The sequence below is a fragment of the Nocardioides sp. genome, assembly GCF_044226305.1.
Taxonomy (GTDB): domain Bacteria; phylum Actinomycetota; class Actinomycetes; order Propionibacteriales; family Nocardioidaceae; genus Nocardioides.
Window position 1 is genome coordinate 1 of sequence record NZ_JBGAHF010000012.1, and the last position, 56,351, is coordinate 56,351.

Sequence of the window (56,351 nt, forward strand, 5' to 3'; positions counted from 1 at the left end):
TGGCGGTGGTGGAGGTGGTGGTGGCGGGGGCAGAGGAGTCGTCCGTTGGCGAGGTCGGTGGGGCCGCCGTTGGACCATTCGAGGTCGTGGTGGGCGTGGCAGCGCCACGGTGGTGCGTCGCAGCCGGGGTGGGTGCAGCCGCGGTCGCGGAGGGCGAGGGCGAGGTGCTGGGCGGCGGTGAAGAGGCGGGTCTGGTGGCCGAGGTCGAGGACCTCGGAGCGGGTGCCGAGGACGGCGGGGATGATCGCGGCCTGACAGGCGAGCCGGCGGGCTTCGCCGGGTGAGATCCGGTGGCCGGTGTCGAGGATGACCCCGGCGGTCTCGAGCTGCCCGACCAGGGTCTCGTAGGAGAGGGTGACCACGACGGTGGCGTTGGCGCCGCCCGTCTTCGGCAGGCTCGTGGCGGGGAGGCGTTCGAGGAGCTCGCAGAACGCCCGGCCGAGCCGCTCCGGCGTCGGCCGTTGAGGTGGTCCCGCGCCTTCGGTGGCGGCGCGGTGGTTCGGGGCGGCGAAGGCCGTGACGGCCTTGAGGAACATCGCGCCGTGCAGGTGCGGGAGGACGAAGGACCCGACCAGGCGGCCGTGGTCGTCGAACCGGGCCTTGAGCCGGCACGCCGCCAACGCGTCGGCCTCCTCGCGTTCGAGCAGGGCGGCTTCGTGGGCGTCGACCAGGTCGGGGGCGATCACCTCGAGGAGTCGGCGGCCCAGGATCCGCAGCGCGCCGGCGTGGTGGTCGCGGGCGAGCCCCACCAGGTGGTCCTCGGCCTGTGCGGTGAGCTCGGGTCCGACAGTGTCGGGGAGCTCGTCGACGGCGTGCACGACCACCCGCGCCTGGTCGAGGCTGAGCCGTCCGGTGGCGAGGGCATCGGCGGTGTGGGGGTGCGCCTCCAGCGCCTGGGCCAGCTTCACCTGGCTCTTGGCGGCCCGAGGGGTCTGCCGGGTGGTGTGGGCCCAGGCGGCGGTGGCGTCCCGGGTGTCGACCGACTCGGCATGCGCGGCGACGCGGAGCTTGAGTGCGGCGACCTGGGCTTCGAGGCGGGTCAGCTCGACGAGTGTCGTGTGCGCCTGGTCGGCGTCGAGGGACCACACCGAGGCGTCGGCCACCGAGTCCGCCACCGACCGCATCTGGACGGTCGCGGCGGTGACCCGGTGCCGGGGTGTGGCCATCGCTGTCATAGATCAATGACAGCACTGACCACCGACAGTCAGGGCCGAGAATCCCCTGTGTGCACAGGGGATCCGGTCACGATCGGGTCACGATCCACGAGGCTTCTCCACCGCCCGGACCGGTCCTGTGGACGGTGTCTCGGATCGCTGCCCGCACCCGGGAGACAGCCCCGACCCGAAGTCCGCCGTACCCGCTTTGCTGCCTGTCGGTCGCAACCCGAGACGACCGGCAACCCGCGGCGAACACCCCGACCATCGCCGGGATCAGCGGACAACGGCCGCAGCGTGACCGCCGGACGTGCCGTCGTCGTCCTGGCCGCCGGCGGCGTCGGCGAGGGACACCAGCAGCCCGCCGAGCAGGAACCCGACGAGGACGGCGACCAGGACCCCGGTCGGGAAGGACGGGATGAACCGCCGCGCGCCCGTGACCGACGAGGCACCGTGGTGGTACTCGTGGGTGAGCGCGTGCCCCTTGCCGCGGCGCAGGAGGTGCAGGTTGACGGGGTAGGCCGCGACGAACGCGGCGGCCAGCGAGATCGCCATGCCGATCCAGAAGACGGCGTTGACCAGGCCGGCGTCCATGGCGCCCGGCACCAGGGCCATCACCAGGTTGTCGACGACCTCCATGGTCGCGATGGACAGCGTGTCGGCGGCGACGACGACGCCCAGCGCCGCGCCGACGGAGAGGCCGGCCCGGAGCAGTGGCAGCGAGGACAGGGTGAAGCCGAAGACGAAGGCCAAGGCGATCGAGAGCGCGATCGTCGAGCCGGTGGCGAGCCCGGCAGCGGTCCCGATCACCAGGCCGGAGATCTCACCGATCGCGCAGCCGGTCAGGCAGTGCAGGGTCGCGGACGCGGCCATCGCGCGGATCCCGCCGGGCGCGTGACCGTCCTGGTGGTCCTGGTGGGAGTGGTGCGTGGTCTCGGACATGGCGTACCTCGATGGTGCGGGGGCTGGTGCTCGACCCAACATATACCCCCCGGGGGTATATTTCGCAACGAGAACCTCGTTCCGCCGCCCCCGGACTCCCGGTGCGGCACCCTGGGGTGGTGCCCACTCCTCGTGCTTTCGCCACCGCCGCGTACGGCGCCCTCGTCCTGGCCGACACCGCGCTCGCCGGTCGTGCCGGGGAGCGGCCGGCCCGGCGGGTCACGAAGCCGCTGCTGATGCCGACCCTGGCGGCCGGGCTGCTCGCGGCGCGACCGCAGGGACCCGGCGTCAGGCGGACGCTGGCCGCCGAGGCGTTCTCCTGGGGCGGCGACGTCGCCCTCCTCGGCGAGGGCCGCGGCTCGTTCCTTGCCGGCCTGGGCTCCTTCTTCGGCGCGCACGTCGCCTATGTCTCCGCCTTCCGCGCCCGGTCCGGCTCACCGCTGGCCGGCACCCGCGGTCGGCGCCGGTGGCTCGCTGCGGGTGGTGCTGCCGCCGCCGGCATGGGGCTGGCCGCCGCCCGCGAGGACCGGGCGCTCGCGGCCCCGGTGACGGCCTACGCGCTCGCCCTCACGCTCATGGCGACCGCCGCCGCGGCGGTCGACGACGACCGCGGCCGCGACCTCACGCTCGCCGGCGCCGCGCTCTTCCTGCTCTCCGACACCCTGCTCGGGGCGCGGAAGTTCCTGCTCCACGACGGCGCACCCGCCCTCGAGGCGGCGGTGATGGCGACCTACACCGCGGGCCAGTGGTGCATCGCCGCCGGCGTGGCGTCGGGGCCTCAGCCCTCCTGAGTCGGCCAGCCGGTGTACTGCTCGGCGAGGTAGGTGCGGCCGGCGCGGGTGCCGACGACGTTGTCGAGCTCGCCGAGCTGGCGCCGCAGGTCGAACGGCCCCGCGCCCGGCGCGGTGTGCAGCAGCTGGGTCATCCACCACGAGAAGTTCTGGGCCCGCCACACCCGCCGCAGCGCGCGCGGCTGGTAGTCGTCGAGCGCCGCTGAGCCTGCCGGTCCGAGGGCCTGCTCGAGGACGTCGGCCAGCACGGTCACGTCGTGCAGGGCGAGGTTGAGGCCGCGCGCGCCCGTGGGCGGGACGGTGTGCGCGGCGTCCCCGGCCAGCAGCATCGATCCCCACCGCATCGGCTCCTGGACGAAAGAGCGGAAGCGGAGCACGGTCCGCTCCAGGACCGGCCCCTCCTGCAGGCGGTACCCGTCGGCACCGGCCACCCGGGCCTGCAGGGTGGCCCAGATCCGGTCGTCGGACCAGGCGTCGGGGTCGGTGTCGGGATCGCACTGGAAGTACATCCGCTGCACGGTCTCGGTGCGCTGGCTGATCAGCGCGAACCCCTGCTCGGAGTGGGCGTAGACCAGCTCGGGGGCGCTCTTGGGCGCCTCGGCCATGATGCCGAACCAGACGAACGGGTACTCCTTCGCGTGCTGGACGCGGCGGTCCGCCGGCACCAGCTCGCGGCACCGGCTCCGGGAGCCGTCGGCACCGACGACGTACCGGGCGCGGACCTCGTGCCGGGTGCCGTCGGGCGCGGTCCACCGCATCCGCGGTGCGTCGGTCTCGATGTCGAGCACCTCGGTGTCGGCGACCCCGAAGTGGACGGTGCCCCCGTCGCGGGCCCGGGCGTCGGCGAGGTCCCGGAACACGGCGGTCTGCGGGTAGAGCCAGACGGACGCACCGACGAGCTCCCGGAAGTCGATGCGGTGACCACGGCCCCCGAAGCGGAGCTCGACCCCCGCGTGCTCGTCGCCCTCGCGCAGGATGCGGTCGGACACACCGGACTCGACCAGGGTCCGCGCGGCGCCCGCCTCGAGGATCCCGGCGCGATGGGTCGTCTCGATCTCGTGCCGCGTGCGGGTGTCGACGGCCACGGTGTCGATCCCGGCGCGCCCGAGGAGGTGCGCCAGCAGCAGTCCGGCCGGGCCGGCCCCGACGACGGCGACCGACACCTCGTGGACGGTGTCGACGGGGGTGGCGGGCGCGCGGTCGCGGTCGGGATCCCCGGGCGCGGCGGCTGTCGGGTCGACGCTCATCGGTGGACCTCCTGGGTGGGGTCCCCCATGACACCACCGGGACCGGGCCGAGGGCCGGCAGTCCTTCCGCCAGGCGGAAGCCGCCCCGGCGGCCGATTCGTGAGAAGACCCGCGCGGTCCGCGATCTGCTGACAGCGTTTCCTCGGGCCGGCGCACCGCCGGCCACCGAGGAGGGACCCGGTGACCGCACTGCTCACGATCGGCGTCGCGCTCGCGGCGTACAGCGTGCTCTCCGGCCTGCTGGACCACCGAGGCGTCACCTCGGCCATGGCCTTCGTCCTGATCGGCCTGGCGGTGGGCTCGGCCGGGACCGGCTGGCTCGACGTCCCGCTCGAGAGCGCGGCGGCCGAGCACGCGGCCGAGCTGGCCCTGGCCTTCCTGCTGTTCACCGACTCGGCGCGGATCGACCTGCTGTCGCTGCGCCGCAGCCTGGCCTGGCCCTCCCGCCTCCTGCTCGTCGGGCTGCCGCTGACCATGGTGCTCGGCCTGGCGGCCGGCTGGCTGCTGTTCCCCGGGATCCCGCTCGCCAGCGCCTTCGTGCTCGCCACGATGCTCTGCTCGACCGACGCCGCCCTGGGCCAGCGGGTGGTCGAGGACCCCGCGGTCCCGGCCCGGGTGCGCCAGGCGCTGGACGTCGAGAGCGGGCTGAACGACGGGCTCGCGGTCCCGTTCTTCCTGGTCGCGGTGGACCTCGCCATGGCCACGCTGCACGGCGGCATCGGCAGCGCGGTCCTGAGCAACATCGCCTCGCAGATCGGCTGGGGGCTCGTGGCCGGCGTCGGCGTCGGCGCGGCGGGCGGGCTGCTGCTGCGCGTCGCCGACCAGCGCGGCTGGATCCAGTCGCAGTGGCGGCAGCTGTGCGTGCTCGCGGTCGCCACCGCGGCGTTCGCTGCGGCCGACACCCTCGGCGGCAGCGGCTTCATCGCGGCCTTCGTCGGCGGCATCGCCTACGGGGTGGCGTCGCGGCAGAGCGGCCTGCGCGCGACGTACCTCGCCGAGGAGGTCGGCAGCATCCTGGCGGCCGTCACCTGGATGGGGTTCGGCGCGCTCGCGGTCAGCGAGGTCTGGTCCGACATCACCTGGCAGGTGGTGGTCTACGCGGTGCTGAGCCTGACCGTCGTCCGGATGGTCCCGGTCGCGCTCGCCCTCGCCGGCTCCGGTGCCCGCTGGCCGACGGTCGTCTTCATGGGCTGGTTCGGCCCCCGCGGGCTCGCCTCGGTGGTGTTCGGGCTGCTCGCCCTGGAGGCCGGGGTGCCGGACCTCGACCCGCTGCTCACCACGGTCGTCGTCACCGTCGGCCTCAGCGTGTTCCTGCACGGATTGAGCGCGACGCCGCTCGTCGGCGCCTACCAGCGGTGGTACGCCGGCCACCCCGCTCCGACGCCGGGCGGGCCCGGTGCCCCGGCGACCGCCGAGGGTCGACCCACCGCCGTGACCCGGCCCCGCCGGAGACCGGGCCCGGGCGAGGGCCTCCCGGGCAGCGCGGACTGACGATCGCCGGGACGTCGGCCCGGACTCAGGCGCCGAGCCGCCAGGGGAGCCGGCGGCCCAGCACCTCCTCGAGGCGCTCGACCTCGGGACGGTAGTCGGCGCCGAGCGCGCGGCGGTCGGCCTCCGGCACGGTGATCGCCCACCGTGGCGACCGCCGTTCGCTCTCGGGCAGCCGCTCCATCTCGCGCCGCTGCTCCGGGCTCGCGTGGCGCAGCCGCATCTCGAAGTCGCTGAGCCGGACGTTGCGCTGCACCGAGGTGTCGCGCGGCTCGAACGCGGGGTCGACCCCGACGTGCTCGAAGGTGCGCCGCAGCGCCTGCGGCTTCGCCTCGTCGAGGGCGATGTCCTCCTCGTAGACGAGGACCAGGAACCGCTCCAGCGGGTAGTGGACCAGCCAGGCGTCGAGCTGGGTGGCGTAGCGCCCGAAGTCGCGCAGTCCCGGCCGCTCCCGCAGCGCGTCCGCGAAGGACACGTCCGGCGACAGCCGCCCGGCCTTGATGTTGTGGAAGTAGGCGCTGACCGCCCGGTCCACGGGGTCGCGCAGGCAGAGGACGAGCGCCAGGTCGGGGTACGCCGCCGCGACCCGCTCGGCCGAGCCCAGGAAGGCGGTCCCGGTGTCGGTGCCGACGGTGCGCCAGTAGTTCGGCGTGAACTCGCCGACCGCCCGGGTCTCGGGGCCGACCACGAACTGCGCCTCGTACCAGGCCAGTCCGCGCTCGTAGGCGGCCCGCTGGTCGAAGAAGTGCAGCTCCTTCTTGCGGCCGGTGCCGACCTGCGGGTGCTGGGAGACGGCACTCGCGAGCCAGGTGGTGCCGCACTTCTGGGCGCCGATGCACAGGAACGTCGGTGCCGGCATGCGAGGAACCCTAGCGAGCACTCAGGCCGGTCGGTCCCGCGCCTCGAGCACGGCGAGGTCGCGCTCGGCGTACTCGCGGTGCAGCCACTCCTCGTTGAGGATCGCGCCGAGGGCGCGCCGCACGAGGTAGCTCTCGGGGGCGGGGTAGCCGGGCTCGGTGACCGGCTCGGTCATCTCGTCGAGCCGCTCGTCCGTGAGGTCGGCCAGCACCTCGCGGACGACCGCGAACCGGGACTCGCGGACGGCGAGGATCTCGTCGAGCGAGGGTCGCGCGTCCGGGTCGCGGGGCACGCCGGGCACGTCGTCCTCCATCTCCGTGTGCGACAGCCCGAGCGGGTGGTACGGCGCGGGGTCGCCGAGCAGCACCCGGAGCACCCACGCGTCCGTGGCCATCACGAGGTGACGCAGCGTCTCGATGAACGACCACTCGTCGCGCACCCGCTCGTGGAGCAGCGCCTCGGGGAGCGTCCGGGCGTGGGCGATGGTCGCGTCCCAGCGGCGCTGGACCGTCGCCCACCCGGTGCGGAACTCGTCGGCGGTCCGCGCCCGGACCAGGATCCGGTCGGGGTCGCGCCGGTCGAGCTCGGCCTCCACCAGGGGGCCGATGTCCACACCGTTCACGGTGACACCCTCGACGGCCCCGTCGATGTCGACGTTCTCGAGCCACGCGCCGCGCACGACGACGTCCTTGAAGTAGACGTTGCGGAACCACGCGCCCGAGAGGTCGACCTCCTCGAACCGCGACCCGCTCAGGTCCTTGCGGTAGAAGTCCTCAGCCATGCCGGCAGCCTGCCACGGGCCGCCGACCTCCCTCAGGGCCGCCACTCGGCGTCGTCGTGGGCGAACACCACCCGGCGCGGGTCGAAGGCCAGCAGCCGGGCCATCCAGGCCGGGGCGGCGGCGTCCCGGTCGGCGGCCAGGTCGGCGGCCCAGTCCGCGGCGTGCTCGTGGGACTGCCCGGCCAGCACCACCGACCCGTCCGCGCACTCGACGACGAGCGACTGGTGGCCGTCGACGTGGCCGGGGGTCGGGACGACGTGCAGGCCGGGCAGCGGCTCGGCCTCGCCGTCGAGCAGCTCGTAGGCGCGGCCCTCCACGAGGTGGTCGAAGGTGTACCCGCCGCCGCGGGCGGTGGCGAGCTCGGTGCGCTGGCACAGGACCGGGGTGCTGCCCAGCAGGGGGTTGCCGCCGCAGTGGTCGAAGTGCAGGTGGCAGTTGGCGACCAGCACCAGGTCGTCGAGGCGGACGCCGAGGCGCCCGAGCGCGTCGCGGAGGTCGGTGCGCCGCGGGCGGTACCACGCCTCGGTCTCCTCGTCCCCGCGGCCCATCCCGGTGTCGAGGAGCACGAGCCCGGCGTCGTGGCGCACCAGGTAGCCGTTGACCACCTCGCCGCGCGGCGCCCCGCCGGTCTCCTCGGTCGGCCGGGTGAAGGTGCCGAGCGGCACCCGCACGACGTCACCGACGCGCACGCCACTCCTCGGCGAGCAGGGCGTAGCCGTAGCCGTCGAGCCACCGCCCGGAGCGGTGCAGCGACTCGCGCACGTTGTGCTCCTCGCGGCGCATCCCGAGCCGCTCCATCAGCCGCCAGGACGGGACGTTGTCGGCGAAGCACAACGCGATCACCCGGCGCAGGCCGAGGTCCTCGAAGCAGAGCCGGACCACCTCGCCCACGGCCTCGGTCGCGAAGCCCTGCCCGGCGTGGTCGGGCGCGATCACCCAGCCCAGCTCGGCCTGGGTGCCCTTCGCCTGCTCGGCGACCTCGGCCTGTGCCCACGGGTCGCTGATGCGCAGCATCAGGTCGCCGACCACGGCACCGCCCTGCTCCACCACGAGGGTGCTGGCCAGCCGGTCGGGGTCGACGAACATCGCGGCGTACGCGTCGCGGTCGTCGTAGCGGTGGGTGAGCCACTCGGTGACCTCGGGCAGCCGGCGGAAGGCCCACGTCGCGTCGGCGTCGGCCGGCTCGGCCGGCCGGATCGTGAGGCGCGCGGTGCGCAGCGGCCAGGGGAGGGCGGTCAGGTCCTGGGGCATCGGCCCATCCTGCCGCTCACGCGGAGGCCGGCCGTGGCACCGCCCCGAAGACCATCTGCCCGAACCAGGCGGGCACCTGCCGGCGTACGGCGGACGGGCCGTCGACGGTGACCGCGCCGGCGCGGAGCGCGTCGGACCAGCTGCGGTCGGCGCGCCAGATGGCGGTCATCGTCGGCAGCGTGGTCACGACCGTGGCCGCCACGTCGAAGCCGGGGTCGTAGTCGCAGATGTCGACGTCGGCCCCGGCCACGCAGATCCACCAGCGCGCGGTGGACGACGGCTGGTCGGTGAAGCGGAACGCGACCACGGTGCGCTCGGCGTCGGGCCACCGGTCGACCGGCACGGTGCGGCGGATGTCCCACAGCAGCAGGTGCGGGTCGAGGTCGTCCTCGCCGAGGTCGCCGATCCACCGGATGCCCCAGGCGCCGAGGCCCTCCACCACCGGCCGGAGCTCCTCGCCGCACGCCGTCAGGTGGTAGCTGGTCCGGCCGTCCGCGACCTCGCGCCGGACCACGCCGGCGCGCTCGAGCGTGCGCAGCCGCTTGGAGAGCAGCGCCGGCGACATCTTCGGGTTGCCGCGCCGCAGCTCGTTGAAGTGGGTGCTGCCCGCGAGCAGCTCCCGCACGACGAGCAGCGTCCAGCGCTCGTCGAGCACCTCCATCGCCTTCGCGACCGGGCAGAACTGGCCGTAGGTGGACATGGACCCAGTAGACGCCCGAGCCCCGGCGGATACCAGTACAGATCGTGAACTGGAGCGGCCGTCGCTCCCGCCGGACCCTGGGACGCATGACCACCACCCAGACACCCCAGGACACCCCGACCACTCCGCCGACGCCCCTGTGGGCGCTCGGCGACTACCACGCCGTCGCCACCGACCTGATCGGCCCGCTCGGGCACCGCCTGGTCGAGGCCACCGGCATCGACGGCGGACAGCGGGTCCTCGACGTCGCGGCCGGGACCGGCAACGCGTCCGTCCCCGCCGCACGCGCCGGCGCCGACGTCGTCGCCTCCGACGTGACCGCCGAGCTGCTCGAGGTCGGCCGCCGGAGCGCACCGGACCTCGACATCGACTGGCGCCAGGACGACGCGCAGGCGCTGCCGTACGACGACGGCTCCTTCGACGCGGTGATCTCCTGCGTCGGCGCGATGTTCGCCCCGCGGCACCAGGACGCGGCCGACGAGCTGGTGCGCGTCCTGCGCCCCGGCGGCCGGGTCGGCCTCATCAGCTGGACCCCGCAGGGCTTCATCGGGCAGATGTTCGCGACCATGAAGCCGTACGCGCCCGCTCCGCCTCCCGGTGCCCAGCCGCCGCCGCTGTGGGGGGACGAGGGGCACGTGCTGTCGCTGCTCGGCGACCGGGTCACCGACGTCGAGGCGTCCCGCGAGCACCTGCCGGTGGAGCTGTTCCGGAGCGGTGCGGAGTTCCGGGACTTCTTCAAGACCGTCTACGGGCCGACGATCGCGGTCTACCGCTCGATCGCCGACGACCCCGCGCGGGTGGCCGAGCTGGACGCGGCGCTCGCCGAGCTCGGGGACGGCCCCGACGCGCGGGAGTGGGAGTACCTGCTCCTGACCGCCACCCGGGCCTGATCTGCCGTCGATCGACGTCGGACGGCTCCTCGCGCGGCCCGGTGAGGGTGTTCTCGTGACGCTCGACGGGCGTCAGCGCGCGACGTACACCTTGCGCAGCGCCTCGGTGACGGTCCAGGTCGTGCGCTCGCCGGCCCGGAGGCGTACGGCGACGCCCGGTGCGAGCGCGACGGCCTCGCCGTCGGCGAAGGTGACGGTCCCGCGGCCGGCGAGGACGACGAAGACCTCGTCGACCTCGGTGTCCTGCTCGGTCCCCGGCGCCATCTCCCACACACCGACCTCGACGTCGGCGAGCCCGGCGAGCGGCAGCGTCCGGTCCGGGCCGAGCTCCGCGGCGAGGACGTCGGTGGCGAGCACCCGCCCGCTCACGAGTCGAACCCCAGGCCGGCCGCGTCGAGCGTCCGGAGGAAGGCGTTGCGCCGGCCCTGCCGGTGGTCGGCGCGGTCCAGCGACCGGCGGGTCAGCTCGATGCCCACGTCGGCCACCGGTGAGGGCGGGAACGGCAGCGGCATCCGCCGGACCATGTCCAGGCGGGTGCGCTCGGTGTCGAGCCCGGAGAGCCGGTCGAGCATCACCTCGGCCGCGAACCGGGTCGCGCCGACCCCGAGCCCGGTGAAGCCCGCGGCGTAGGCGATCCGCCCCCGGCCCGTGAGGCCGTGGAAGGCGGCGAACCGCGTCGAGGTGTCGATGGCGCCGGCCCAGCGGTGGCTGAACCGCACGTCCTCCAGCTGCGGGAACACCGTGAGGAAGTGTGCCGCGAGCCGGCGGAAGGACGCCGGCCGCTCCTCGTGCGCGCCGCGGACGGTGCGCTTCGGGATCGCGTCGTACCCACCCCAGAGGATCCGGTCGTCGGCCGTGAGCCGCGAGTAGTGGAACTGGTTGGCGAGGTCGCCGAGCCCCTGCCGGTGGCGCCAGCCGATCGAGGCCAGCTGGTCGCGGGTGAGGGGCTCGGTCATCAGCACGTAGTCGTAGACCGGCACGGTCATCGGCCGGGCCCGTCGCACCAGGGCCGGGAAGACGTTGGTCCCGAGCGCCACCCGGTCGCTGGTCACGGCGCCGCCGTCGGTGCGCACCACGACCGGGCCGCGCGTGGGGAGGTCGAGGTCGGTCACCCGCGTGTGCTCGTGGATCTCGACCCCGAGCGACGCCGCCGCCGTGGCGAGCCCGCGCGCCAGCCGGCCGGGGTGCACCAGGGCGCAGTCCTCGCGGTCCCAGTCGCCGGCGAGGAACACCGGGCTGGCGATCTCCCGCTGCACCGCGTCCCGGTCGAGGAAGCCCGGGGAGTCCCGCAGCCACGCGACCTGGTGCTCCTCCACGGCGACCGAGAGCATGCCGGTGCGTTCCAGCTGCGCGTCGATGCCGAGGTCGCGGACGTCGGCCTCGAGGGCGTCGAGGTTCGCGCGGCCGAGCCGCTCCAGGTCGTCGTACTCGTCGGGCCAGCGGCGCCGTCCGTTCTCCTCGCCGTGGGTCAGGCTGGCCTCGCAGAAGCCGCCGTTGCGCCCGGAGGCCGCCCAGCCGACGGTGTTCGCCTCGAGGAGGACGACGCGGGCGCCGGGGTTGCGCCGCTTCGCGAGCACCGCGGTCCACAGTCCGCAGTAGCCACCGCCGACCACGGTGAGGTCGGCCGTGGTGTCCGCGGTCAGGTGCGGGTACGACGCCCCGGGGGCGTCCTCGAGCCAGTGGATCGCGTGCCGGCTCGGCGCCAGGGCCGCGTCGACCAGGTCGGCCGGCGGGGCGAGGCGCTCGTAGACGGTGCTGTGGCTAGGCGGAGGCATGCTGGTCGCCGGCCTTGAGCGCGTCGTCGAGGATCGCGAGTCCCTCGCGGGCCTCCTCGTCGCTCATCGTGCACGGCGGCACCAGGTGGATCCGGTTGGTGTTGGCGAACGGCAGCACGCCGGCCGCCTTGCACGCCGCGACGACCTCGGCCAGCCCGGCCGGGGGCAGCATCGCCCGGGAGTCCTGGTCGGTGACCAGGTCGAGCGCCCAGAACGCCCCGACGCCGCGGACCTCGCCGACGCACGCGTGCCGGGCCGCGATCTCCGCCAGGCCGGGCCCGAGCACCTCACGGCCGAGCCGGTCGGCGTTCTCGACGATCCCCTCGTCGCGCATCGTGTTGATCGTCGCCACGGCGGCCGCGGTCGCCAGCGGGTGCCCGGAGTAGGTGAGGCCGCCGGGGTAGGGCCGGTGCGCGAACGACTCGGCGATCGGGTCGCTGATGACGACGCCGCCCAGCGGGACGTAGCCCGAGTTCACGCCCTTCGCGAACGTGATCAGGTCGGGCACGACGTCGTAGCGGTCGAGCGCCAGCCAGGAGCCGGCGCGGCCGAAGCCGGCCATCACCTCGTCGAGCACCAGCACGATGCCGTACCGGTCGCAGAGCTCGCGGACGCCGGGCAGGTAGCCCGGCGGCGGGGCGAAGATGCCGGCGGTGCCGGGGATGGTCTCGAGCAGGATCGCCGCGATGGTCTCGGGACCCTCGGCCTCGATCGTCCGGGCGAGGTGGGCGAGCGCGCGCTCGCACTCCTCCTCCTCGGTCGTCGCGTGGAACTCCGAGCGGTAGAGGAACGGGCCGAAGAAGTGCACGGTGCCGGTGGTCGCGGTGTCGTTGGCCCAGCGCCGCGGGTCACCGGTCATGTTGATCGCGGTCTGGGTGCCACCGTGGTACGAGCGGTAGGTCGTCATCACCTTGAAGCGGCCGGTGTGGAGCCGGGCCATCCGGACCGCGTGCTCGTTGGCGTCGGCGCCGCCGTTGGTGAAGAAGACCTTCTCGAACCCGTCCGGCGCTAGCTCGCTGATCAGCCGCGCGGCCTCGGCGCGCTGGTCGTTGGCGAACTGCGGCGCGACGGTGCACAGCCGGTCGGCCTGCTCCTTGATCGCGGCGACCACGCGCGGGTGCTGGTGGCCGATGTTGGTGAAGACCAGCTGGCTGGAGAAGTCCAGGTAGCGGCGGTCCTCGTCGTCCCACACGTAGGAGCCGCGGGCCGCGGTGATCACCATCGGGCTGATCTCGGCCTGGGCGGACCAGGAGTGGAAGACGTGCTTGCGGTCCAGCTCGTAGGTGGTGGTCATCGGGGGTCCTCTCGGGTGGAGCGGGGGAGTTTCATCGGCCGGCCGACAAATCTGGGGCCAGCGGGTGGTGACGACCTTGCCCCGGGTGAAGAAGTGCACGCCCTCGGTGCCGTGCGCGTGGGTGTCGCCGAAGAGCGAGGCCTTCCAGCCGCCGAAGGAGTAGTAGGCCATCGGCACGGGGATCGGGACGTTGACGCCGATCATCCCGACCTGCACGTCGGTCTCGAAGGCGCGGGCGGCGCCGCCGTTGCTGGTGAAGATCGCGGTGCCGTTGCCGTACCGGTTGGCGTTCACCAGGTCGAGCGCCTCCTGGTAGGTGCCGGCGCGGACCACGTTGAGCACCGGCCCGAAGATCTCGTCGGTGTAGACGCTCATGTCCGGCGTGACGTGGTCGAAGAGCGTCGGGCCCAGCCAGAACCCGTCCGCCTCCCCGTCGGCGTCCACGGCGCGGCCGTCGACCACGAGGGTCGCGCCCTCGCGCTCGCCGGCGTCGACGTACGACGCCACCTTGTCGCGGTGCACCTTCGTGACCAGCGGGCCCATGTCGGTCCCGCGCGTGCCGTCGCCGATCCTCAGCGTCGAGGTGCGCTCGACGATCTTGCGCACCAGCTCGTCGCCGGTGTCGCCGACGGCGACGACGACGCTGATCGCCATGCAGCGCTCACCGGCCGAGCCGTAGCCGGCGCTGACCGCCGCGTCCGCCGCCAGGTCGAGGTCGGCGTCGGGGAGGACCACCATGTGGTTCTTGGCGCCGCCGAGGGCCTGGACCCGCTTGCCGGCGCGGCTGGCGCGCTCGTAGACGTACTCGGCGATCGGGGTGGAGCCGACGAAGCTGATCGAGGCGACGTCCGGGTGGTCGAGCAGCCCGTCGACGGCGACCTTGTCGCCCTGGAGCACGGTGAAGACGCCGTCGGGGAGCCCGGCCTCCTGCCACAGCTCCGCCATCCAGATCGACGCCGACGGGTCCTTCTCGCTGGGCTTGAGGACGACCGCGTTGCCGGCCGCGATCGCGATCGGGAAGAACCACATCGGGACCATCGCGGGGAAGTTGAACGGGCTGATGATGCCCACCACGCCGAGCGGCTGACGGATGCTCTTCACGTCGACGCCGGTGGAGACCTGCGGGGAGTTGCCGCCCTTGAGCAGGTGCGGGATGCCGCACGCGAACTCGACGACCTCCTGGCCCCGCGCCACCTCGCCGAGCGCGTCGGAGTGCACCTTGCCGTGCTCGGCGGTGATGATCGCGGCCAGCTCCTCCTTGCGCTCGTTGAGCAGCTCGCGGAAGCGGAAGACCACCTGGGCGCGCGCGCTGACCGACGTGGCCGCCCAGCCGTCCGCGGCCTTGCGGGCCGACGCGACCGCCGCCTCGATCTCCTCGGGGCCGGCGAAGGCGACCTGGCCGGTCACCCGGCCCGTCGCCGGGTTGGTCACGTCGCCCACCCGGTCGCTCGACCCGGGGTGGACCCGGCCGTCGATCCAGTGGCCGATGGTCTGCACGCTCGTCTCCATGCTCGCCATCCTGGTGGCGCGAGGACCGGGAGCCGAGGGACGTGCTGTCGCCGGATAGCCCTGCTGTGGGACAGTACGTCGCATGCCGGTCACCGTGCGCGAGGCGCTCGCCCTCCCGGTGCTGGCCGCGGGCGACCCGGTCGTGCTCAGCGGCGAGACCGGCCTGGACACGGTCCTGCGCTGGGTGCACGTCTCCGAGGTCCGCGACATCGGGTCCGTGCTCTCCGGTGACGAGCTGGTGCTCACGACCGGGCTCGGGATGGCCGCCTCGCCGGCGGCCGCCGAGGACTTCGTGCGCCAGCTCGTCGCGGTGGGGGCCGCCGGGCTGGTGATCGAGCTCGGGGCGGCGTACCCCTCGGTCCCCGAGCCCGCCCTGCGCCGGGCCCGGGCGGCGGGCTTCCCGCTCGTGGTGCTCAACCGCAAGGTCCGGTTCGTCGACGTCACCGAGAACGTGCACCGGGCGATCGTGGCGGAGCAGTTCGAGGAGGTGCGGTTCGCCGGCGACGTGCACCAGACCTTCACCGAGCTCGGCCTGGCCCGGGCGCCGATGTCCCGGCTGGTCGAGGCGGCGGCCGACCTCGCCGGCTGCTCGGTCGTGCTCGAGGACCTGGCCCGGCGGGTGCTGGTCCCCGCGGCCCGGGGGGAGTCGGTCGACCGCCTGCTCACCGACTGGGAGCGCCGCTCGCGGCTGACGCCGTACCTGCGGACGACGGGAGTGGGCGGCCCGGAGGGCTGGCTGACCACGCCGGTCGGCATCCAGGGCGGCGCGTGGGGGCGGCTGGTCGTCACTGGCGGGCGCGACGAGGCCCGGGCCCGGCTGGTCGCCGAGCGCGCGGCGCAGGCGCTCGAGCTCGGCCGGATGATGGAGCGCGACGACACCGCCCTCCAGCTGCGGGTGCACGGCGGCTTCCTCCTCGACCTGCTCGACGGCCGGGTCGGCAGCGAGGCCGTCGCCGCGGCCCGGCTGCGTGCGCTCGGCGTCCCGGCCTCGGCGTCGTACGTCGGTGCGGTGGCCCGGCTGCGGGCCGAGGCGCCGGTCGACCGCCTGGTGCCGGCGCTCGGCGAGGTGCCCGGGCTGGTGGGCGTGCTGGACGCCGTCCACGTCGGGCTGCTCGTGCCGGCGGCGACCGACCTGGACGCCGCCGCCCGCGCCCTTGCCGCGGTCGAGCCCGACGCGGTGCTCGCGGCGGGCCACCCGGTCACCGGGGTGCTCCCGACCGCCGCGTCGCTGCGCTCGGCGCGCGCCGTCGCGGACGTCGCGGTGACCCTGCCGGCCGTCGACGGGTGCGTGCGGCAGTCCGACATCCGGCTCCCCGGGCTGCTGATGTCGCTGCGCGAGGACGCCCGGCTCCAGGAGTTCGCCGAGGCCGAGCTCGGGGCGCTCCTCGAGCACGAGGCGCGGCACGGCAGCGGCCTGGTCGACCTGCTGCGCCAGTTCCTCGCGGTCGGCGGCAACAAGACCGAGCTGGCCCGGGTCGCGCACCGCAACCGCACCTCGCTCTACCCGGCCCTGCGCCGGCTCGAGGAGCTGGTCGGCCACCCCCTCGACGACGCGACCTCGCGGCTCTCGCTCGGGGTCGCGCTGCTGGCCTACGACCAGTCCCGCCGGCTCTGACCGGGTGTGTCCCTCGTGGCGACGCCAGTCACCGGATCTGCCGAGTTGCGGATGTCGCAACGCAGCGGTGGGTGAGCCACCTTTCAAGCGTTGGGTTTGGTGGAACACTCACCGCTGCCCCGTGTCGGCGCCGACCGCCGGTGAGCTGTCCACCGATCTACTCCGCGAGAAGGTGGAGTCGGACGCGACCAGCACCGTGCCGAGGCCGATCATCATCACGCCGCCGGCGACGCCGAGGTTGTCGAGGCGGTGCGGCCGGCGGGCGAACCAGTCGCGGGCCCGGCTGGCCGCGAGCGCCCAGACGGAGTCCGAGCAGGCGGCCATCACGCCGAAGACGACACCGAGCAGCGCCAGCTGGGCGCCGGCGTGGCCGGCCGGCTCGTTGACGAACTGCGGCAGGAACGCCACGAAGAACACGATCGTCTTCGGGTTCGTCAGCCCGACGGTGAACCCGATGCGCAGCGACCGCAGGGCCGGCGCTCGGGTCACGGTGAGGTGGTCGACGGCGGTGAGCGCGGCCCGGGCGTCGGCGCGGTGCCGGATCGCCTGCACGCCGAGCCAGACGACGTACGCCGCCCCGCAGACCTTCAGCGCGAGGTAGGCCTGGGTGCTCGCGGCGACCACGGCCCCCAGGCCGACGGCGACCAGCAGCACCTGGGCCGTGACGCCGAGGGCGTTGCCGACCACGGAGAGCAGGGCGTCACGGCGCCCGACCGTGAGCGCGCGGCCGATCGTGAACAGCAGGCTCGGCCCCGGCACCTGGATGAAGAGGGCGCTCGCGATCAGGAACGCGAGCCACTGGCTGGTCGTCGGCACGGAGTCATTGTGCGGGAAACGGCGTTGCCACGCGCGCGCATTGTCGGTTGGCTCACCTGGTGACCGACGACCTCCGCGAGCTCCGCGACCTCGCCCGGGCCTGCCTCGACGCCGACGGCGGGCTGCCGCTGCTCGTCGACGACGGCCTGCTCCGCGCCCGGCTGCTGTCCGGCGATACGCGCCAGGTGCGCGCCGAGGACGGCGCCCTGGTCGCCGCGGCGGCCGTGACCGTCCGCGCGGACGGCGCCGCCACCTCGGGCCTCGTGCACCCGGGCCACCGCGGCCGCGGCCACGGCCGGGAGCTGCTCGGCTGGGCGGTCGACCGCGCGGGCGCCGTCCCCCTCACCGTCACCTGCGAGGACGTCAACCCGGCCGCCGAGCGGCTCTACGCCCGCTTCGGCCTGACCCGGGTGTTCGCCGAGGCCGTGATGCGCCACCCGCTGGGGTCGGTGCCGGACGTGCCGCCCCCGGCCGGCGTCACCCTGGTGCCAGTCACCGACGCGCACCCGGCCGACCTGTTCGCGGCGTACGCCGCCTCCTTCCGCGACCGTCCCGGGTTCCCCGACCCGGCCGAGGCGGAGTGGCTCGAGGAGCTCGACGAGGACGACGAGTGGCGCCGCGACGTCTCGGCGGTCGCTCTCGACGAGCACGGCGAGCCGGTCGGCTTCGTCAACGTGCTCGGGAGCTGGATCGACCAGGTCGGCGTCGTCCCCACCTGGCGCGGCCGTGGCCTCGGTGCCCACCTCGTCGTGCGCGCGCTCGCGGCGCTCGAGGGCGAGGCCTGGCTGACGGTCAACGAGGACAACCCCGCCCAGGACCTCTACGCCGCCCTCGGCTTCGAGCGGTACGGCGGCCGCGGCCGCTGGCGCTGACCAGGCTCAGCGCAGCGCCCGCACGCGCACCACGACCAGGTCCTGCCGGGTCGCGTCCGCCACCGACCGCACGGCGACCGGGACCTGCGCCCGGCTCCCCGGCCGGGCCGACGCCCGCCGCGTGACCGTGACCGTGAAGTCCCACGACTGCCCGGGCTCGAGCACCGGCGTGCGCCGAGCCACCGGGAGCTGGATCGTCACCCCGAAGCCCGGCACGCTCCGCGGACGGGTCACCACGAACCGGTCGGCCTCGGCGCCCGCGTTGACGATCCGCACCCGCGCGCGGACCGACGACCCCGTGCGGGCCAGGTCAGCACGCACGTGCTGGCGCCCGTCGGTCGACCACCGGTCGACGCCGGCCCACCCCGACCGACCGACCCTGAGCTGCGCGTCCGGCTGGTGCAGCGGCTGCACGGTGTAGTGCCGGGTCACCGTCGTGGTGTTGCCGGTGCCGTCGGTCGCGGTGGCGGTCCACGTGTGCCGGCCGGGCGTGCCGTCCAGCTCGGGCGCCTCGCAGGTCTGGAGCGTCGAACCACCGCGGTCCGTGCACGCGACGTCCGGCGTCGGCAGCGCCCCCTCGACGTACGACGCCTGGTCGGTCGGCTCGGCGACGGTCACCTCGGGCGCCTGCGCGTCGGGCACGTCGGCCTTGACCGCGCGGTAGGTGAAGTACTTCGGGCCGTTCGCGACCTTCAGGTCCCACACCAGGTCGCCGTCCGCGTCGACCTCGCTGGCCACCGCCTGGGTCGCGGACGCCCACCCGACGACCGTGCTCCCGCTCGCGAGCCGCTGGGCGGACCCGGCGAAGATCGCGTACCGGGTCGGGTCCTGGTAGTGCCAGACCTGGTGGGCGGTCCCGGCGACCGGGTCGATCGCCCACTCGTCGATGCGGGTGGGGAGCCGTGCGACGGCGGGTCCTTCGGGGTCGGCGGGGTCGACGCAGAGCCGGCCCGGGTTCCAGGCGCTGTTGTCGAAGATCAGGATGTGCCCGTTCGCCAGCTGGTAGGCCGTGTGCTGGGCGCAGGGGCCGCTGTCCGGCTGACCCTCCGCGTCGGTGAAGGCGAAGTCGCTGTGCCGGCCGCCGAGGCGCCAGACGACGTCGCCCGCCGCGAAGCCGTCGTGGGCCGTCCGCGCCACCTCGTACACCGAGCTGAGGTGGCGGAACGAGAGGAGGAGGTCGCCGTCCGGCAGCACCTGCATCGAGTTGAGGTGGGCGTAGTCGGCGTCCTCCTTCGCGGGTGTCGCGGGATCGTCGACGAGCATCGTCTCGGCTGCCGGGTCGAGGTGGTCGCCGCTGTCCCACTCCCACGCGAGCGTCCCGTCGGCGCGGACCTGCTGCACGACCGCGTCGGTGTACCCGGTGGTCGGGTCACGCTCGTAGGCCGCCAGGTAGACGCTGCCGTCGGGCATCTCCACGGCGTCGTGCGCGTCGGTGTTCGTCAGGCCGACGGTGTGCCGGCGCGAGACCTCCTGGAACGCGCTGTCGAGCTCGACGAGGTCGAAGCCGGTCATCCCCTCCGCGGTCGTGGGTCGGAACACGGTGTAGTGGCCGTCCCCGATCGGCTTGAGGTCGAGCGCGGCGGCGCTCTGCTCGACCATCAGCGGGACGCCGTTGGCGTCGACTGCGGTCTCGAAGGCGGGCGAGGGCTGGGTCCACAGGGCCAGCGTGAGCAGGACCGCACCGGGCGAGGGGTCCTCGTCGGGGAGCGAGGTGTCCCGCTGGAGCTCCGGGAAACCGGCCGGCAGGTAGACCAGGGAGTACGCCGTCGTGCCGGCGGCGTCCGTGACGATGACCGACACCTCGTCGCCGCTCTCGAGGCCGCTGACGGTGCGGCTGCCGTCCGGGGCCGGCGCCCCGTCGACCAGCACGGTCCCGGCCGGGTCGGTGGTGCTTGCATCGACGGTGACGGTCCCGCCCGTGGCCTCGGTGGTCGTCAGCCCGTAGCGGGTGGTGCCCGGGTCGAAGGCCGGGTACATCGTGACCCCCTCGGCGGTGACGGTGATGTCGCGGACCGGTGCCTCGTCGCGGTGGTGCGCCCCGGCGGTCGCCAGGGCGGGTGCCGGTCCGGTCGCGAGACCGGCAGCGGTCACCAGGGCGACCGACACGACGAGGACGGTGAGGGGTCGGCGCATCCTCGGAGGCTACGTCCCACCCGTCGTCCGGACGGGAGTCAGTGCGATCGACTGTCACCTTTGTCGGAACAAAGGTGGTTTATGCTGACAAGCATGACCCTCACCGAGCGCGAGCGCGAGGTCGTCGCGCTGCTGCGACGGGACCCGCTCATCGGGTCGGCGGCGATCGCCGAGGCGCTGGGGACCACGCGGGCGGCGGTCAACGTGCACCTGTCGAACCTCGGCAAGAAGGGGGTCGTCCTCGGCCGCGGCTACGTGCTCGCCGAGGAGCCCTCGGTCGTGGTCGTCGGCGGCGCGAACATGGACGTCAAGGCCCGCAGCACCCGCGCGGCCGTGCCGGCGACCAGCAACCCCGGTGCCGCGACGATGGCCGCCGGCGGCGTCGGCCGCAACATCGCCGAGAACCTCGCCCGGCTCGGCACCCGGACCCACCTGGTGGCCGCGATCGGCAGCGACGCCCTCGGGGACCAGGTGCTCGCCGCGACCTCCGGTGCCGGGGTCCACGTCGAGCACGTACGCCGGAGCGCGCGCGCGACCGGCACCTACACCGCCGTCCTCGACGCCGACGGCGAGCTCGTCGTCGCGGTCGCCGACATGGCCGCCACCGACGAGCTCGCCCCGGAGCAGGTGGACGCGGCCCGCGACCTGCTCGGCGCGGCCGAGCTCGTCGTCCTCGACGGCAACCTGGCGACCGCCACCCTCGGCCTCGCCCTGGACCTCGCCACCGCGGCGGGCACCCGGGTCGTCCTCGAGCCGGTCAGCGTGCCGAAGGCCGCGGCGCTCGCCCCGCTCGTGACCGCCGAGCGACCGCTGTTCGCGATCACCCCCAACCGGGACGAGCTGGCCGCGCTCACCGACCTGCCCACGCGCACGGAACGCCAGGTCCGGCGGGCGGTCGCCGCCCTCCACGACCGGGGCGTCGCGCTGGTCTGGGTGCGGCTGGGCGCCTCCGGCTCGCTGCTCAGCACGCCGCACGGGACGACCGACCTCGCCGCCGTGCCCGCGGAGGTCACCGACGTGACCGGTGCCGGCGACGCCATGCTCGCCGCCTTCTGCCACGCACTGCTCGCCGGTGCCGACCCGACCGACGCGGCGGCGTACGGCCACGCCGCCGCCGCGCTGACCGTGGCCAGCCCGCACACCGTCCGGCCCGACCTCACCGACCGACTCGTCAGGAGCCTGCTGTGAACCACCCGATGCTCACGCTCACCGACGAGGTCGCCGCCGCCCTGCGCGACGGCCGGCCGGTCGTCGCGCTGGAGAGCACGATCATCAGCCACGGGATGCCCTACCCGCAGAACGTCGAGATGGCCACCGAGGTCGAGGGCATCATCCGCGAGCACGGCGCGGTGCCGGCGACGATCGCGGTCCTCGACGGCCGGCCGCGGATCGGTCTGGACGCCCCCGACCTCGAGCTGCTCGCCAGCCACGAGGACGTCACCAAGGTCAGCGTCCGCGACCTGCCCGTCGTGGTGGCCCGCGGCTCCCACGGCGCCACGACGGTCGCCGCGACGATGCGGCTCGCCGCACTGGCCGGCATCCGGGTCTTCGTGACGGGCGGGCTCGGCGGCGTCCACCGCGGCGCCCAGCAGACCTTCGACGTCTCCGCCGACCTCACCGAGCTCGGGCAGACGTCGGTGGCCGTGGTGTCCGCCGGGGTGAAGTCGATCCTCGACATCGGCCTGACCCTCGAGACCCTCGAGACGCTCGGCGTCCCCGTGGTCGCCGTCGGCAGCGACGAGTTCCCGTCGTTCTACTCGCGCAGCAGCGGGTACGCCGCCCCGAACCGGGTCGACAGCGCCGCCGAGGTCGCAGCCCTGATGCGGGCGAAGTGGGACCTCGGGCTGGCCGGCGGCGTCGTCGTCGCCAACCCGATCCCCGCCGCGGACGAGATCCCCGCGGACGAGATCGGCGTGATCATCGACCAGGCGCTCGCCGACATGGAGCGGCTCGGCATCCACGGCAAGGACGCGACGCCCTACCTGCTCGGCCGGATCGTCGAGATCACCGGTGGCGCGTCGCTGACCGCCAACATCGCGCTCGTGCGCCACAACGCCCGGCTCGGTGCCGCGATCGCACGGGAGTACGCGGCGCCGGCCTGACGTCCCGCGGGAGGTCAGGCGACCCGGTCGCCCGGGCAGCCAGCCCGTCTGACGTCCGAGGTATCTGACGGCGCTCCGGGCCCTCCTCGGCGATCGTGACGAACCGGACCGCGCCCCACGACCGCACCTCCTCCCGACCGCTCCGCCCGGACGGTCGGCCCGACCGGGCCATCCACGCCGCCCGGTCGGCCCGGCAGGCGCTCCAGCGCGCCGGCGGGGTCCGGCCCGGCCGCTGACCCGGCCCCGTTGGACAAATCAGACAATCTGTCTCATCGTGGGCGGCGTGTACCGACCCGGCACGCCGACCACCTGGGCCAGCCCGTGGGCGATGTACGCCGACCTCCGCGACCACGACCCGGTCCACCACGTCGAGCGGAGCGGTGGCCGCGACCACTGGGTCCTCTCCCGGCACGCGGACGTGCTCGCGGCCGCGGTCGACACCGCGACGTACTCCTCCGCGCAGGGCCTCACGGTCGAGTACGACGAGCTGGAGACCATCGGCCTCGCCGACAACCGGCCGCTGGTGATGCTCGACCCGCCCGACCACACCGCGTTCCGCCGGCTGGTGGCCCGGGGGTTCACCCCGCGCCAGGTCAGCACCCTCGAGCCGGTCGTCCGGGCGTTCGTGGTCGAGCGGCTCGAGCGGCTGCGCGACGAGGGTGGCGGTGACGTCGTCGAGGCGCTGTTCAAGCCGCTGCCCAGCATGGTCGTCGCCCACTACCTCGGCGTGCCCGAGGACGGTCGCGCGCGCTTCGACGACTGGACCGCCGCGATCGTGTCGGCCAGCTCCGCCGGCGAGGTCAGCGCCGCGGCCGACGCCCTGACCGAGATGACGGGCTACTTCGCCGAGCTGGTCGAGCGGCGCCGCACCGAGCCGGGCGACGACACCGTCTCGCACCTCGTCGCCGCCGGCGTGGGTGACGACGACCGCGGGCTGCTCTCGATCCTGGCCTACGTCTTCACGGTCGTCACCGGCGGCAACGACACGACGACCGGCATGCTCGGCGGCTCGGTGCAGCTGCTCGAGGCCGACCGCGACCAGCGCGCCGTCCTGCTGGCCGACCCCACCCTGGTCGGCGACGCGGTCGAGGAGCTGCTCCGCCTGACCTCCCCGGTGCAGGGCCTGGCCCGGACGACGACCCGCGACGTCGAGCTGCACGGCCGGACGGTCCCGGCCGGCCGCCGGGTGCTACTGCTCTACGGCGCCGCGAACCGCGACCCGCGGCGCTACGGCCCGGACGCCGACGAGCTCGACGTGCGCCGCCGGCCGACCCAGATCCTCACCTTCAGCCAGGGCAGCCACCACTGCCTGGGCGCAGCGGCCGCGCGGCTCCAGGCCCGGGTCGCGCTCGAGGAGCTGCTGGCCCGGTGCCCCGACTTCGCGGTCGACCTCGACGGGGTGACCTGGGCGCCGGGGCCCTACGTGCGGCGCCCGACCTGCGTGCCGTTCCGGGCGGCCGGATGAGGTCCACCGACCAGGCGACCGCGATCCTCGACGCGGCGGCCGGGCTGTTCGCCGAGCGGGGCATCGCCGCGGTCGGGATGGGCGAGGTGGCCCGCGCCGCCGGCTGCTCGCGCGCGACGCTCTACCGCCACTTCGCCGACCGGCACGACCTGCACCGTGCGTTCGTGCACCGCGAGGCGCGCCGGATCGGTGCGCTCGTGGCGGCCGGGACGAGCGACGTCGGCGAGGCCGTGCTGGCCGCCGTGCGACACGTCCGGGAGGCCCCCGAGCTGCTCGCGTGGTTCGGGGCGACGGACGCCGGGACGACCGCCGAGCTCGCCCAGTCCGACGAGGTGCTCGAGGCGCTCGGCCTCACGGCCGCCGGCGACCCGGCCGCCGCCCGCTGGCTGGTCCGGGTGATCGTCTCGCTGCTCGTCGTCCCGGGTCGCGACGCCGACGAGGAGCGCGAGATCGTCGAGAGGTTCGTCCTCCCGGGTCTCCGGCTGCCCCGGTAGGGCAGGCTGGGCGCGTGCACTACGTCGGCGTCGACCTCGCGTGGGGCGAGCGGCAGCGCACCGGGCTCGCCGTGCTCGACGACGGCGGACGCCTCGTGCACCTCTCCTCGGTCCGCACCGACGAGGAGATCCGCGACGCGCTCGCGCCGTACGTCGAGGGCCCGTGCCTGGCCGGCATCGACGCCCCCCTGGTCGTCACGAACCCGACCGGCTCGCGGCCGGCGGAGCAGCAGCTCAACCGCGACTTCCGGATCTTCGAGGCCGGGGCGCACCCGTCGAACACCGGCAAGCCGGAGTTCGCCGACGGCACCCGCGGTGCCCGGATCTGCCGGCTGCTGCGGCTCGACATGGACCCGCGCTCCGGACGCGAGCGCCGGGCGATCGAGGTCTACCCGCACCCCGCGACGGTGGTGCTGTTCGGGCTGCGCAAGACGCTGAAGTACAAGAACAAGACCGGCCGGGCGCTGGACTCGATGCGCGCCGAGCTGCTCGTCCTCATGGACCACCTGGAGCGGATCGTCGTGACCGGTCCGTCCTGGGCCGCGCTGCGGTCCGACGTCGAGCACGCCGCCCGCAAGAGCGACCTGGGCCGGGCCGAGGACCAGGTCGACGCGGTCGTCTGCGCGTACGTCGCGCTCTTCGCGGACCGCTGGCCGGAGCGGGTCACGACGTACGGCGACCTCGAGAGCGGCTACATCGTCACCCCGACCCTGCAGCCCGCGCACGTCGTCGCCCGGCAGGCCGTCGAGGAGTACCAGCACCGGTACCCGGCGCTGGTCGCCGCGGCGGAGCGGCAGGTGGCGCTGGTGACGACCGTGCTCGACGAGGCCGGCATCAACTACCTCTCGGTCACCGGGCGCGCCAAGAGCGTCGAGTCGTTCGCGACCAAGGCCGCCCGGGTCGCCGACGGGGTCCCGGTCTACGCCGACCCGCTGCGCGAGATCACCGACCAGGTCGGCGTCCGCGTGATCACCTACGTCCGCAGCGACGTGGCCGCGGTCGCCGAGGTGCTCGGCGCCCAGCTGCGGGTGCTGGACGACCGCGACCTCGGCGAGGAGACCGCCAGCGAGGGCCGGTTCGGCTACGCCAGCCGGCACCTCCTCGTCGAGCGCGAGGACGGCGGCGTCGTGCAGGTGCAGGTGCGCACGGTGCTCCAGCACGCGTGGGCCGAGTTCGAGCACGACATCCGCTACAAGGGCACGGTCCCCGAGGAGCACGCCCGCGACTTCGACCGGCGGTTCACGCTGGCCGCCGGGCTGCTCGAGCTCGCGGACCAGGAGTTCACGACGATCCGGGAGCGGCTGCGCGGTGGGTCGGTCGAGGAGGCCGACGCCAGCGTCGACGGGATCAGCCCGCGCGAGCTCGCGGCGTACCTCGCCGGTCAGTACGCCGACGCGGCCTGGTCCCGTCCGGACCACTACGAGTGGATCGCCGGCCTGCTCGGCGAGCTCGGCCTCACCACGCTCGCCGCGCTCGGGGAGGTGCTCGCCGGCGTCGACGCCGACCAGATCGTCGAGCGGATGGACTACCGCTACCCGCCCGGGGCGGTGCGCCGCCTCGACGACGCGCTGCTCTCGGCGTACGGCGAGCGGTACGTCGAGCTGCCGGGCAACGCGCACCGCAGGGCGCTGCTGCGTGCCCGGATCGGGCGCATGACCGGGTGACCCGTGCGAGGATCCGCCCATGGCAACGGGGAGGAGACTGGCGCTGTGCGCCGTCTCGGCGGTGGCACTGGTCGCGGGAGCACTCGGCACGACGAGCGGAGCGAGCGCCGCCGACGACCCGCCGGGCTTCACCCTCCGCCCCGGCACCAACCAGGTCTACGTGCTCGACGCGACCCCGGGTGACGAGCTCGAGCTGCTCGACGGCGACGGCGCCGTCGTCGAGACCGGCACCGTCGACGTCCAGGGCAGCCTCGCCTGGCGCCGGCTGAGCGTCGGCCCCTACACCGTCCGGGTGGCGGGCGACCCCGCCAGCGAGTCCGACCCGGTCACCGTCACCGGCTTCCGCAGCCCGCCGCCGCCCCAGTCGTTCTACGACGCCCAGACGATCGACGAGGGCTTCCACTACATCACCACCCGCGACGGCACGACGCTGTCGGCGAACGTCTCCTTGCCCTCCGGCGACGGCCCGTTCCCGACCGTCGTGGAGTACTCCGGGTACGGCCCGAGCAACCCGGCCGACACCACCTTCGCCCAGCTGTTCAACACCCTCGGCTTCGCCTACGTCGGCGTGAACATCCGCGGCACCGGCTGCTCCGGCGGCTCGTTCCTCAACTTCGAGCCGGTGCAGAGCCTCGACGGGTACGACGCCGTCGAGGCGATCGCCGCGCAGCCGTGGGTGAAGTTCCACGAGGTCGGCATGGTGGGCATCTCCTACCCCGGCATCTCCCAGCTGTACGTCGCCCGCACCCGGCCGCCGCACCTGGCCGCGATCACGCCGCTGTCGGTCATCGACGACACCTTCCGCGGGACGCTCTACCCCGGGGGCGTGCTCAACACCGGCTTCGCCGTCCCGTGGGCCGCGGAGCGGGCGACCCAGTCGGCGCCGTACGGGCAGGCCTGGACCAAGACGCGCGCGGACAACGGGGACACCGAGTGCGCCGACAACCAGCTCCTCCGGCTGCAGAACCCGGACCCGCTCCAGCTCATCCAGGACAACCCGTTCTACGACCCGGTCATCGCCGACCAGGTCAACCCGAGCCTCTTCGTGAAGAAGATCGACGTCCCGGTCTTCATCGCGGGCGCCTGGCAGGACGAGCAGACCGGGGGCCACTTCCCGGCGCTGCTCGACGACTTCACCGGGTCGCCGCACGTCTACGCGACGATGAGCAACGGGTCGCACACCGAGTCGCTCTCGCTCGGGGTCTTCGGCCGGTACGCCGACTTCCTCGACCTGTACGTCGGCCGGCGGGTGCCGGGCGACGCGAAGAAGCTCGTCGCGCCGATCCTCGCGCAGTCGATCACCGGCGTGGGTGGCCTCAGCCTGCCACCGGGCATCGACTACACCGGCATGACCTACCGGCAGGCGCTACGGACCTACCAGTCGCAGGACCCGGTCCGGATCGGCTTCGAGGAGGGCGCCGCCGCCGGGCAGCCGGCCGGCTCGCCGCTGCCCCGGTTCGTGCGGACCTTCGACTCCTGGCCGGTCCCGCAGGCGAAGCCGACCGCGTGGTACCTGACGCCCGGCGGCGGGCTGCGCACCTCGCCGTCGCGCCTGCGGGCCGGCGACGTCGAGCAGCGCAGCTACCTCGCCGACCCCACCGCACTGCCGGACACCGACTACACCGGGCCGGGCAACGACATCTGGAAGGCCAGCCCGACCTACGACTGGCGCCAGATCCCGGACGGCAAGGGCCTGGGCTGGATCAGCCCGCCGCTCGCGAAGGACGTGGTGGCGGTCGGCACCGGCTCGGTCGACCTGTGGGTGAAGACCCCGGAGGCCGACACCGACCTCGAGGTCACCCTCAGCGAGGTGCGCCCCGACGGCACCGAGGTCTACGTGCAGTCCGGCTGGCTCCGAGCCAGCCACCGCAAGCTCGACCTGGACGAGTCGACCCCGATCTCGCCGGTGCACACGGACCTCGAGGCCGACGCCGCACCCCTGCCGGCAGGGAAGTTCACCAAGCTGCGGGTCGAGCTGTTCCCGTTCGCGCAGGCCTTCCGCGCCGGCTCCCGGCTGCGGGTGACCGTCGACGCGCCCGGCGGCGCCCGGCCGCTGTGGGCCTTCGACACGATCGCCCACGGCGAGCAGGTCACCGTCGCCGCGGACATGGTGCACCGCTCGCGGATCGTGCTCGCCGTCGTACCCGGGGTGAAGGTGCCGGCGACGGCCCCGCCGTGCTCGTCGCTGCGCAGCCAGCCCTGCCGCACCTACCCCGGCTGACGGTTGGATCTCGACCTCTGACGGTTGAGTCGGGAGTTCCGAACAGTCGAGCCATGTCCTGAAGTCCCGACTCGACCGTCACAAGTCCCGACTCGACCGTCAGGGGGCGGCGGCGCGCAGCTTCTCCAGCAGCGGGCCGGCGGCCTCCTCGAGGAACCGGTCCTGGCCCTCGTCGCCGACCTGGACGATCGCGACGTCGGTGAAGCCGGCCTTCCAGTACGCCGACACCGACTCGACGATCGCGTCCAGGTCGGGTCCGCACGGGATCGAGCCGGCCACGTCCTCGGGGCGCACGAACTGGGTCGCGCCGGAGAAGCCGGCGGGCGTCGGCAGGTCGGCGTTGACCTGCCAGCCGCCGCCGAACCAGCGGAACTGCTCGTGCGCGCGCTTCACGGCGGTGTCCTCGTCGGGGTCCCAGCAGATCGGGACCTGCCCGATCGCCCGGGCACCGTCGCCGATCCGCGGGGCGCCCTCGACGGCGTTCCAGCCCTCGACGAGCGAGGCCTTCGGCTCGACCCCGACCAGGTGGTCGCCGAGCGGTGCGAGCGCCTCGATGGCGCGCTCGCCGGCGACCGCCAGGCCGAGGTCGACGCCCTGCTCCGGGACGTCCCAGACCCGGGCGGAGTCGACCTGGAAGTACTCGCCGCGGTAGTCGACCAGCTCGCCGGTGTGCAGCGCGCGGATGATGGCGACCGCCTCGCGGAGCATCTCCTGACGGTCCTGGATCGCCGGCCAGCCCTCGCCGACGACGTGCTCGTTCAGGTTCTCCCCGCTGCCCAGCCCGACGGTGAACCGGCCCTCGGCGAGGATCTGCAGGGTCGCGGACTTCTGCGCCACGACCGCCGGGTGGTAGCGCATCGTCGGGCAGGTCACGTAGGTCATCAGGCCGACCCGCGAGGTCGCCTGGGCGACGGCACCCAGCACGGTCCAGGCGTACGGCGCGTGCCCCTGCTCGGTCAGCCAGGGGGAGTAGTGGTCGCTGGAGACCTCGAAGTCGAAGCCGACCTCCTCCGCGGCCACGGCGTACCGGACCAGCTCGCGCGGCCCGCTCTGCTCGGTCATCAGGGTGTAGCCGAAGTTCGTCATGGAGCCCGAGTACCCACTCGCGGTGGACGCAGACGGTGGCTACCGTCGGTGCCATGACCCCAGCGGACGTGTACATCGACTTCTTCGAGCGGGTGCTGGAGAACGGCGTCGCCGTGGTCGGCGGTCTGGACGAGGACGAGCTCGCCCACCGGCCCGCGCCGGACGCGAACTCGATCGCCTGGCTCGTCTGGCACGCGGCCCGCGTGCAGGACGCCCAGCTCGCCGACGTGGCCGGCACCGAGCAGGTCTGGTTCAGCGAGGGCTGGGTGGACCGGTTCGGGCTCGACCTCGACCCGCAGGACCACGGCTACGGCCACACCAGCGAGCAGGTCGGCAAGGTGCGCGCGAGCGGCGAGCTGCTCGCCGACTACCTCCGCGCCTGCCACGCGGCCAGCGTCGCCTACCTGCGCACGGTCACCGAGGCCGACCTCGACCGCATCGTCGACGAGCGCTGGGACCCGCCGGTGAGCCTGGGCGTGCGGCTGGTGAGCATCGCCGACGACGACGCCCAGCACGTCGGGCAGGCGGCCTACCTGCGCGGCCTGCTCGGTCGCTAGGCCGTACGCCGTCAGTCGGTGGCGAGCTGCCGGTTGATCCGGTAGCGCACGAACGACGGGACGGCGAGCGCCGCGACGACCGTCCCGACGATCACGAGCACGCCACCGCCCGCTGCGGCCGCCGCCGTGCCGACCGCGGCGGCCGCCGCGCCGTGCACGACGTCGGCGACCCGGGGCCCGCCGGCGACCACCACGATGAACACGCCCTGGAGCCGGCCGCGGACCGAGTCGGCGGCGGCGCTCTGGAGCATGCTGGTGCGGAACGCTGCGGAGGCCATGTCCGCCGCGCCGCCGACCGTCAGCATCAGCAGGGCGACGAGCAGCATCGTGTGCTGCCAGGAGGCGGACCCACGGTCGGCGAGGCCGACCGCGATGCCGAACCCCGTCATCGCCGCGCCCCACACGAGGATGCAGACGATGACGGCGAGCCCCTGCCGGTCGACGCGGGAGACCCAGCCGGAGAACACGCCGCCGACGACCGCCCCCGCCGGGATCGCCGCGAACAGCAGCGCGAAGACCAGGCCGCCGCTGTCGGGGCCGCCGAAGGACAGGTGCGCGATCTCCGGGAACAGCGCGCGGGGCATGCCGAAGACCATCGCGATCAGGTCGACGACGAAGGACATCAGCAGCACGGGGTGTCCTCGGAGGTAGGAGAACCCCTCGACCACCGAGCGCAGGCCCGGCGTCGTCGTGACGCCCTCGACCGGCAGCCGCGGCAGCCGGACGACGGCGCTCATCGTGGCGAACAGCGTGACCGCGTCGATCAGGTAGAGCCACCCGAACCCGAGCACGGGGATCAGCACCCCGGCGATGAGCGGACCGCCGATGGCGCCGGCCTGGAAGACCGTCATGTTCAGGGAGTTGGCGGCCGGGAGCAGCTCGGGCTCGAGCAGACGCGGCAGCACCGCACTCCGGGTCGGCTGGTTGACGGCGAAGAACGCCTGCTGCACCGAGAAGAGGCCCAGCAGCAGCCACACGTTCGTGTTGCCCGCCGCGGCCTGGACCCAGAACAGCACGCTGGTGGCGATCAGGCCGGTCGTCGTGACCAGCAGGATCGTGCGCCGGTCGAAGACGTCGGCCAGCGCGCCGCCCCACAGCCCGAACACGACCAGCGGGACCAGCCCGAACAGCCCGGTGAGGCCGACGTACGCCGAGGAGCCGGTGACGGCGTAGATCTGCGCCGGGACCGCCACGACCGTGAGCTGTGCCCCGACCACCGTGACGATGTTGGCGGTCCACAGCCGCCGGAAGTTGTCGTTGCGCAGCGGCCGGGTGTCGGCCACCATCCCCCGGAGTCTGCGCACGGTCCCCGAACCTAGCTCCGGCCGCCGTTGTTCCCCCGGTCGGTACCGTCGAGGTGTGACCGAGACAGCACCCGGACCCGTCGAGTCGGTGTGGGACTACCCGCGCCCGCCGCGCGTCGAGGCCAGCACCGAGCTGGTCGAGGTCGAGCTCGGCGGCGTGGCCGTCGCCAGCACGACCACCTCGTGGCGGGTCCTGGAGACCAGCCACCCGCCGACGTACTACCTGCCGCGCTCGGCGTTCCTCGACGGCGCGCTCCGGCCGGTCGGGGGTCGCACCTTCTGCGAGTGGAAGGGGCACGCCTCCTACTTCGACCTCGTCGTGCACGACCCGGCGGCGGGCGAGCGGGTCGCCGCCCGGGCGGCGTGGACCTACGTGCGCCCGAGCCCCGGCTTCGAGGTGATCGCGGACGCGGTCGCGGTGATGCCGGCCCTCGTGGACCGGTGCACCGTGGACGGCGAGGTGGTCGTGCCGCAGCCGGGCGGCTTCTACGGCGGGTGGATCACCAGCCGGGTCACCGGACCGTTCAAGGGTGGTCCGGGCACGACCGGTTGGTGACCGATTGGTGACCGATGAGTCCGGCGCGCGCCTGAACGACGGGCCGGCTCAGCAGATCCCGGCGGTCGCGTCGAGGTGCTGGAGCAGGTCGTACGCCGCGCGCTCGACCGCCTTGTGCCGCCACTCGGCGGCGCGGTAGACGCAGGCGATCAGGCCGGAGCGGTGCACCCGCCGGAGGTCGCCGTACCCGAACGCGTAGCGGGCCTTGGTCCCGTCGTTCGCACCCTCGGTGAGACCGAGGTGCCAGGCGGCGTACTCCTCCCACGAGTGCCGCTCGAGGTAGGCGTTCTCGGCGGCGGCGCGGGGCTGGACGTCGCCCCACTCGCTGTCGAGGACGTACTGCCGCTTGCCGATCAGTGCGCGGGCGTGGTCGACGGCGTCCGGGTTGACCTCGTACGTCGCCATGGTGACCTCAGGGGCAGGACGACCGCGTCGACGTGCCGTCGATCAGGCGGTCGGCGAGCATGTCGCACCACTGCCCGGAGGGGCCGCCGCCGTTGACCTGGCCGTCGGACTCGCCGGGGTGCTTGACCCAGAGGTTGCCGTCGAACGCACCGTCGAAGACGAGCCGCGGCGGCTTCCCGATCCGCGCCCAGGTGGGGTTGGTGACGTCGCCGTCGACGGGGTTCGCGGCGCCGTTGCGGGAGGTGTCGATCACGTAGTGCACCCCGCGGACGTCGAGCTTGCGCAGGTCGGCGAGCAGGTCACCGGCGTAGGCCTTCTCGTCGGCGTTGGTGCGGTAGTTGGCCACGTTGGTGCTGAAGCCGCGGTCGTAGCCGATGCCGGCCTTCTTGAGCAGGGCCGCGCGGTCGTCGTAGGGCGTCCAGTCCGAGTGGCCGGCGTCGAGGTAGACCCACGCGCCGGCGTTGCTCAGCACGCGGGAGGCGTAGCGCAGCAGGCCGAGCCGGTCGCCGGCGTTCCGGCAGCGCGGGTCGCCGTAGAACGGGACGGCGTCGGGCTCGAGGATCAGCAGGACGTCCTGGTCCTTGACCCCCCGGGCGATCTGCCTGACCCAGGCCTTGTACTCGTCGGCGCCGGGGAGCCCGCCGGAGGAGTACATCCCGCAGTCGCGGTCCGGGATGCCGTACACGGCCAGGATCGGGGTCTTCCTGACCGCGAGCGCGCGGGAGGTGTAGGCGCGCACCACGTCGCGCACCTGGTCGGTGGGGTAGTACTCCGGTCCCAGCCACAGGGCCTGCGCACGAGAGCCGAGCTTCTGTCGATAGACGCCGCCGGCCTGGTAGGCGGGCATCTTCGGGTCGACGAACAGCCCGCGGCTCTTGCGGGGGTCCTTGCCCGCCGCCGCTGCCGCGTGGTGCGCGGTGTCGGCCGCGACCGGCACGGCCAGACCGACCGCGCCGAGGGCGAGGACGGCCAGCAGCGCGGCGGCGCGACGGGAGAAGGACCGGGGGAGCACGTCTCCAGGGTAAAGGGCGCCCGGGTGGCCCGGGCCCTTCTCAGGACGACCTTGCGGTTGTCCAGAGGAAGTCTTCAGGCTGCTGCCCTCAGGCGGGGATCGGCTGGTCGTCCTCGCGCGGGCCGAAGATGCACAGCTCGTCGAGCTGCTCGGCGGAGAGCGGGAGACCCCACGCCTGCATCTGGGCGCGTGAGCGCCGGGAGAACAGCGCCCGGAAGAGCTCGTACGGGTCGACCTCCTCGGGCACGCCGGCGGTGCCGAGCTTCATCGGCGCCACCCCGGCGAGCACCGGTGCCCACATCGGCTCCGGCAGCAGGCCGAGGTCGAGTGCCTCGTGCAGGTCGGCGTGGTGGACGGCGATGTCCCACACGATGGCGGGTCGGGGGTTGTCCGCGACCTGCTCGGCGATGGCGTCCTGGTGGGACCGCATCTCCTCGACGAGCACCGGCACCGGGAGGTCGCGGCGCTCCCCGACGTGCCGGGCGGTCCACTCCGGTCCGGGCGCCCCCTCCATCCGCCCGGTCACCGCGTCGGCCGGTCCGCCGGCGAGGTGGGCCAGGACGTCGTGCACCGTCCAGGCCGGCGTGGCGGGGACGGTCGTGGCGAGCTGCTCCTCGGTGAGGTCGGCGGCCAGGGCCGTGACGGCGTCGACGTGCTCGCGGTACAGGTCGCCCCAGTCGGTCATGCCGAGACCGTAGACGCTCAGTGCGCCGGTGCGAAGAGGCAGAACGGGTGGCCGGCCGGGTCGAGGAGCACCCGCACGTCGTCCTGCGGCTGGTACGACGCCAGGCGGGCGCCCAGCGACATCGCCCGTTCCACGCCGGCCGCCAGGTCGTCCACGGCGATGTCGAGGTGGGCCTGCATCTGCTGCTCGCCCGGGCCTGCCGGCCAGCTCGGCGGGACGTGCCCGTCCTCGAGCTGGAAGGACAGCCCGCTCGCGCCGTCGACGGGCCTCAGGACCACCCACTCCGGCCGGTCGACGCGCAGCTCCCAGCCCAGCAGCTCCCGGTAGAACGAGGCAAGCGCACGCGGGTCCGGCGTGCCGAGGACGGTCGAGGAGAGGCGGAACGACGTGGCCGACATGGACCTCACCGTAGGCAGACGGAAATCCCTTGGGGAAGGGTGTCGTGTCCGGGCAGGGTGGTTCGTGGTGACCACGAAGGACCCGGACGAGGTCCCACCCAGGAGGAGACAGTCATGAGCCAGTACCTGCTCGCCGTCAACCACACCACCGACGACGTGGCCGCGATGGCCGCCATGACACCCGAGGAGATGCAGGAGCTGTTCGCCGCCGTCGGCACCTTCAACGAGAAGCTGCGCGCGGAGGGCGCCTGGGTCTTCGCGGGTGGGCTCGAGACGCACGACGCGACCACCACGGTCGACAACACCGGCGCCGAGGTCATCATCACCGACGGCCCCTTCACCGAGTCGAAGGAGTACCTCGGCGGCTTCTGGATCATCGAGGCCGCCGACCTCGACGCCGCCCTGGCGTGGGCCACCGAGGGCTCGAAGGCGTGCGCCGGCCGGGTCGAGGTGCGCCCGTTCCAGGAGGAGCCCGAGGCGTGAGCGACGCCGTTGCGGCGATCGAGCGGATCTACCGCGAGGAGTACGGCCGGATCGTCGCCTCGCTGGTCCGCCGCTTCGGCGACATCGACGTCGCCGAGGAGGCGGCCGGCGAGGCACTGCTGGTCGCGGTCGAGCGGTGGCCGGTGGACGGCGTGCCGCCCAACCCGGGCGGCTGGCTGACCACGACGGCCGCCCGGCGTGCCATCGACCGGATCCGCCGCGAGTCGCACCGCGACGCCAAGCACCAGGCGGCCCTGATGATCGAGGACGACACACCGCACGAGCCGACCGGCATCGTCGAGGACGACCGGCTGCGGCTGATCTTCACCTGCTGCCACCCCGCGCTCGCGCCCGAGGCGCGGGTGGCGCTGACCCTGCGGCTGCTCGGCGGGCTGACCGTCGCCGAGATCGCCCAGGCCTTCCTGGTCCCCGAGACGACGATGGCGCAGCGGATCACGCGGGCGAAGAAGAAGATCCGGGACGCCCACATCCCCTACCGGGTACCCGCGCCCGAGGACCTCACCCGGCGGCTCTCCGCGGTCCTGGCGGTCGTCTACCTGGTGTTCAACGAGGGCTACCTCGCCAGCTCGGGCGAGACGCCGATCCGGGAGGACCTCACGGCGGAGGCGATCCGGCTGGGCCGGATCCTCCGTGCGCTGCTGCCGGACGAGCCCGAGGTCGCGGGGCTGCTGGCGCTGATGCTGCTCACCGACGCCCGGCGCCGGAGCCGGGTCGCCGGCGGCGAGCTCGTGACGCTGCCCGAGCAGGACCGCGGCGGCTGGGACCGGGAGCTCATCGCCGAGGGCCACGCCCTGGTCCGCGAGTGCCTGGCGCGCGGCCGGCCCGGGCAGTACCAGCTGCTCGCCGCCATCAACGCGGTGCACACCGACGCACCGACCGCGTCCGACACCGACTGGGCGCAGATCGCCACGCTCTACGACCAGCTGTACGCCCTCGCGCCTTCGCCGGTGGTCGCGCTCAACCGGGCGGTGGCGGTCGCGGAGCTGGACGGCGCCGCGGTCGGGCTCGCCGAGGTCGACCGGCTCGGCGCGGCCCAGCCGAGCCTGACGTCGTACCACGCCTGGCACGCGACCCGGGCCGACCTGCTGCGCCGGCTCGGCCGGAGCGCCGACGCCCGGGCGGCCTACGACGCCGCGATCGCCGCCAGCGGCAACCCGGCCGAGCGCTCCTACCTCGCGCGGCGTCGTGGCACCCTGGCGCCATGACCGACCTCGGTGCCGACCAGGTGACCCCGCTCGCCCTGCCCCCCGCCGACGAGGCCGAGGACTGGGTCGACGCCCGCACCCGCGAGGGCCTCGCCGCGGCGCGCGACGTCGTCGACGGGCTGCGCAGCGACCCGCCGGCCCGCACCCTCGACGTCCTCCGCGCCTGGGACGAGGCCGCCCGGCACCTCGCGGACGTCGCCGCCGTCTCCTCGCTGCTCGCCAACGTGCACCCGGTCGAGGCCGTGCGCAGCCGCTGCGAGCGCGCGGAGCAGGAGGTCGATCGCTACGTCACCGAGCTCCGCCAGGACCGGGTGCTCTACGAGGTGTTCGCGGCTGCCGACCCGGCGGGGCTCGACGCGGCGGCCGCGCGGCTGCTGACCAAGACCCTGGAGGACTTCCGGCGCGCCGGCGTCGACCTCGACGAGGCCACCCGCACCCGGCTGGCGGCGATCAACGAGCGCCTGACCGAGGTCGGCCAGGAGTTCGGCCGCACCATCCGGGACGACGTGCGCACCGTGCGGGTGCCGGTCGAGCGGCTCGCCGGGATGCCGCAGGACTGGCTCGACGCCCACCCGCCCGGCGAGGACGGGCTGGTGACGGTCACGACCGACTACCCGGACTCGGTGCCCGTCCGGATGTTCGTGCACGACGCCGACGTCCGGCGGCAGGTGACCACGGCGTTCCTCGAGCGCGGGTGGCCCCGCAACGAGCCGCTCCTGCACGAGCTCCTCGACCTCCGGGCCCAGCTCGCGACGCTGGTCGGCTACGCCGACTGGCCGTCGTACGACGCCGACGTGAAGATGATCGGCAGCGGGCCGGCCATCCCCGCGTTCATCGACCGGATCGCCGACGCGGCGGCGGAGCCGATGCGCCGCGACCTCGAGCTGCTGCTCGAGCGCTACGGACGCGACGTGCCGGGTGCGACCGCCATCGACACTGCGGACTCCGTGTACTACGAGGAGCTCGTGCGCCAGGAGCGCCACGACGTCGATGCGCAGCAGGTGCGCGCGTACTTCGACTTCACCCGGGTGCGGCAGGGCCTCCTCGACGTGACCGGGCGGCTGTTCGGCCTCACCTACGAGCCGGTGCTGGACGCGCCGGTCTGGCACGAGGACGTGGCGTCCTACGACGTCCTGTGCGACGGCACCCGCATCGGGCGGATCTACCTGGACCTGCACCCGCGCGAGGGCAAGTACAAGCACGCCGCCCAGTTCACGCTCGCCGACGGGCTCGCCGGGCGGCAGCTCGCCGAGGGCGTGCTCGTCTGCAACTTCTCCCGCGGGCTGATGGAGCACGACCACGTCGTCACGCTCTTCCACGAGTTCGGGCACCTGGTGCACCACGTGCTCGCCGGCGGCGGGGAGTGGACCCGGTTCTCCGGCGTCGCGACCGAGTGGGACTTCGTCGAGGCGCCGAGCCAGATGCTCGAGGAGTGGGCCTGGGACGCGGACGTGCTGCGGACGTTCGCGGTCTCGGAGTCCGGCGAGCCGATCCCCGTCGACCTCGTGGCCCGGATGCGCGCCGCCGACGACTTCGGCAAGGGCTACCACGCGCGGACCCAGATGTTCTACGCGGCCATGTCGTACTGGTTCCACGCCGACCGGCCCGCGGACCTCACGGCCGCGATGCGCGCTCTCCAGGAGCGGTACTCGCCGTTCCCCTACATCGACGGCACCCACATGTTCGCCAGCTTCGGGCACCTGTCCGGCTACTCCTCGGGCTACTACACCTACATGTGGTCGCTGGTGATCGCGAAGGACCTGTTCTCCGCCTTCGACCCCGACGACCTGTTCGCCCCGGACGTCGCGGCGCGCTACCGCGACCGCGTGCTCGCCCCTGGCGGCTCCCGCGACGCCGCCGACCTGGTCGCCGACTTCCTCGGTCGGCCCTACACCTTCGACGCGTACGCCGCCTGGCTCGCGCGGTAGGGCTCGGGTCGCGACACACCGGGTTTCACCGGCTGACCGGTGAAACCCGCACGACACGCCCACCCCGTACGGCGTGGCGTGCGGGTCTTGCCGGGCAGGTCCCGCTCGGGGTGCCCAGGGTGCCTGAGCGGCGTGCCGGTCTCCGGCTCGCCTGCTCATGCGGGCCAGGGCTCGCCGCGGAACGAGGCGCAGATCCGGGCGATGACGAGCTCGGGACGGTAGAGATCCGCCCAGGTGATGCGAACGCAGCGCCACCCCGTGAGCCCGCAGACGAGCTCCTCGCGCTTCTTCTCGCGCAGCACGGCTTCCTCGACCGACTCTCCGGGTCGCCGAAGACGCCCGTACTTGACCTTGCCGTCGAACTCGACGAACACCCCGAGCTCCGGCCACGCGAAGTCGACCCGCGCCACCACGCGACCACAGCGGTCCCTGATCTCGTACTGGGGCTCCGGTCGCGGCAGCTGGTGCGCCCGGAACATCGCCGCAGACCGAGTCTCGCCTGCGGACTCGTGGCGGCCGTCCGTGAGCCCGAGGATGATCGGGAAGATCAGGGACCCGGGATCGTGATCCATCGCCTGGCTGCGCTGTTCCAGAAGCGGGAACGTCGTCTCCTTCGTGTGCAGCAGCCCGTCGACGACGACGAGGGCACGCTCCTGGTCGGTCTGGGTCATCACGTCGAGGGCGGTCTTCGTGCCGCTGGTGACCGGGAGGCCATGTCGGACGGTGACGTCGCCGACCAGCAGTTGGCCACGGTGCGGCGCCCGTCCGGCCTGCCGGCGGTCGGACCGCTGGTCCGGGCGCACGACGTGCACCTCGTCGCCGAGGTCCCAGGTCGGTGCCCCGAGTGCCCGCGCCGCCGTCGGGCCGCAGAGGAGGGTCGGAACCTTGACGTTCCGCAGGACCGCTCGCGCCGTCAACAGGTGTCGCCCGACGTCGTCGAGCTGGTGCCAGTGGATGGCGAAGGTGTAGGCGCCGTGCCGGATGCGGTGCAGCACGCCCCGTGCCACGAGCCGGGTGATCGCCCGGTCGTCATAGCCGCTCGCGAGCAGGTCCGCGGTGGTCATCAGGTTGTCGTCGTGGATGTGCGTCTGGGGTGGGAGCATCATGCTCCTGGCTTGCCGCGACCACTCGCCTGCGACCCGCGGGCCGCTCCGCCTGTGCACGAGCCGTCGTTCCGTCTGCGTTGTGGAGGATTCCCGGGCCGTCTCTCGCCGTGTCGACGTACCCGCCCGGTGATTCCCGCACGACTCGCCGGGACCGGACGGCGTGTCATGCGGGTTTCACCGGCTGACCGGTGAAACCCGCGCTTGTGGCCGCCGCGCTGTCGGCGTACGCTCACGATATATCGCGACACGTCGACGACAGTCAGACGGCGCGAGATCGCAGACCTGACAGACACGAGAGGAGTCCTGACATGGGACACCGAGGATTCGGTCGGCAGTGGGCATCCCACCCCGACCAGCACCTGCAGCAGCACGGCCGGCGCGGCGGCTGGGGCGGTCCGCCCTGGGGAGGGTTCGGCCCGCACGGCTCGGGCCGTCCGGGCAACCCGGGCCCGCCGCCGTGGGTGGCCGGCCTGTTCGGCCTGGCGCAGGGGGACCGGCAGCGCGGACCGCGGGTCCGCCGCGGCGACGTCCGCAGCGCGATCCTGGACGTCGTCCGCGTCGCCCGCGAGGGCGGCGAGGAGATCAACGGCTACCAGGTGATCCAGCAGATCGCCGAGCGCAGCAACGGCGCCTGGCGCCCCAGCCCCGGGTCGGTCTACCCGACCATCCAGCAGCTCGAGGACGAAGGCCTGCTGGAGACCGCCGACGCGAACGGTCGCCGCAGCCTGCGGCTGACGACCGCCGGTGAGCAGTACGTCGTCGAGCGGGCCGCCGAGCTCGCCGCCGTCTGGGCCCCCTTCGAGGAGCCCGAGCGCGAGGAGGACGGTGCGGTCGCCGACCTCCGACCGGAGATCGGCCAGGTCATGGGCGCGGTGTGGCAGATCGTCACCACCGGGAGCGACCAGCAGCGCCGGGCCGCGGTCGAGATCCTCGTCGACACCCGGCGCCGGCTGTACGGCGTCCTCGCCGACGGCGACGACGCCGAGGACGAGCCCGTCGACGAGCCCGAGGACCAGCCCGGCGAGGACCAGCCCGAGGACCGGTGATGGACGACCGGCTGCGGATCGGTGACGCCGACCGCGAGCGCGCGGCGGCCGAGCTCGGCGAGCACTACGTCCAGGGCCGGCTCACGACCGACGAGCACGCCGAGCGGCTGGACCGCATCTGGGCGGCCCGGACCCGGGGCGAGCTGGCGCCGGTCTTCACCGACCTGCCCGGCCGCCCCGGCCCGGCCGACGCGGCCACGGATCGACGTACGCCGTCCTGGCCGGCGTCGAGGTGGCGCGGCCGCCTCCCGGTGCCGGTGGCACCGGTCCTGGCGGTGCTCCTGGTGCTGACGATCGCCACGCACGTCCCGTTCGTCCTCGTCGGCCTGGTGCTCGTGGCGATCGTCGCCCGCCGTCGGCTCGCGACGACGCGCTGGTCAGGGGCCGGACCAGACCAGTGGTGTAGACCACGACGTTAGACCAGATATCCGGGGCCTCCCCTGGTACCTAATCTGTCAAGACCGGGCTGGGGGGACCGGTGGAGCGTTCTCGGGACCCTGCTCCAACCTGTTCCTGTCAACGCAAGGAGATCGTCGCCATGACGGCTCGAAGTCGCACCCGGACCCTCCTCTTCGGTGCCGCAGCTGCGGCACTTCTCGCTCCCCTTGCGATCGTCGCCGGATTCGCGAGCCCCGCCTCGGCCGCCTCCGGCAAGCCGCACGAGGTCTACATGTACAAGGTCGAGAAGCACGTCGACCTCGACGGTGAGTACCCCGACAACCTCATGCACGAGCACGTCTCCTGCAACGGCGGGGACATCGCGCTCGACGGCATGTGGCGCGTCGACCACGTCGACCAGGCGAACCCACCCGAGACCTCCGGCGACGAGCGCAACGTCGTGATCACGGCCTCCTACGGCGACTCCGGCGACCGCGCCCTCTGGCACTTCCGGGCGAACAACTATGCGGACGGCCGGGCCCAGATCAAGCTGTTCGTCACCTGCATTCGCGGCACGGTCGAGCAGGCTTACGGCCACTCGCACAGCGTCCAGATCAGCCAGCGCTACGACGACAACCGCGGCCTGCCCGTCGGCGTGTCGACGGACTGGACCCACGTGAACAGCTGCCCGGATGGCTCGCTCGCGGTGGCACCCGGCTTCAACATCTCGGACGACCTGCACCGCGCACGCCTCTTCCGCAGCTGGCCGACCGACGACTACCGCAGTTGGCGCTGGGCCTTCGTCGTGGACGACCCGGGCACGAACATCAGCGTCTACCTGCGCTGCCTGACCATCAAGACCGGGCCGGGTGGCGCCGGCGGGCACGTGCACAACCTGCTGTGGGCATGGCGTCCGAACGGCTCGTTCCTCGACCACCAGTTCTTCGACCGGGTGGGCGTGCAGGAGCGTCGGATCAACTGCGACGACGGCAACAACGGCGCCATGTACCAGGACTACAAGGCCATGGTGGGCGCGTTCTGGTCGAGCAATCCGTTCCACCACTGGTTCCTCGGGATGGACCCGCGGCCCAAGCAGCGGTCCTACTCCTTCTGGTGGGACGGCAGCGGCTCGAACGACATCTACCTCGGGGCCCTGTGCATCCGGGCCCGCACCGGCAAGCAGCTCGCTCCCTGATCTGCTGACCCGCTGATCTGCAGGCCTGAGCCCGCCCCGTACGCCGGGGCGGGCTCGGTCGCGTCCGGGGGAAGCGCGGCCCGACTAGACGGGATGTCCGTACCAGGAGACCAGACCACGTATCGGACGACCGGGGGCGGTCCTAACCTCGGGAGACCGGGCTGGGGGGGCCGGACGGATCGTTCTCGGTGCGACGACCCGGCCTGTTCCTGTCTCTACCCAAGGAGATCGTCGTCATGGCGGCTCGTTCTCGAATTCGCGTGGCCCTCGCCGTAGGGGCGCTCGTCGCCCCGCTGGCGATGGTGGCCGCAGCAAGTGCCCCGGCAAGCGCCGGAACTCCCAAGCACAAGCACGAAATGGTGCTCTACAAGGTCGAGAGCACGGTCAAGCTCGGCGGTGCCGGCTCCGAGATCGACTCACCGAACCAGTCGTTGAGATGCAACCCCGGAGACTACGTGCTCGACGGGATGTGGCTGGTCAAGCACGTCGACCAGTACCCACCCGATCCCGACGACGATCCCGGCAACCCCTCGGGCGGTCAGTACAACGACGAGCGCGACGTCTGGGTGCAGGCGTCCTACCCGGACCAGGGCGACCTCCGCACGTGGCAGTTCGTGTTCGCGAACAAGGCCTACGGTGACGCCCAGCTCCGGCTGGCGATCACGTGCATCAACGGTGAGACCCAGACCGCGGGGCAGGGCCCCGGCCACCTGCACAAGCACCAGGTCAAGGTCCGCAACCTCTTCGCCGGTGGAGCGGCCACCGTGGCGCACCCGTGGGCCGGACGTTTCTACGTCGACTCGGGCACCCAGGGCTGGGGTGCGTGCCAGCCGGGTGAGTACTTCGTCGCCCCTGGGTTCGACCTCGGCGCCCCGAGCTACCGGCTCGTCGGCAGCTACCCGTCCACGGTGAACGCCGGGCTCTCCTGGGCCTGGGAGTTCGCAGTCGCCAACACCGTCCCCGTGACGCCGCAGCCGGTCAACATCAACGTCTACGGCCGGTGCATCGACCGCAAGGTGGTGGCCAACGACGGCCACCGGCACTCGATCGCGATGGTGCACGCGCCCGGGCTGCCCTTCGGCTCCTGGCACGAGAGCTTCATCTCGCAGATGGCCTACCCGGCGGAGGTCCAGTACCAGTGCGACCAGGACAACACCAGCCTGCACAACTACAAGGCCATGGTGGGCTGGTTCTGGATGGGGACCAACTGGGAGCACAACTGGTTCCTCGGCATGGAGCCGCGACCCAAGCTCCGTGCCTTCACCTTCTGGAATCCGAGCCCCGGCGCCGCCCAGGTCAAGTTCGGCACGTTGTGCATCAACGCCCGGACGTCGAACCCCGTCTGACAGGTGACCGAGTGACGTAGCAGCCCGAGCCCGCCCCGTCCGCCGGGGCGGGCTCGGTCCGTCCGGCCTCCTCCGAGGCCCGTGGACCCGCCGGGTGGGCCAGCGCCTGACAGGAGCGTGACGTTCGCCCCGCTGGGCTCAGTCCGTGTACGGGCTGAGCGACTGTGCCCTCCGCGCGACGCGCGGAGGGCACAGTCCTGTCGGGCCCCGCCGTCCCGCGGTCCCCCACTGGAGCAGACCACCTTTGCAGCAGCCCGCCGGCGGCCTCCGACGGGACTAGAGTCGGAGGTGCCACACCGCCCCACGTCCTCGGGGACTGAGAACACCGAACCGGTCTCTCGGGTTGCTTGATGGAGGCGGTGGCCGTGACCACCAGGTTCCGTTCAACACTCGTCAGTGCTGCCGCTGCAGCGCTGGTCGTCCCCTTCCTCGCGGCGATCGCCGGAGCCGCGCCCGCCTCGGCCAGCTCGCCACGTCCGCACGAGGTGGCGATGTACAAGGTCGAGAAGCACGTGGACGTCGCTGGGGAGTACCCCGACAACTACCTGCGCGAGGACCTGTCCTGCAACGGCGGCGACTACGCGCTCGACGGCATGTGGCGCGTGGACCACGTCGACCAGGCGAACCCGCCGGAGACCACCGGCGACGAGCGCGACGTCGTGTTCACCGCGTCGTACAGCGACTGGAGCAACCCGAGCTGGTGGCACTTCCGGGCGCACAACTACGCCGACGGTGACGCTCAGGTCAAGCTGTTCCTGACGTGCATCCGCAGCTCGGTCGAGCAGACGTACAACCACTCGCACGCGGTCAAGATCAGCGACCGCTACATCGACTCGTCGCACACCGACCTGGCCGCCGGTACCCACGAGTGGGACCACGCCATGACCTGTGACCCCGGGATGCTCGCCGTGGCGCCCGGCTTCGCGTTCACCAAGACCAGCGACCCGTCCGCCGGGGACGACGACCACCGGGTCCAGCTGTTCCGCAGCTGGCCGACCCCGACCCTCCGCGGCTGGCACTGGGCGTTCCTGGTCAAGGACCCGAACGTCAACGTCGACCTCACCTTGCGGTGCCTGAAGGTCAGGACCGGACCGGGTGGCGCCGGTGGGCACGTCCACAACCTGCTCTGGGCGTGGCGGCCGAACGGCTACGACGGTGACCACCAGTTCCTGAACGTCGTGGGGACGCAGGAGCGGCGGATCAGCTGCGACGACGGCTCCGACGGCAGGCTGTTCCAGGACTACAAGGCCATGGTCGGTGCGTTCTGGACGAACGACCCGTTCCACACGTGGTTCCTGGGCATGGACCCGCGGCCCAAGCAGCGAGCCTACAAGTTCTGGTGGGACGGCTCGGGTGACAACAACGTCTACCTGGCTCCGCTCTGCATCCGCACCCGCACGGGCAAGCAGCTCGCCCCGTGACCTGCTGACCCGCTGAAGCCGAACCGGCCTGAGCCCGCCCCGTACGCCGGGGCGGGCTCGGTCGGTCGGCGCACCCACGCGGTGGCTGGTCAGCTCCCTGCCGGCTCGAGCAGCTCGTCCATCCAGGCGAAGCACCGCGGTGACAGCTCGGTCAGGGGTGCGGCGCCGGGCAGTAGTGCGTACACCCGGTCCGCCTCCTCGGCCGGCAGGTCGGTGCGCAGGTACCGCAGCCCGAAGTCGTGGCGCCACGGACAGTGCTGCACGCGCAGCAGCCGGACGACGATGCCGAGCGCGAAGCGCAGGTAGAGGTCGGTCGCCTCCGGGAGCTGGCCCCGGGCGACCGCACGGTTGACCAGCCACTCGGCGGTCGCCCGCCGCTGCCGCGCCTGGTCGACGGCCTCGGCGCAGGCGGCCTCGATCCCGGCCTCGTCGTCGTGCCGCAGCACGAGCAGGCCGTCGGGGTCGTGCACCACGATCGGCGTGCCGTGCCGGCGCACGTCGAGGAAGCGGTGCCGGTCGGAGAGGTCGGAGAAGTGCATGTCCACGGCCCGGGTCGGCTCGGTCAGGGCCCCGGGGCGGCGCTGGTGGTTGACGAAGCACTGCCGGCCGTCCAGCCAGGTCGCGGCGGGGAGCTCCCAGACGTGGTCGACGTCCAGGACCTCGCGCGCGCGGTCCAGCAGGCGGTCGTGCACGGCGTCGGTGGTGCCCGGTGTGCACAGCAGGTCGAGGTCGAGGTCGGACCACTCGTCCCAGCCGCCGGTCGCGGCGGACCCGCCGACCCAGACCACGCGGAGGTCGGGATCGGTGGCGGCCACCTCGCGCAGCAGGTCGAGCCAGTCGTCGTACCGGGACAGGTCGGGTGCCATGGGCGTCATTGTGCGGGAAACCGGGTACGGGCTGACGGTCTCTTTCTCTCGGGAGGTTCGTCATGTCTGCACGACGCCTGTGGACCCTGGTCGGGGTCCTCCTCACGCCCGCGGTGGTGCTGCCGCTCTGGGTCGGGCTCTACGACCGTCAGGACCCGGAGCTGGGTGGCTTCCCGTTCTTCTACTGGTTCCAGTTCGCGCTGATCCTGGTGGCGGTGGCGCTGACCTTCCCGGCGTACCTCCTGGCCCGGCAGGCGGACCGGCTCGACCGCGTCCGGCACGGGCTGACCCCCGAGGCCGACGACCCGGACGGGCGGTGACCCGGCCGTGCTCGACCACGTGAACGGCGTCGTTCTCGGCGTCTTCGTCTTCCTCTTCCTGCTCGTCACGGTGCTCGGCTTCGCCGCGGCGCGCTGGCGCGCGGCCGACCTGGACAGCCTGGACGAGTGGGGGCTCGGCGGTCGCGGCTTCGGCACCTTCATCGCCTGGTTCCTCATCGGCGGTGACATCTACACGGCCTACACCTTCATCGCGGTGCCCGCGACGCTGTACGCCGGCAGCGTGGTCGGCTTCTTCGCGGTCCCGTACACGATCGTCGTGTACCCGTTGATCTTCCTGTTCCTGCCGCGGCTGTGGTCGGTGTCGCACCGGCACGGCTACGTCACGCCGGCCGACTTCGTGCAGGGACGCTACGACAGCCGCGGGCTCGCCCTCGCGGTCGCGCTCACCGGGATCCTGGCGACGATGCCGTACATCGCGCTCCAGCTGGTCGGCATGCAGGTGGTCCTCCAGGTGATGGGCATCGGTGGCACCAGCGACAGCTGGTACGTCAACGACGTGCCGCTGTTCCTGGCGTTCGCGGTGCTGGCCGCCTACACCTACTCCAGCGGGCTGCGGGCGCCCGCGCTCATCGCGTTCGTCAAGGACGCGCTCATCTACGTGGTGATCCTGGTCGCCGTCTTCTACATCCCCCACCAGCTCGGCGGCTGGGGGCACGTGTTCTCGTCGGTGACGGAGTCGTTCGACGCGTTCAACTCCGAGAACGCCGACGCGATCGCGGCCGGGACCGCGGTGCCGAAGGGCACGATGCCGGTCGGGGCGGCCCAGTGGGCCTACGGCTCGCTGGCGCTGGGCTCGGCGCTCGCGCTGTTCATGTACCCGCACTCCGTGACCGGCGTGCTGTCCACCCGGAGCCGCTCGGTGATCCGCCGCAACGCGGCGCTGCTGCCGGCCTACTCCTTCCTGCTCGGCCTGCTGGCGCTGCTCGGCTTCGTCGCGATCGCCGCGGGCGTGAAGGTCGAGAACCCCCAGCAGTCAGTGCCACAGCTCTTCGAGGACCAGTTCAGCCCGTGGTTCGCCGGGGTCGCCTTCGCGGCGATCGTGATCGGCGCGCTGGTGCCGGCGGCGATCATGTCGATCGCGGCCGCGAACCTGTGGACCCGCAACGTCTACAAGGCCTTCATCAACCGCGACGCCACGCACGCCCAGGAGGCGACCCAGAGCAAGGTGGCCTCGCTGCTGGTGAAGTTCGGTGCGCTGGCGTTCGTGCTGGCCCTGTCGAAGGAGTTCGCGATCAACCTCCAGCTCCTCGGCGGCGTCTGGATCCTGCAGACGATGCCGGCGATCGTCATCGGCCTCTACACGCGCTGGCTGCACCGCTGGGCGGTGCTCGCCGGGTGGGCGGCCGGGATGGCCTGGGGCACCTGGCTCGCGTACGGCGTCGCCTCGCCGACCCAGCAGCACTTCGGCGGTCCGCTGGTGTTCTTCCCGGGCACGGAGACGAAGGTCTACATCGCGCTGCTGGCGTTCGCGCTCAACCTGGTGGTCGCCGTCGTCCTGACGGTCGCGCTCCGGGCCGCGGGCGTCGCCGAGGGCGTCGACCAGACCCGGCCGCAGGACTACCACGCCGACCAGGGCGACCCGGGCGTCGAGGAGGAGCTCAGCCCCGAGACCCCGATCCACGCCTAGGCGGTCCGGGCCCGCGCAGCACCGCTCGGCACCCCGCCACCTGGTCTGCGCGTTTCTCGGACGCCCGTCGCGCGGATGCGATACACAACGGGGTCATGAGACGTGACTCCCTGGTCTCGGGTGGCTCGTCATGACGTCGCGCGGCCGGTGGCTGCTGGTCGCCGTCTTCCTCACGCCGGCAGTCGTGCTGCCGCTGTGGGTGTCGCTCTACGACCGTGAGGACCCGGTGCTGCTCGGGTTCCCGTTCTTCTACTGGTTCCAGATCCTGCTGATCGTCGTGGCGGTCGTGCTCACGGTGCCGGCGTACCTGCTCTCCCGCGGGGCCGAGCGGATCGACCGGGTGCGGCACGGGTTGCCGCCCGAGCCGGCGGGACCGACCGCCCCTGCCGACACGACGGAGGGCGACTGACCCGTGCTCGACAACGTCAACGGCGTCGCCTTCGGCGTCTTCGTCTTCCTGTTCCTGGTCGTCACGGTGCTCGGCTTCGCCGCCGCCCGGTGGCGGCGCGCGGCCAGCCTCGACAACCTCGACGAGTGGGGCCTCGGCGGCCGCGGCTTCGGCACCTTCATCGCCTGGTTCCTCATCGGGGGCGACCTCTACACGGCCTACACCTTCATCGCGGTGCCCGCCGCCCTGTACGCCGGCAGCGTGATCGGCTTCTTCGCGATCCCCTACTCGGTCGTGGCCTACCCGCTCATCTTCGTCTTCCTCCCGCGGCTCTGGTCGGTGTCGCACCGGCACGGCTACGTGACCCCCGCGGACTTCGTGCAGGGACGCTACGACTGCCGTCCGCTCGCGCTGGCGGTCGCCCTGACCGGGATCCTGGCGACGATGCCGTACATCGCGCTCCAGCTGGTCGGCATGCAGGTGGTCCTCCAGGTGATGGGCATCGGCACGTCGAGCGACAACTGGTTCGTCAACGACCTGCCGCTGTTCATCGCGTTCGGCGTGCTCGCCGCCTACACCTACAGCAGCGGCATGCGGGCGCCCGCGCTGATCGCGTTCGTGAAGGACACGCTCATCTACGTGGTCATCCTGGTCGCGATCTTCTACATCCCCCACCAGGTCGGCGGGTGGGCGCACGTCTTCTCGACCGTGAGCGACTCCTTCGCCTCGTTCAACGCCGAGAACGCCGACGCGATCGCGACCGGCGCCGCCAGTCCGAAGGGGACGATCCCGCCGCCCGCCGCGCAGTGGGCCTACGCCTCGCTGGCGCTGGGCTCGGCGCTCGCGCTGTTCATGTACCCGCACTCGATCACCGGGGTGCTGTCGACCCGGAGCCGCTCGGTGATCCGCCGCAACGCGGCGCTGCTGCCCGCTTACTCCCTGCTGCTGGGGCTGCTCGCCCTGCTCGGCTTCGTCGCGATCGCCGCCGGCGTGAAGGTCGACAACCCCCAGCAGTCGCTCCCGCAGCTCTTCGAGGACCAGTTCAGCCCGTGGTTCGCCGGGGTCGCGTTCGCGGCGATCGTGATCGGGGCCCTGGTGCCGGCGGCGATCATGTCGATCGCGGCCGCGAACCTGTGGACCCGCAACGTCTACAAGGCCTTCATCAACCGCGACGCCACGCACGCCGAGGAGGCTGCCCAGAGCAAGCTGGTCTCGCTGCTGGTGAAGTTCGGTGCGCTGGTGTTCGTCCTCGCGCTCTCGAAGAACCTGGCCATCAACCTCCAGCTCCTCGGCGGCGTCTGGATCCTGCAGACGCTGCCCGCGATCGTCATCGGCCTCTACACGCGCTGGCTGCACCGCTGGGCGCTCCTCGCGGGCTGGGCGGCCGGGATGGCGTGGGGCACCTGGCTCGCCTACGGCGTCACCTCCCCGACGCAGCAGCACTTCGGCGGTCCGCTGGTGTTCTTCCCGGGCACGGAGACGAAGGTCTACATCGCGCTGCTGGCGTTCGGCCTGAACCTCGTCGTGGCCGTAGTGCTCACCGTCGTCCTGCGGGCGATGAACGTCGCCGAGGGCGTCGACCAGACCCGGCCGCAGGACTACCACGCCGACCACGGCGACCCGGGTGTCGAGGACCGGCTCGACCCGGAGGTCCCGGCCCACGCCTAGCGCCCGGCGTCAGCGGCGGCGCAGGTCGACCGGCTGGCCGTCCTTGGGGAACGGCAGCGAGTGGTTGTTCATCGGCGCGACGTACGCCGGGTCGACGGACCAGTCGAAGTCGAGCAGCAGGTGGTACATCAGCGCGGTGACCTCGGCGCCGGCGAAGTACATGCCGAGGCACTTGTGGACCCCGCCGCCGAACGGCGCCCACGCATAGCGGTGCGAGCGGTCCTCGCGGCGCTCCGGGGAGAACCGCTCCGGGTCGAAGGTGTCCGGGTCGGTCCAGTGCTCCGGCATCAGGTGGCTGAACTGCAGGCCGACCGTGGCGTAGGTCCCCGCCGGGATCCGCGTCCCGAGGACGACGGTGTCCTTCACGGTCTGGCGGAGCACGATCGGGACCGGTGCGCGCAGCCGGAGCGACTCCTTCATCACCAGGTCGATCGAGGTCAGCCCCTCGAGGTCGGCCAGCGTCGGGTCGCCGCCACCGAGCCGGCCGGCGAGCTCCTCCGCCTCGGACCGGCAGCGCTGCTGCCACTGCGGGTGCTGGCCGAGGAACTGGATCATCGACGAGAGCGTGATCGTCGAGGTGTCGTGCGCGGCCATCATCAAGAAGACCATGTGGTTGACGACGTCGTCGTCGCTGAACCGCTCGCCGTCCTCCGACTCGATGTGGCACAGCACCGAGAAGAGGTCGTCGCGGGCCTCCGCCCGACGCGACGGCAGGTAGCCGCGGAGGAACTCCTCGAGGTGCCGGCGACCCTGCATCCCCCGGTGCCACCGGGTGAACGGGAGGTCGTGCCGCACGATCGCGGCCGCCGCCTGGACGCAGGCGATGAAGGAGCGGTTGACCCGCTCCATCTCCTCCGGCGTCGTGTGCTCGGCGCCGCCCATGAACGTGTTGGTCGCGATGTCGAGGGTGAGCTGCTTGAGCGCCCAGTAGGCCTGGAAGCCCGGCCGGGGCTCCCAGGTCGCGAGACCGGCGGTGATCGCCGGGTGCATGGCGCCGGTGTAGCTGGCGAGCCGGTCGCGGGTGAACGCCTGCTGCATGATCCGGCGGTGCAGGTGGTGCTCCTCGAAGTCGAGGAACATCAGGCCGCGCCCGAAGAACGGGCCGACCAGGTAGGTCCACGCGGGGCCGTTGGCGAACGCCTTGTCGGCGTTGCGCAGCGCCACCTCGCAGGCGTCCGGACCGAGCAGCATCACCCAGCGGTCGCTGCCCACCATGCTGATCGGCGAGACCGGACCGTAGGTCTCGTACTGCTTGCGGAACATCGCCATCGGGTCCCGGGCGTACTCCAGGCTGCGCCCGATCAGAGGCAGGCCGCGCGGCGGTCGCGGCAGCTCGCGCGCTGGTGCGGTCGTGGCCACCCTCGCAGAGTAGAACGTGTTCCCACCCGCCGGTAGCCTCAGCGCCATGACGACCTCGTTCGAGCTGAGCCAGGACCACGTCGAGCTGCGCGACTGGGTGCACCAGTTCGCCGCCGACGTCGTCCGACCCGCCGCCGCGGAGTGGGACGAGCGCGAGGAGTTCCCCTGGCCGGTCGTCGAGGAGGCCGCGAAGATCGGCCTCTACTCGGTCGACTTCCTCGTCGCCCAGGCCCTCGACGAGACCGGGCTCGGCTTCCCGCTCACCATGGAGGAGCTGTTCTGGGGCGACGCCGGCATCGGCCTGGCCATCATGGGCAGCTCGCTGGCCGCCGCCGGGGTCCGGGCCAACGGCACCGACGAGCAGGTCGCCGAGTGGGTGCCGGCGATGTACGGCACGCCCGGCGACCTCCGGCTCGGTGCGTTCTGCTCGTCCGAGCCGGACGCCGGGTCCGACGTCGGCGCGATGCGCACCCGTGCCGTGTACGACGAGGCGTCCGACGAGTGGGTCATCAACGGCACCAAGACCTGGGCGACCAACGGCGGCCTCGCCGACGTCCACGTCGTGACCGCGGTCGTCGACCCCGACCTGCGCACCCGCGGCCAGGCGTCGTTCGTGGTCCCGCCCGGCACCCGGGGCCTCAGCCAGGGCCAGAAGTTCCACAAGCACGGCATCCGGGCCTCCCACACCGCCGAGGTCGTCCTCGACCAGGTGCGGGTGCCCGGCCGCTGCCTGCTGGGCGGCAAGGACCGGCTCGACGCCCGGCTGGCCCGCGCCCGCGAGGGCGGGACGGCGCGGGGGAACGCCTCGATGGCGACCTTCGAGCGCACCCGGCCGACGGTCGGTGCGCAGGCCGTGGGCATCGCGCGGGCGGCGTACGAGGTCGCGCTCGACTACGCGATGACCCGCGAGCAGTTCGGCAAGCCGATCATCGAGAACCAGGGCATCGCCTTCCAGCTCGCGGACATGGCGACCTCCATCGAGGCCGCGCGGCTGCTGGTCTGGCACGCCTCGTGGATGGGCCGGCAGGGCAAGACCTTCGAGAACGCCGAGGGCTCGATGTCGAAGCTGTTCGCCGGCGAGACCGCGGTGAAGGTGACCGGGCAGGCCATGCAGATCCTCGGCGGCAACGGCTTCACGCGGGAGTACCCGGTCGAGCGGATGGCCCGCGACGCCAAGATCTACACGGTCTTCGAGGGGACCTCGGAGATCCAGCGGCTGGTGATCGCGCGGGCGGTCTCCGGGGCGCCGATCCGGTAGGCGGGTCAGCGCCGGTGCAGGTCCCGACGGGTCCAGGCGGCTAGCGTGCTGGTCCACGTCCTCGGGCCGGTGAGGATCACCGACGCCGGCACGACCCTCCCCCTCCCGGGGGCCATCCCGACGCGGATCCTGGCGCTCCTGACAACGGACCTCCGCACCGGCCTGCGGACCGACACGCTGATCGACGAGGTGTGGGGTGACGCCGCCTCCGCCGCTGCCTCAGCCACGCTCCACTCGCACGTCGCGCGGCTACGTCGCGCCGTGGGGGCGGAGCGGGTGGTGACGACGGCGTACGGCTATCGGCTGGCACTGCCGCCTGCGGCGGTCGACGCTCACCAGTTCGCGACCACGGCGAGCAGGGGCGCGGAGTTGCTCGCCGCCGGGCGCGCGGCGGAGGCCGGGGCCGTGCTGCGCGAGGCCCTCGCGCTCTGGCAGGGATCCGGAATCCAGGCGTACGACGGTCTCGACAACAGTCGCGTGCTCGACGGCGAGCGTTCGCGGCTCGGGCAGCTGCGGCTGGACGCACTGCTCCATCGGATCGACGCCGACGTGATCGCGCGCTGCACACGGTCGCTGGTGGTCGAGGTGGAGGGCCTCCTCGAGGAGCACCCGACGAACGAGCGACTCTGGGCGCTGCTGGTGCGCTCGTGGCAGGGGGTCGGTGAACCGGCCGAGGCGCTCGCAGCCTTCGCACGGGCGCGAGCGCTCCTGCTCGGCGAGCTCGGGCTCGAGCCGGGCGCCGAGCTCCGCGCAGCGCAGGCAGAGGTGCTGCGGGCCGCCGACAAGGATCCGACGGTCGGCCGGGTCCGGCGGGACGAGCGGCGTACGGTCGCGGTGGTGGCGATGACCGAGCCCTCGGCCGAGCCTGACCCCGAGGCCGCCCAGACGGGACGGGCGCGGCTGCTGGCGGCCGTCGCCGACGAGGTGGCCAGATTGGACGGCCGGCTGGTGCGCACGCCCGGAGCGGTCGCGCTGGCGGTGTTCGGCGCCGTCACAGCGCGCGAGGACGACGCCTCCCGCGCCCTGCTGTGTGCGCAGCGGATCGCGCGCGCGACGGGCTCCCGCGTGGGGGTGACCTCCGGGCTGGCGCTCGTCACTCCTGACCTCGACCGGCTGGGGGCGGTCGCCGACCGTGCGGTCGCCCTCGCGCTGGGCGCTCAGCCGGGTGAGGTGGCCGACGAGCTCCCGGCCGAGCCGCTGACGGTGCACGCCGGCGATCCGGTGCCGTTCGTCGGCCGGGACAGCGAGGCCGGCCGCCTGCTGGCCACCATCAGGGAAGCCGGGCGGAGCAGACGCGCGGTCGTCGTCCCGGTGGTGGCCGAGGCGGGCATCGGCAAGAGCCGGCTCATGGCGGAGGTGCGGACTCGGTCCGGAGCTGTCGACTGGTACTGGGCCCGGTGCGACGCCCTCGGGGAGCGGGGCGGCCTCGACCCGCTGGTCGACGCGTTGCGCGGACGAGCGGTGCCGGGGTCCTCGACCTCCCGAGCTGAGACGATCGCGACCTGGGCGGCGGCGCTGGCCGATCTCGCCCGGGACCGGACGGCCGTGCTCTGCATCGAGGATGCTCACTGGGCGAGCGAGCTGCTGCTCGACCTCGTCGACGAGCTCGGCAGCGACCCGGTAGCAGCGCCCCTCGTCGTGGTCGTGACCGCGCGGCCGGAGATCGTCCGTCGGCGCCCGGGGTGGCCGGCCGGGTCCCCCCCCCTGCGCCTCACCGCGCTCGGCCCCGAGGAGATCACCCGTCTGGTCGACGCCGTGCTCCCCCGCGCGGGCGCCGAGGGCGTCGACCGCCGGGCGCTCGTGGCCGCCAGCGGCGGGGTCCCGCTCTTCGCGCTCGAGCTCGGGCGGGTCCTCGGGATGGACGCAGCCCATCCGATCCCCGCCCACCTGAGCGACCTGATGGCGGCTCGCATCGACAGCCTCGACAACGACGCCCGTGACCTGCTCCTGGACGCTGCCGTCGTCGGCTCGACCTTCTGGGCCGAGGCCGTCGATGCCGATCCCGCGGCCCTCGCGGCAGTGCTGCAGCGAGAGTTCATCTCCGAGGTGCAGCCCTCGACGGTGGCGGGGATGCACGAGCTGCGGTTCCGCCACGACCTTCTCCGGGACGCGGCGTACGGCCGGCTGCTCCGCCCGGACCGGGCTCAGGCGCACCTCGCCGTCGCGCGCTGGTGGCAGGGCTTGGCACGTGGCCAGGACGACGCGATCATCGCCGAGCACGCCTGGCTGGCGCACGAGCTGTTCCTCGGGTCGGCTCTCCCCGACGAGGCGGCGGACCTGGCGCGGACCGCGTCCCGCGCCGCCGCCTCGGCAGCCCGGGGCGTCGACACCGCGGCGGCGGTGACCTTCCTCCGGCGGGCGGCGTCGCTGGTCGGTGGGAGGCCAGAGGAGGCGGCGGTGCTCGTCGAGCTCGCCGAGGCGCTGTCGGAGAACCGGAAGATGGCCGAGGCCGATCAGGTCCTGCGCCGGGCCCGGAAGATCGTGGACCCCCGCGACGGGCCGACCCGGGTCGCCGGCGTGTTCCTCGCCCTCCAGCTCGACTTCGGGTTCGGTCGACCCCAGGACGAGGAGCTGCTGGAGCAGGTGCTCGCGGACTTCCCCACCGGTCCTGTCCACATCAGGGTCCTCGGCGTGCTCGGCGTGAACCTGGTGATCGGCCAGACGCCCGAGAGCTTCGCCCGCGCGATCGAGGTGGCCGACCGCGCGATCGCGATGGCACGCGAGCTGGGAGACGAGGACCTCGCGCTGCTCTCCTTCGGCACCCGCGGGCGGGCGCGGCTCGGCCTGGGTGACCGGCGCGGCCTCGCCGACATGGACCGTGCCCAGGACCGGGGACCGGGCCGGTTGCCACCGTTCGTGGTGCTCGGCACCCGGCAGTGGTACGCCGGTGCCGCGCACCACTGGTCGGGGCCGGAGACCGAGCTGCGGATCCGGATCGAGCTCGAGGACTACGCCCGACGGACCGGCATGGAGTTCCTCGTCTCCTTCGGGGTCGCCGAGCGGCTCCGTTGCCTGTGGGAGCTCGGTCGGGCCGAGGAGTGCGTGGCCGAGGCGGACGCGATCGACCGCCGGAGCGAGGCGATGACGCGCTACGTCGTCGTGCAACGGGCTCTGGCGTTGGCCGACCTCGGCCGGCTCGACGACGAGGTGCTGGCCGAGGTGCTGGCCACGCCGCCGGCCGACGACACGGACCTCCGACACGTCCTCGCGACGGCCGTGCTCCGGGCCCGGCACGCCCTGGACAGTGGCGAGCCCTCTCTCGCCGCCGATGTGCTCGACGACCTGGGCGGGCTCACGGCGTATGCGTCGCGTGACGGCGCCTGTGAGCTCCTGCCCCGTGCAGTGCGCCTGGGGCGCGAGGCCGGACTGGTGGCCTACGGCGCCGAGCTGGCCGACGTCACCCTCGAGCCGACCCCGCTCGGGCGGGCGCTCACCGCCACCCTGCGCGGCCTCGTCCGCGGCGACGCCGGCCTGCTCGCGGAGGCCGTTTCCGCGTGGCAGGTGCTCGGGGACTCGGTCGACCTGCGGCTGGCCCGGGCCGACGCCTCGGCGACGCCCGGTTGATCCTGTCGGCCGTTGCAGCGAGCTTGCAGCGATCCCGGTGAACCTCCTGCCCAGCGGCCCGCTCGGGGCCGGGAGCAGAGGAGCAGACATGAAGACCTGGTTCATCACCGGCGCGTCGCGCGGGCTCGGACGGGTGTGGGCCGAGGCGGCCCTCGGACGCGGCGACCTCGTCGCCGCCACCGCTCGGGACCTCGCCGCGCTGGACGAGCTGGTGGCGTCGTACGGCGAGCGGGTGCTCGCCCTCGAGCTGGACGTCACCGACAAGAGCGGCAGCGAGGCCGCGGTCCGCAAGGCCGCCGACCACTTCGGACGGATCGACGTGCTCGTCAACAATGCCGGGTACGGCGTGCTCGGGGCGCTCGAGGAGGTGACCGAGGAGCAGCTCCGCACGATCGTCGAGACGAACCTGATGGGGCCGGTGTGGCTGTCGCGCGCCGTGCTGCCCGTGATGCGCGCCCAGGGTGGGGGGCACATCGTGCAGGTCTCCTCCCAGACCGTGCACTTCCAGGTGCCCACCCTCGGTGCCTACCAGATCACCAAGTGGGGCCTCGAGGGCTTCTCCGAGTCACTGGCCGCGGAGGTCGCCGGGCACGGGATATCGGTGACGATCGTCGAGCCCGAGGGCTACGCGACCGACTGGGCCGGCTCCTCCCTGCAGGTGGCCGAGCCGCTGCCCGAGTACGCCGTCGTGCACGCGGCCGTGCAGCAGCTCATGGCCGAGGTCGAGATCGGCGACCCACGCGCGACGCCAGCGGCGATCTTCGCCGTCGTCGACGCCGACGAACCGCCGCTGCGGATCTTCCTCGGCCGCAATCCTCAGGCGCTCGCCAAGCAGACCTACGCCGACCGGATCGCGGAGTGGGACGCCTGGGAGCCGGTGTCGGTGGCGGCCTTCGGCGGGTAGTCCCCGGCAGGGGCCTGCGGCGGCCCGGGGGACGATTGCCGTCCACCCCCACGGGTGATCTAGATTCGCATCTCGTGAGTGCCCAGGCCCCTTCCGCGGTCATCCTGATCCGCGCCGAGCGATTCAAGCCCAACCACGCGACCGCCGCCGACAACGCCTTCCAGGCCGACGTCCCGCAGGGT

51 protein-coding genes and 1 pseudogene (1 of these 52 running past the window's edge) are annotated in these 56,351 nt (G+C 73.2%); 29 read left to right on the plus strand and 23 right to left on the minus strand.

Annotated features, from left to right (window positions below; translation table 11 throughout):
- Together ACILQ5_RS13590 and ACILQ5_RS13595 are read right to left on the minus strand one after the other, a co-directional pair.
- A partial coding sequence (locus tag ACILQ5_RS13590) for a DUF222 domain-containing protein (protein WP_395658547.1) occupies positions 1-1,166 on the minus strand: 1,166 nt, incomplete at its 3' end.
- 264 nt (positions 1,167-1,430) lie between these two features.
- The gene (locus tag ACILQ5_RS13595; protein ID WP_395658548.1) at positions 1,431-2,096 is read right to left on the minus strand and encodes a DUF4396 domain-containing protein; all 666 of its coding nucleotides are present in this window, start codon (positions 2,094-2,096) and stop codon (positions 1,431-1,433) included.
- Between the two features lie 119 nt (positions 2,097-2,215).
- On the opposite strand from ACILQ5_RS13595, the gene ACILQ5_RS13600 reads away from it, so the two are divergent.
- Positions 2,216-2,887, plus strand: coding sequence for a lysoplasmalogenase (locus tag ACILQ5_RS13600; protein WP_395658549.1), 672 nt, complete (start codon positions 2,216-2,218; stop codon positions 2,885-2,887).
- Here the strand turns inward: ACILQ5_RS13600 and ACILQ5_RS13605 are convergent.
- Positions 2,875-4,134, minus strand: a complete 1,260-nt coding sequence (locus ACILQ5_RS13605) for a 4-hydroxybenzoate 3-monooxygenase (protein ID WP_395658550.1) — start codon at positions 4,132-4,134, stop codon at positions 2,875-2,877. The two genes, ACILQ5_RS13600 and ACILQ5_RS13605, sit on opposite strands and share 13 nt — an antisense overlap.
- 180 nt (positions 4,135-4,314) lie before the next feature.
- Here ACILQ5_RS13605 and ACILQ5_RS13610 point away from each other — a divergent pair, with 180 nt between their 5' ends.
- Positions 4,315-5,625 (plus strand): cation:proton antiporter, encoded by a 1,311-nt coding sequence (locus tag ACILQ5_RS13610; RefSeq protein ID WP_395658551.1) that lies wholly within the window; start codon positions 4,315-4,317, stop codon positions 5,623-5,625.
- A 25-nt stretch (positions 5,626-5,650) separates the two neighbouring features.
- On the opposite strand, the gene ACILQ5_RS13615 is transcribed toward ACILQ5_RS13610, so the two are convergent.
- From ACILQ5_RS13615 to ACILQ5_RS13635, 5 genes are read right to left on the minus strand one after another with little or no spacing between them, the layout of a single operon-like run.
- Positions 5,651-6,481, minus strand: coding sequence for a sulfotransferase domain-containing protein (locus ACILQ5_RS13615; RefSeq protein WP_395658552.1), 831 nt, complete (start codon positions 6,479-6,481; stop codon positions 5,651-5,653).
- A 21-nt stretch (positions 6,482-6,502) separates the two neighbouring features.
- On the minus strand, positions 6,503-7,261 hold the full coding sequence (locus ACILQ5_RS13620) for a DinB family protein (protein WP_395658553.1): 759 nt from the start codon (positions 7,259-7,261) through the stop codon (positions 6,503-6,505).
- A gap of 32 nt (positions 7,262-7,293) precedes the next feature.
- On the minus strand, positions 7,294-7,950 hold the full coding sequence (locus ACILQ5_RS13625) for an MBL fold metallo-hydrolase (protein WP_395658554.1): 657 nt from the start codon (positions 7,948-7,950) through the stop codon (positions 7,294-7,296).
- Positions 7,937-8,512 (minus strand): GNAT family N-acetyltransferase, encoded by a 576-nt coding sequence (locus ACILQ5_RS13630; RefSeq protein WP_395658555.1) that lies wholly within the window; start codon positions 8,510-8,512, stop codon positions 7,937-7,939. The genes ACILQ5_RS13625 and ACILQ5_RS13630 overlap by 14 nt, the downstream gene beginning before the upstream one ends.
- Positions 8,513-8,528: 16 nt before the next feature.
- Positions 8,529-9,212 carry a winged helix-turn-helix transcriptional regulator gene (locus ACILQ5_RS13635; RefSeq protein ID WP_395658556.1) on the minus strand — a complete coding sequence of 228 codons (684 nt, stop codon included), beginning with the start codon at positions 9,210-9,212 and terminating at the stop codon, positions 8,529-8,531.
- Positions 9,213-9,298: 86 nt separating this feature from the next.
- On the opposite strand from ACILQ5_RS13635, the gene ACILQ5_RS13640 reads away from it, so the two are divergent.
- On the plus strand, positions 9,299-10,102 hold the full coding sequence (locus tag ACILQ5_RS13640) for a class I SAM-dependent methyltransferase (protein WP_395658557.1): 804 nt from the start codon (positions 9,299-9,301) through the stop codon (positions 10,100-10,102).
- A gap of 72 nt (positions 10,103-10,174) precedes the next feature.
- Here ACILQ5_RS13640 and ACILQ5_RS13645 read toward each other — a convergent pair whose 3' ends face one another.
- From ACILQ5_RS13645 to ACILQ5_RS13660, 4 genes and pseudogenes are all read right to left on the minus strand, one after another.
- Positions 10,175-10,471: a cupin domain-containing protein gene (locus tag ACILQ5_RS13645; protein WP_395658558.1), complete on the minus strand. Its 297-nt coding sequence runs from the start codon at positions 10,469-10,471 to the stop codon at positions 10,175-10,177.
- Positions 10,468-11,877: an NAD(P)/FAD-dependent oxidoreductase gene (locus ACILQ5_RS13650; protein ID WP_395658559.1), complete on the minus strand. Its 1,410-nt coding sequence runs from the start codon at positions 11,875-11,877 to the stop codon at positions 10,468-10,470. Before ACILQ5_RS13650 ends, ACILQ5_RS13645 begins: the two co-directional genes overlap by 4 nt.
- A complete protein-coding gene (locus ACILQ5_RS13655; protein ID WP_395658664.1) occupies positions 11,864-13,171 on the minus strand; it encodes an aspartate aminotransferase family protein in 1,308 nt (435 codons plus the stop codon). The genes ACILQ5_RS13650 and ACILQ5_RS13655 overlap by 14 nt, the downstream gene beginning before the upstream one ends.
- 57 nt (positions 13,172-13,228) lie before the next feature.
- Positions 13,229-14,680 (minus strand): annotated as a pseudogene (locus ACILQ5_RS13660) (CoA-acylating methylmalonate-semialdehyde dehydrogenase); the annotation flags it as partial.
- A gap of 82 nt (positions 14,681-14,762) precedes the next feature.
- On the opposite strand from ACILQ5_RS13660, the gene ACILQ5_RS13665 reads away from it, so the two are divergent.
- Positions 14,763-16,295, plus strand: a complete 1,533-nt coding sequence (locus ACILQ5_RS13665) for a PucR family transcriptional regulator (protein ID WP_395658560.1) — start codon at positions 14,763-14,765, stop codon at positions 16,293-16,295.
- A gap of 108 nt (positions 16,296-16,403) precedes the next feature.
- Here ACILQ5_RS13665 and ACILQ5_RS13670 read toward each other — a convergent pair whose 3' ends face one another.
- Positions 16,404-17,111, minus strand: a complete 708-nt coding sequence (locus ACILQ5_RS13670) for a LysE family translocator (RefSeq protein ID WP_395658561.1) — start codon at positions 17,109-17,111, stop codon at positions 16,404-16,406.
- 59 nt (positions 17,112-17,170) lie between these two features.
- Here ACILQ5_RS13670 and ACILQ5_RS13675 point away from each other — a divergent pair, with 59 nt between their 5' ends.
- On the plus strand, positions 17,171-17,983 hold the full coding sequence (locus ACILQ5_RS13675; protein ID WP_395658562.1) for a GNAT family N-acetyltransferase: 813 nt from the start codon (positions 17,171-17,173) through the stop codon (positions 17,981-17,983).
- Positions 17,984-17,989: 6 nt separating this feature from the next.
- Here ACILQ5_RS13675 and ACILQ5_RS13680 read toward each other — a convergent pair whose 3' ends face one another.
- Positions 17,990-20,116 carry an aryl-sulfate sulfotransferase gene (locus ACILQ5_RS13680; protein ID WP_395658563.1) on the minus strand — a complete coding sequence of 709 codons (2,127 nt, stop codon included), beginning with the start codon at positions 20,114-20,116 and terminating at the stop codon, positions 17,990-17,992.
- Between the two features lie 93 nt (positions 20,117-20,209).
- Here ACILQ5_RS13680 and ACILQ5_RS13685 point away from each other — a divergent pair, with 93 nt between their 5' ends.
- The 6 genes from ACILQ5_RS13685 (at position 20,210) to ACILQ5_RS13710 (ending at position 28,062) form a co-directional block, all read left to right on the plus strand.
- The gene (locus tag ACILQ5_RS13685; protein WP_395658564.1) at positions 20,210-21,304 is read left to right on the plus strand and encodes a PfkB family carbohydrate kinase; all 1,095 of its coding nucleotides are present in this window, start codon (positions 20,210-20,212) and stop codon (positions 21,302-21,304) included.
- Between the two features lie 8 nt (positions 21,305-21,312).
- Positions 21,313-22,218, plus strand: a complete 906-nt coding sequence (locus ACILQ5_RS13690; protein ID WP_395658665.1) for a pseudouridine-5'-phosphate glycosidase — start codon at positions 21,313-21,315, stop codon at positions 22,216-22,218.
- Between the two features lie 283 nt (positions 22,219-22,501).
- Positions 22,502-23,683, plus strand: coding sequence for a cytochrome P450 (locus ACILQ5_RS13695; RefSeq protein ID WP_395658565.1), 1,182 nt, complete (start codon positions 22,502-22,504; stop codon positions 23,681-23,683).
- The gene (locus ACILQ5_RS13700) at positions 23,680-24,177 is read left to right on the plus strand and encodes a TetR/AcrR family transcriptional regulator (RefSeq protein WP_395658566.1); all 498 of its coding nucleotides are present in this window, start codon (positions 23,680-23,682) and stop codon (positions 24,175-24,177) included. The genes ACILQ5_RS13695 and ACILQ5_RS13700 overlap by 4 nt, the downstream gene beginning before the upstream one ends.
- A 14-nt stretch (positions 24,178-24,191) precedes the next feature.
- Complete coding sequence (locus ACILQ5_RS13705; protein WP_395658567.1) at positions 24,192-25,841, plus strand: DUF429 domain-containing protein; 1,650 nt, start codon at positions 24,192-24,194, stop codon at positions 25,839-25,841.
- A 19-nt stretch (positions 25,842-25,860) separates the two neighbouring features.
- Positions 25,861-28,062, plus strand: coding sequence for a CocE/NonD family hydrolase (locus ACILQ5_RS13710; protein ID WP_395658568.1), 2,202 nt, complete (start codon positions 25,861-25,863; stop codon positions 28,060-28,062).
- A gap of 99 nt (positions 28,063-28,161) precedes the next feature.
- On the opposite strand, the gene ACILQ5_RS13715 is transcribed toward ACILQ5_RS13710, so the two are convergent.
- Positions 28,162-29,148 (minus strand): LLM class F420-dependent oxidoreductase, encoded by a 987-nt coding sequence (locus ACILQ5_RS13715; protein ID WP_395658569.1) that lies wholly within the window; start codon positions 29,146-29,148, stop codon positions 28,162-28,164.
- Positions 29,149-29,201: 53 nt separating this feature from the next.
- Between ACILQ5_RS13715 and ACILQ5_RS13720 the strand changes: the two genes are divergently transcribed.
- A complete protein-coding gene (locus tag ACILQ5_RS13720) occupies positions 29,202-29,705 on the plus strand; it encodes a mycothiol transferase (protein ID WP_395658570.1) in 504 nt (167 codons plus the stop codon).
- A gap of 11 nt (positions 29,706-29,716) precedes the next feature.
- Here ACILQ5_RS13720 and ACILQ5_RS13725 read toward each other — a convergent pair whose 3' ends face one another.
- Positions 29,717-31,009: an MFS transporter gene (locus ACILQ5_RS13725; protein WP_395658571.1), complete on the minus strand. Its 1,293-nt coding sequence runs from the start codon at positions 31,007-31,009 to the stop codon at positions 29,717-29,719.
- A gap of 55 nt (positions 31,010-31,064) precedes the next feature.
- On the opposite strand from ACILQ5_RS13725, the gene ACILQ5_RS13730 reads away from it, so the two are divergent.
- On the plus strand, positions 31,065-31,565 hold the full coding sequence (locus ACILQ5_RS13730; RefSeq protein ID WP_395658572.1) for a DUF427 domain-containing protein: 501 nt from the start codon (positions 31,065-31,067) through the stop codon (positions 31,563-31,565).
- 48 nt (positions 31,566-31,613) lie between these two features.
- On the opposite strand, the gene ACILQ5_RS13735 is transcribed toward ACILQ5_RS13730, so the two are convergent.
- The 4 genes from ACILQ5_RS13735 to ACILQ5_RS13750 all read right to left on the minus strand — a co-directional run bounded on the left by ACILQ5_RS13735 (position 31,614) and on the right by ACILQ5_RS13750 (position 34,065).
- The gene (locus tag ACILQ5_RS13735) at positions 31,614-31,970 is read right to left on the minus strand and encodes a hypothetical protein (protein ID WP_395658573.1); all 357 of its coding nucleotides are present in this window, start codon (positions 31,968-31,970) and stop codon (positions 31,614-31,616) included.
- A gap of 7 nt (positions 31,971-31,977) precedes the next feature.
- A complete protein-coding gene (locus tag ACILQ5_RS13740; RefSeq protein ID WP_395658574.1) occupies positions 31,978-32,982 on the minus strand; it encodes a glycoside hydrolase family 6 protein in 1,005 nt (334 codons plus the stop codon).
- An 88-nt stretch (positions 32,983-33,070) separates the two neighbouring features.
- Positions 33,071-33,667, minus strand: a complete 597-nt coding sequence (locus ACILQ5_RS13745) for a maleylpyruvate isomerase N-terminal domain-containing protein (RefSeq protein WP_395658575.1) — start codon at positions 33,665-33,667, stop codon at positions 33,071-33,073.
- Between the two features lie 17 nt (positions 33,668-33,684).
- On the minus strand, positions 33,685-34,065 hold the full coding sequence (locus ACILQ5_RS13750) for a VOC family protein (RefSeq protein ID WP_395658576.1): 381 nt from the start codon (positions 34,063-34,065) through the stop codon (positions 33,685-33,687).
- A gap of 114 nt (positions 34,066-34,179) precedes the next feature.
- Here ACILQ5_RS13750 and ACILQ5_RS13755 point away from each other — a divergent pair, with 114 nt between their 5' ends.
- Genes ACILQ5_RS13755 through ACILQ5_RS13765 form a run of 3 tightly spaced genes read left to right on the plus strand, consistent with a single transcriptional unit; the run spans position 34,180 to position 37,702 of the window.
- A complete protein-coding gene (locus tag ACILQ5_RS13755; RefSeq protein WP_395658577.1) occupies positions 34,180-34,548 on the plus strand; it encodes a YciI family protein in 369 nt (122 codons plus the stop codon).
- A complete protein-coding gene (locus tag ACILQ5_RS13760) occupies positions 34,545-35,774 on the plus strand; it encodes an RNA polymerase sigma factor (RefSeq protein WP_395658578.1) in 1,230 nt (409 codons plus the stop codon). Before ACILQ5_RS13755 ends, ACILQ5_RS13760 begins: the two co-directional genes overlap by 4 nt.
- Positions 35,771-37,702, plus strand: a complete 1,932-nt coding sequence (locus ACILQ5_RS13765; RefSeq protein ID WP_395658579.1) for a M3 family metallopeptidase — start codon at positions 35,771-35,773, stop codon at positions 37,700-37,702. Before ACILQ5_RS13760 ends, ACILQ5_RS13765 begins: the two co-directional genes overlap by 4 nt.
- A gap of 155 nt (positions 37,703-37,857) precedes the next feature.
- Here the strand turns inward: ACILQ5_RS13765 and ACILQ5_RS13770 are convergent, their stop codons facing one another.
- Complete coding sequence (locus ACILQ5_RS13770; protein WP_395658580.1) at positions 37,858-38,805, minus strand: type IV toxin-antitoxin system AbiEi family antitoxin domain-containing protein; 948 nt, start codon at positions 38,803-38,805, stop codon at positions 37,858-37,860.
- A gap of 311 nt (positions 38,806-39,116) precedes the next feature.
- Between ACILQ5_RS13770 and ACILQ5_RS13775 the strand changes: the two genes are divergently transcribed.
- The 5 genes from ACILQ5_RS13775 to ACILQ5_RS13795 all read left to right on the plus strand — a co-directional run bounded on the left by ACILQ5_RS13775 (position 39,117) and on the right by ACILQ5_RS13795 (position 44,194).
- The gene (locus ACILQ5_RS13775; protein WP_395658581.1) at positions 39,117-39,854 is read left to right on the plus strand and encodes a PadR family transcriptional regulator; all 738 of its coding nucleotides are present in this window, start codon (positions 39,117-39,119) and stop codon (positions 39,852-39,854) included.
- Entirely contained in the window at positions 39,854-40,273 is a 420-nt protein-coding gene (locus tag ACILQ5_RS13780) for a DUF1707 domain-containing protein (RefSeq protein WP_395658582.1), read from the plus strand. The genes ACILQ5_RS13775 and ACILQ5_RS13780 overlap by 1 nt, the downstream gene beginning before the upstream one ends.
- A 119-nt stretch (positions 40,274-40,392) precedes the next feature.
- The gene (locus ACILQ5_RS13785) at positions 40,393-41,427 is read left to right on the plus strand and encodes a hypothetical protein (RefSeq protein WP_395658583.1); all 1,035 of its coding nucleotides are present in this window, start codon (positions 40,393-40,395) and stop codon (positions 41,425-41,427) included.
- Between the two features lie 188 nt (positions 41,428-41,615).
- Positions 41,616-42,773, plus strand: coding sequence for a hypothetical protein (locus ACILQ5_RS13790; protein WP_395658584.1), 1,158 nt, complete (start codon positions 41,616-41,618; stop codon positions 42,771-42,773).
- 365 nt (positions 42,774-43,138) lie between these two features.
- Positions 43,139-44,194, plus strand: coding sequence for a hypothetical protein (locus ACILQ5_RS13795; RefSeq protein WP_395658585.1), 1,056 nt, complete (start codon positions 43,139-43,141; stop codon positions 44,192-44,194).
- Between the two features lie 89 nt (positions 44,195-44,283).
- Here ACILQ5_RS13795 and ACILQ5_RS13800 read toward each other — a convergent pair whose 3' ends face one another.
- A complete protein-coding gene (locus ACILQ5_RS13800) occupies positions 44,284-45,060 on the minus strand; it encodes a hypothetical protein (protein WP_395658586.1) in 777 nt (258 codons plus the stop codon).
- A 62-nt stretch (positions 45,061-45,122) separates the two neighbouring features.
- Here ACILQ5_RS13800 and ACILQ5_RS13805 point away from each other — a divergent pair, with 62 nt between their 5' ends.
- From ACILQ5_RS13805 to mctP (ACILQ5_RS13820), 4 genes are all read left to right on the plus strand, one after another.
- Entirely contained in the window at positions 45,123-45,380 is a 258-nt protein-coding gene (locus tag ACILQ5_RS13805; RefSeq protein WP_395658587.1) for a DUF3311 domain-containing protein, read from the plus strand.
- A 19-nt stretch (positions 45,381-45,399) separates the two neighbouring features.
- Complete coding sequence (mctP, locus tag ACILQ5_RS13810) at positions 45,400-47,028, plus strand: monocarboxylate uptake permease MctP (protein ID WP_395658588.1); 1,629 nt, start codon at positions 45,400-45,402, stop codon at positions 47,026-47,028.
- A 130-nt stretch (positions 47,029-47,158) separates the two neighbouring features.
- Positions 47,159-47,437, plus strand: a complete 279-nt coding sequence (locus ACILQ5_RS13815; RefSeq protein ID WP_395658589.1) for a DUF3311 domain-containing protein — start codon at positions 47,159-47,161, stop codon at positions 47,435-47,437.
- A gap of 3 nt (positions 47,438-47,440) precedes the next feature.
- Complete coding sequence (gene mctP, locus ACILQ5_RS13820) at positions 47,441-49,084, plus strand: monocarboxylate uptake permease MctP (RefSeq protein WP_395658590.1); 1,644 nt, start codon at positions 47,441-47,443, stop codon at positions 49,082-49,084.
- Between the two features lie 9 nt (positions 49,085-49,093).
- Here the strand turns inward: mctP (ACILQ5_RS13820) and ACILQ5_RS13825 are convergent, their stop codons facing one another.
- On the minus strand, positions 49,094-50,443 hold the full coding sequence (locus tag ACILQ5_RS13825; protein ID WP_395658591.1) for a cytochrome P450: 1,350 nt from the start codon (positions 50,441-50,443) through the stop codon (positions 49,094-49,096).
- A 46-nt stretch (positions 50,444-50,489) separates the two neighbouring features.
- On the opposite strand from ACILQ5_RS13825, the gene ACILQ5_RS13830 reads away from it, so the two are divergent.
- The 4 genes from ACILQ5_RS13830 to ctlX all read left to right on the plus strand — a co-directional run.
- Positions 50,490-51,701, plus strand: a complete 1,212-nt coding sequence (locus ACILQ5_RS13830; protein ID WP_395658592.1) for an acyl-CoA dehydrogenase family protein — start codon at positions 50,490-50,492, stop codon at positions 51,699-51,701.
- Between the two features lie 45 nt (positions 51,702-51,746).
- A complete protein-coding gene (locus ACILQ5_RS13835; RefSeq protein WP_395658593.1) occupies positions 51,747-55,265 on the plus strand; it encodes a BTAD domain-containing putative transcriptional regulator in 3,519 nt (1,172 codons plus the stop codon).
- 88 nt (positions 55,266-55,353) lie between these two features.
- Positions 55,354-56,169 (plus strand): SDR family NAD(P)-dependent oxidoreductase, encoded by an 816-nt coding sequence (locus ACILQ5_RS13840; RefSeq protein ID WP_395658594.1) that lies wholly within the window; start codon positions 55,354-55,356, stop codon positions 56,167-56,169.
- A gap of 74 nt (positions 56,170-56,243) precedes the next feature.
- Positions 56,244-56,351 carry the 5' portion of a citrulline utilization hydrolase CtlX gene (gene ctlX / locus ACILQ5_RS13845; protein WP_395658595.1) on the plus strand. It continues 930 nt past the right edge of the window, so only the first 108 of its 1,038 coding nucleotides appear in the window; the start codon lies at positions 56,244-56,246; its stop codon lies off the right edge, out of view.

What these genes read in the sequence shown, in the direction of transcription:
- ACILQ5_RS13595 (WP_395658548.1), bottom strand. Translation starts at nt 2,096, where the DNA reads ATGTCCGAGACCACGCACCACTCCCACCAGGACCACCAGGACGGTCAC.
- ACILQ5_RS13605 (WP_395658550.1), bottom strand. Translation starts at nt 4,134, where the DNA reads ATGAGCGTCGACCCGACAGCCGCCGCGCCCGGGGATCCCGACCGCGAC.
- ACILQ5_RS13615 (WP_395658552.1), bottom strand. Translation starts at nt 6,481, where the DNA reads ATGCCGGCACCGACGTTCCTGTGCATCGGCGCCCAGAAGTGCGGCACC.
- ACILQ5_RS13620 (WP_395658553.1), bottom strand. Translation starts at nt 7,261, where the DNA reads ATGGCTGAGGACTTCTACCGCAAGGACCTGAGCGGGTCGCGGTTCGAG.
- ACILQ5_RS13630 (WP_395658555.1), bottom strand. Translation starts at nt 8,512, where the DNA reads ATGCCCCAGGACCTGACCGCCCTCCCCTGGCCGCTGCGCACCGCGCGC.
- ACILQ5_RS13635 (WP_395658556.1), bottom strand. Translation starts at nt 9,212, where the DNA reads ATGTCCACCTACGGCCAGTTCTGCCCGGTCGCGAAGGCGATGGAGGTG.
- ACILQ5_RS13640 (WP_395658557.1), top strand. Translation starts at nt 9,299, where the DNA reads ATGACCACCACCCAGACACCCCAGGACACCCCGACCACTCCGCCGACG.
- ACILQ5_RS13650 (WP_395658559.1), bottom strand. Translation starts at nt 11,877, where the DNA reads ATGCCTCCGCCTAGCCACAGCACCGTCTACGAGCGCCTCGCCCCGCCG.
- ACILQ5_RS13655 (WP_395658664.1), bottom strand. Translation starts at nt 13,171, where the DNA reads ATGACCACCACCTACGAGCTGGACCGCAAGCACGTCTTCCACTCCTGG.
- ACILQ5_RS13665 (WP_395658560.1), top strand. Translation starts at nt 14,763, where the DNA reads ATGCCGGTCACCGTGCGCGAGGCGCTCGCCCTCCCGGTGCTGGCCGCG.
- ACILQ5_RS13680 (WP_395658563.1), bottom strand. Translation starts at nt 20,116, where the DNA reads ATGCGCCGACCCCTCACCGTCCTCGTCGTGTCGGTCGCCCTGGTGACC.
- ACILQ5_RS13685 (WP_395658564.1), top strand. Translation starts at nt 20,210, where the DNA reads ATGACCCTCACCGAGCGCGAGCGCGAGGTCGTCGCGCTGCTGCGACGG.
- ACILQ5_RS13690 (WP_395658665.1), top strand. Translation starts at nt 21,313, where the DNA reads ATGCTCACGCTCACCGACGAGGTCGCCGCCGCCCTGCGCGACGGCCGG.
- ACILQ5_RS13700 (WP_395658566.1), top strand. Translation starts at nt 23,680, where the DNA reads ATGAGGTCCACCGACCAGGCGACCGCGATCCTCGACGCGGCGGCCGGG.
- ACILQ5_RS13710 (WP_395658568.1), top strand. Translation starts at nt 25,861, where the DNA reads ATGGCAACGGGGAGGAGACTGGCGCTGTGCGCCGTCTCGGCGGTGGCA.
- ACILQ5_RS13715 (WP_395658569.1), bottom strand. Translation starts at nt 29,148, where the DNA reads ATGACGAACTTCGGCTACACCCTGATGACCGAGCAGAGCGGGCCGCGC.
- ACILQ5_RS13720 (WP_395658570.1), top strand. Translation starts at nt 29,202, where the DNA reads ATGACCCCAGCGGACGTGTACATCGACTTCTTCGAGCGGGTGCTGGAG.
- ACILQ5_RS13735 (WP_395658573.1), bottom strand. Translation starts at nt 31,970, where the DNA reads ATGGCGACGTACGAGGTCAACCCGGACGCCGTCGACCACGCCCGCGCA.
- ACILQ5_RS13745 (WP_395658575.1), bottom strand. Translation starts at nt 33,667, where the DNA reads ATGACCGACTGGGGCGACCTGTACCGCGAGCACGTCGACGCCGTCACG.
- ACILQ5_RS13750 (WP_395658576.1), bottom strand. Translation starts at nt 34,065, where the DNA reads ATGTCGGCCACGTCGTTCCGCCTCTCCTCGACCGTCCTCGGCACGCCG.
- ACILQ5_RS13755 (WP_395658577.1), top strand. Translation starts at nt 34,180, where the DNA reads ATGAGCCAGTACCTGCTCGCCGTCAACCACACCACCGACGACGTGGCC.
- ACILQ5_RS13765 (WP_395658579.1), top strand. Translation starts at nt 35,771, where the DNA reads ATGACCGACCTCGGTGCCGACCAGGTGACCCCGCTCGCCCTGCCCCCC.
- ACILQ5_RS13770 (WP_395658580.1), bottom strand. Translation starts at nt 38,805, where the DNA reads ATGCTCCCACCCCAGACGCACATCCACGACGACAACCTGATGACCACC.
- ACILQ5_RS13775 (WP_395658581.1), top strand. Translation starts at nt 39,117, where the DNA reads ATGGGACACCGAGGATTCGGTCGGCAGTGGGCATCCCACCCCGACCAG.
- ACILQ5_RS13780 (WP_395658582.1), top strand. Translation starts at nt 39,854, where the DNA reads ATGGACGACCGGCTGCGGATCGGTGACGCCGACCGCGAGCGCGCGGCG.
- ACILQ5_RS13785 (WP_395658583.1), top strand. Translation starts at nt 40,393, where the DNA reads ATGACGGCTCGAAGTCGCACCCGGACCCTCCTCTTCGGTGCCGCAGCT.
- ACILQ5_RS13800 (WP_395658586.1), bottom strand. Translation starts at nt 45,060, where the DNA reads ATGGCACCCGACCTGTCCCGGTACGACGACTGGCTCGACCTGCTGCGC.
- ACILQ5_RS13805 (WP_395658587.1), top strand. Translation starts at nt 45,123, where the DNA reads ATGTCTGCACGACGCCTGTGGACCCTGGTCGGGGTCCTCCTCACGCCC.
- ACILQ5_RS13815 (WP_395658589.1), top strand. Translation starts at nt 47,159, where the DNA reads ATGACGTCGCGCGGCCGGTGGCTGCTGGTCGCCGTCTTCCTCACGCCG.
- ACILQ5_RS13830 (WP_395658592.1), top strand. Translation starts at nt 50,490, where the DNA reads ATGACGACCTCGTTCGAGCTGAGCCAGGACCACGTCGAGCTGCGCGAC.
- ACILQ5_RS13840 (WP_395658594.1), top strand. Translation starts at nt 55,354, where the DNA reads ATGAAGACCTGGTTCATCACCGGCGCGTCGCGCGGGCTCGGACGGGTG.